We start from the raw sequence: 57,671 nt of genomic DNA, 5'->3' as shown, positions 1-57,671 counted from the left end.
ATGGCCGGCTACTACCTCGCGACCGCCGTGAACGACGACGCGGGCCGGCGCGTGGGCATCGTCGCGACCAAGATCGGCCTCGACCGGCTCGAGCGGGACTGGCTGCATGGCGTCGAGCGCCGTGTGGTGGCGCTCGACGAGAACGGCGTGATCGTGCTGTCGTCGCGGGCAGACTGGAAAGATCGCCTGACGCACGTCATCACGGACGCAGAACGCCGCCGCTTCTACGAGACCCAGCAATACAACCGCGCGGACCTGCGCCCGCTCGCGTGGGGCAGCGTGACCCCGCCGTTCGGCGAGCGGCCTTTCCTGCGCGCCGGATTGCCCGGACAGGAACGCGACTATCTTGCCGTCACCGCGCAGCTACCGGAGCTATCGATGCGGCTCGTCGTGCTTGCCGATCCGTCCGACACGCAGCAGCTCGCGCTCGCCCAGGCCGGCTTCGTCGCGTTTGCGGTGGCCGTCGTCGCGCTGTTCGCGCACATCGTCTACGAGCGGCGCCTCAATACGCAGGAGCAGCGGCTCGCGCGCGAAGCGCTGCAGGCGGCGCACGAGCGCCTCAAGGCGCGCTTCGAGCACCGCAGCGCGGAGCTGCGCATTGCCAACGAAGACCTCAGGAAAGAGGTGGCCGAGCGTATCGAGTCCGAACGCCGGCTGCGCAGTTACCAGGACGAACTCATCCGCACCGAAAACCTTGCTGTGATCGGACAGCTTTCCGCGGGGCTCGCGCACGAGATCAACCAGCCGCTCGCCGCCATGTCCACGCTTTCGGAGAACGCCGTGCGCTTCCTGCAGCGCGGCGATACGGCCACGGCGCAGTTCAACCTGGGCCGCATCAGCGAACTGGTCACCCGCATGGGCACGCTCACGGGACGTTTGCGTTCGTTCGCGCGGCGCTCGAGCGGCGAGATCGTCGCGATGCCGCTCGTGCCGTCCATCGAAAACGCGGTTGCGCTGCTCGCCCACCGGCTCGAAAAGGAACACGTCGCGGTGAAGATCGACGCGCCGCCCGGGCCGCTTTTGGCCTTCGGCGAAACCGTGCGGCTCGAGCAGGTGCTCGTGAATCTGCTCTCGAACGCGATCGAGGCGATGGAGGCGAGCCCGGTACGCGAGATCGTCATTCGCGCATATCGCACGTACGGCGACGGCGAGCATGCGTTCATCGAGGTGCTCGACAACGGCATCGGCCTGTCCGACGCCGTGCAGGCGAGATTGTTCGAACCGTTTTTCACCACCAAAAAGACGAGCGGCCTCGGGCTCGGACTCGCCATTTCCGCCGACATCGCCACGAGCTTCGGCGGCAGCCTCACCTGCGAAAACCGGCCGCAAGGCGGAGCCCTGTTCCGCCTCACGCTGCGCGCCGCACCGTCTGAAGGAAACGCATCATGCTAGAAAACATCGACGTCCTTGTCGTCGAGGACGACGACGACGTGAGACTGGGTTGCCTGCAGGCACTCGCCCTGGAAGGCGTGCGCGCAGCGGGCTTCGAAAGCGTGGAGAAGGTGCCGCGCAATCTGCCGCGCGACGGCGCCTTCGTGGTTGTCTCCGACATCCGGCTGCCGGGCATGGACGGCATGGCCTTCCTGCGTCAGCTCGTGGAACGCGACGCCGACCTGCCCGTCATCCTCATCACGGGACACGGCGACGTGCAGATGGCCGTGCAGGCCATGCGCGACGGCGCCTATGACTTCATCCAGAAACCGTTCCAGTCGCGCGAACTCGTTTCGGTCGTCAAGCGCGCGCTGGAAAAGCGCTCGCTTGCGCTCGAAGTGCAGCGGCTGCGCCGCCAGGTGGCCGAAATCGGCGGGCTCGAGCAGCGCATCATCGGCCGCTCGCCCGCCATCGTCGAGCTGCGCGAGTTGGTGGCGGAACTGGCGCCGCTCTCCACCGACGTCATGATTCTGGGCGAGACCGGCACCGGCAAGGAACTCGTCGCGCGCTGCCTGCACGATCTTTCGGGACGTAAAGGGCCGTTCGTGGCGCTCAATTGCGGCGGCCTGCCGGAGTCGCTCTTTGAAAGCGAGATATTCGGTCACGAGGCCGGTTCGTTTTCGGGGGCGACGCGCCAGCGTATCGGCAAGATCGAGCATGCGCAGGGCGGCACGCTGTTTCTCGACGAGATAGAAAGCATGCCGCTCGCCATGCAGGTGAAGCTGCTGCGCGTGCTTCAGGAGCGCAGCGTCGAGCGGCTCGGCTCGAACCGGCTCATTCCCGTGGACTTTCGCGTGATCGCGGCCACCAAGGCCGACCTGCTCGCGCTTTCGGAAGAAGGGAAGTTTCGCGCCGACCTGCATTTCCGCCTCAACGTCGCGACCATCACGCTGCCGCCGCTGCGCTCGCGTCAGGAAGACATTCCGCTGCTGTTCGACGTGTTCGTGCAGCAGGCGGCGTTGCGACTCGATCGGCCTGCGCCGCCCATCAAAGACACGGTGGTGCGCGAGCTGCTGGCCCACAAGTGGCCCGGCAACGTGCGCGAGCTGCGCAATCAGGCCGAACGCTACGTGCTGGGCCTCAAGGGTGCGCCAGGCACGCAGGACACCGAACCGGTCTCGCTGACAGCCACCGTCGATGCGTTCGAGCGCGGGCTCATCGTGGAGGAGTTGCGCCGTCATGGCGGCAATCTGTCGCGGGCGGCCGAGGCGTTGCACATTCCGAAGACGACGCTCTTCGGCAAGATCCGCAAGTACGAGATACAGAGCGAAGACAGCTGACGGCCGCGTGCGCTTTTTTCTGCGCTTCGTTTTGCGCGTTTCGTTCTGCGCGCTTTGTTTTGCACGCTTTGTTTTGCACGTTTCCTCCGCCCGTTCCTCCGTTCGTTTCCTTCCCTCTGCTTTTCCGCCTGCTTCTGTGTGCGGGCTTCGCGCTGCGGCCGAAGCCCGCTTGTCGCGTTGCCCGTCGTGTTTCTGCTTCGTGCTCGTGGTGCTCGTGTTTGATCGTGCTGCGCGCGCCATGCGCCGATGTTCAGGCATTCGAAATACCGAACGGCCTTCGAAGCCCGCATTCTTAAAACCGAACGGCAACGTCTGAGGAGGGTCATCGCTGTCGCCCGCAAACCCTTTCCTGACAAGGGTTTGCGACGACCAGGCCAGATTGGCATACCCCTTGCAAAGTAGATCGCGAAAGCTCTCGCGAGCTTGTGTCAGTACGACTTCCGATCACACCAGAGGAATTGCAATCATGGCCATCACCAATGCTGCCGAAACGAAAAAGCTCAATGTGCGCGTTGTCGCCCCGCTCGCGGGCGCCGCGCTGCTGCACGATCCGGCAAAGAACAAGGGTTCGGCATACACCCACGAAGAGCGCCGCCAGTTCGGCCTCGAAGGTCTGCTGCCGCACGCAGTGGAATCGCTCGACCGCCAGGTGGAGCGCGTGCTTTCCCATCTCGATAGTCTCGGCGACGATCTCGCACGCTACGTCTATCTGATCGATCTCGAAGCGCGCAACGAAACGGTGTTCTACAAGACGATCATGTCGGACCCGAAGCGCTTCATTCCGATTCTCTACGACCCGACCGTCGCCGACGCCTGCCTCGCGTTCGGCAACCTGTATCGCCGTGCGCGCGGCATGTACATCACGCGCGACATGAAAGGCCGCATCGCCGAAGTGCTGCGCAACTGGCCCGAGAAGGACGTGCGCTTCATCTGCGTGTCCACGGGCGGGCGCATCCTCGGCCTGGGCGATATCGGCGCGAACGGCATGGGCATTCCCATCGGCAAGCTGCAGCTCTACACGGCCTGTGCCGCGGTGCCGCCCACCTGCCTGCTGCCGGTGCTGTTCGACATCGGCACGACCAATGACCAGCTACGCGCCGACCCGTTCTATATGGGCACACGCGAGATGCCGCCCAGCGAAGCCGAACTCGACGAGTTGACCGAAGAATTCGTCCGGGCCGTGGAGGACGTGTTCCCGAACTGCTGCGTGCACTTCGAAGACTGGAAGGGCACCGACGCCATCCGCATGCTCGACCGTTATCGCGACCGCATTCTTTGCTACAACGACGACATCCAGGGCACGGCGGCCGTGGTGCTCGCCGGTATCTCGGCGGCACTGAACCAGACGGGCGGCAAGCTGGCCGACCAGCGGTTCCTGTTCCTCGGCGCGGGCTCGGCCGGTATCGGCATCGCGAAGCTGATCGCGGCGGAACTGCAATCGCGCGGTCTGTCGGCCGAAGAAGCGCGCAAGCGCGTGCGGCTCTTCGACGTCAACGGCCTCGTGGAATCGTCGCGCACTGACCTCACGGAAGCGCAGAAGCTGTGGGCGCAGGACGAAAAGCCGAGCCGCAACTTCGTGGAAGTCATCGAACGCTTCAAGCCCACCATGCTGGTCGGCGTGTCGACCAAAGGCGGCGCGTTCACGAAGGAAGTCATCGAAGCGATGTCCCGCCTGAACGAGCGGCCCGTCATCTTCGCGCTCTCGAACCCGACCAACAAGGCGGAGTGCACCGCCGAGCAGGCCTACACGTGGTCCAACGGCCGTGCGCTCTTCGCAGCCGGCGTGCAATTCGACGAGTTCGAGCTGAACGGCGTGCAGTACCGGCCGGGCCAGGCGAACAACTTCTACATCTACCCGGCCATTGGTCTTGCGACCTACGCATGCCGCCCGACGCGCCTGAACGACGAGTGCTTCATCGTCGCGGCGCACGCCACGGCAGACCAGGTCGGCCCGGCGCTGCAGGCGAAGGGCATGTTGTTCCCGAGCCAGGAGCACATCCTGGAAACGGAAATCACGACTGCGAGCCGCATTGCCGAATACATGTTCGATTCGGGCCTTGCCGGCGTGCCGCGGCCGCGTGAAATCCGCTCGTGGATCGAAAGCATGCTCTACCGGCCGGCCTACTGAACGCCGCCCCGGCACCCCGGATGCGCATGCAGCGTGCGCATCCGCCACTACTCGAATCAAGCGGGTGATTCATCATGGAATACTTTGTCCACACGCTCCAGAAGTACCCCGAGATCGCGCTGTTCCTGACGATCGGGGTGGGCTTCTGGATCGGTAATCTCAAGCTCGGCAAGTTCAATCTCGGCGTGGTGACCTCAACGTTGCTCGCCGGGCTGCTGATCGGCCAGATCGGCATCAAGCTGCCGGTCGCCTTGCAGTCCACGTTCTTCGCGATGTTCCTGTTCGCGGTGGGCTACGCGGTGGGACCGCAGTTCATTCGCGCGCTGCGCAGCGACGGCCTGCCCCAGGTGATCTTCTCGATCATCGTGTGTCTCGCGGGTACCGGCACGGCCGTCGCGCTCGGCAAGCTGCTCGGCTACAACGGGGCCCTCACGGCAGGGCTGCTTTCGGGCGGCTACACCAACTCCACGGTGCTGGGCGTGGCCACCGACCTGATCCAGCAGTCCGGCCTGCAGCAGGCCCAGTTGCAGAGCGCGCTTGCGCTCCTGCCTATCGCTTACGCGGTCACGTATCCGTTCGGCACGATCGGCTCGGCGTATCTGCTCGCCAACGTCGCGCCGAAGGTGTTCGGCTTCGACCTCGCACGCGAATGCGAGAACTACGAGCGCGAGCACGGCGTGGGCACGCCGATCGGCACGACGGCCTACCGCGAATACTCCGCACGTGCGTTTCGCCTCACGAACCCGATGCTCATCGGCAAGACTGTGTCCGACGTCGAAACCCTGTTCAATCGCGAGATTTTCGTGCGCCGCATGCGTCTGGGCGACGGCATGGAAGTGATCGACTGCAAAGGCGAAACCGTGTTGATGGCGGACTCCATCATCGCGGTGTCCGGCGGTCTCGCGCCGCTGCTCGCCTACGAGGAGCAGTTCGGCCCCGAGGTGAAGGACGTGCCGCTGCTCGACTTCCCGACGGAACTGCTTGACCTCGTGGTGACGAGCAAGGCCTACGCGGGCAAGACACTCGGCGATATCTCCGACGCGCTCTTCGGCGAACCTGGTCGCGGCGTGTTCCTCACCAACGTCACACGCTCGGACATCCTGCTGCCCATGCGGCGCGAGACGAAGATTCAACGCGGCGACGTGCTGAAGATTCTCGGCGCACGCCAGGACGTGGCGAAGATCGCGCGGACGCTCGGCTATGCGGACCGGCCGCTCGAAGGCTCGGACATGGCGTTCATGGCCTTCGGCATCGTGGTGGGCAGCCTGATCGGTGCGATCACGGTGCATATCGGCGGCGTGCCGTTGAGCCTGGGTACGGCGGTGGGGGCCATCGTGGCCGGCATTATCTGCGGCTACCTGCGCTCCACGATGCGCACCTTCGGCCACATTCCCGGCCCGGCGATCTGGGTGTTCAACAACGTGGGCCTGAACGGCTTCATTGCGTGTGTGGGACTCAACGCGGCGCTGGGTTTCGTGAGCGGCATCCAGCACTACGGGCTCACGCTGTTCCTTGCGGGCACCCTGGTGACGATCGTGCCGATCATCGTCGGCTTGCTGCTCGGACGGTACGTCTTCAAGTTCCATCCGGGGATCTTGCTGGGCGCCTGTGCGGGTGCACGCTCGACTACGGCGGCGCTCGGCTCGCTGCAGGAAGTGGCGAAGTCGAACGTGCCCGTGATCGGCTACGCGACGGGCTACGCGGTGTCGCGGCTCGTGATGGCGCTGCTCACGATCGTGGTCGTGAACGTGTTCTAGCGACGACTGAACGGCGGCCAGTCTGGCCGCCGCTCGTGCGGATAGAGAAGGGGAGCGAAATGATTGGAGCGATGTTCGGTGTGCCCGTGCTGTGCGTGCTCGCACTCGTTCACCTCTACTGGGCGTTCGGCGGGCGGCGGGCCGTCACCGTTGCCGCTTCGGCGCACAGCGGCGCGCGCGGCGTACGGCCGTCACGCGCCGCGCTCGTGGGGATTGCGGGTGCGTTCGGTGCGGCGGCCGCCGTGGTCGCGATGCGGGCCGGCTGGATCGACCTCTGGCGCGATCCGCCCAGCGTGAGAATTGCCGCCGGCATGGTTGCGCTTGCGTTCTCGCTGCGGGCAATCGGCGACTTCCGGTATGTCGGCGCATTCAAGCGCAACGGCAACGCCTCGGTGTTCGGCTTCGTGGATACGCTGCTGTGCTGTCCGCTGTGCATCGCGCTGTCCGTTGCCGCGATTTCGCCGGTGTAGGGCCTTGGGGGAGGCCACATGAAGCAGCTACGCGAGGCACCCAGACGAGGCAGCCAAATTTTGACCAAGACGGCCGCAAGGCCGTTTTGGTGCAATAGGACCATGACGGCGTGCAGCGCGCAGGGCGTGCTTGCCGCGCCGCGCTCGCCGCCGCTTTCCCCGCTTTCCCCGCTTTCCCGGGGCTTTTGCCGCTTTTACGTGCTCATTTGGTCACACGGTTTGGTCCATGCCCGATTCCCAGACGTCTGAAGCTTTCAGCACAACTACCGCGCACCCTCCGCAGCGCATGGCCGGCCGCGTCTGCCTCGTCACGGGCGGCGGCAGCGGCATTGGCCGGGCCACCGCGATCCTGATGGCGCGCGAAGGCGCGGCCGGCGTGATCGTCGCGGGGCGTCGACGCGAGCCGGGCGAAGCCACGGCGCAGGCGTGCCGCGAGGCGGGACGTGAAGCGTGCCGCGAGGCGGCAAGCAAAGCGGGCTCCGGGTCCGGCTGTGACGCCCATTACGTGCAGGCCGACGTCACGCGCGAAGCCGACGCCGCCGCGCTCGTCGAATTCGCGCTCGCACGCTTCGGCCGGCTCGACGTCGCGTTCAACAACGCCGGCTACCAGGAGCCGCGGGCGCTGCTCGAAGCCCAGACCCGCGAGACCTTCGACGCCGTGCTCGACGCGAACCTGCGCTCCGTGTTCTACGGCCTCAGGCACCAGATTCCCGCGATGCTGGAGCGCGGCGGCGGTCGTATCATCGTGAACGCGTCGGTGAGCGGCATCCGCAATCCCAATCCGGGGCTCGCGCTATATTCGGCGTCCAAGGCCGCCGTCATTTCGCTCGTGCGCTCGGCGGCGATGGAATGCGCGCCGCGCGGCATTCGCGTCAACGCCATTGCGCCGGGGCGGGTGGTAACGAGCATGATGCTCGGCTCGGGCATCGACCCGAACGCCATCGCGGCGAGCCTGCCCGTGCGGCGTCTTGGCGAGCCCGAGGAAGTCGCGCAGGCGGTGGTGTGGCTCGCATCGGACGATGCGTCATACGTCGTTGGTCACGTGCTCGCGGCCGACGGCGGTTTTCTCTCTTCGTGAGTCGTGAGGCACCCGTGACCCGCTCCATTGCCCGAGAACGGATGCGCTACTGGACCGAGCCGGCCCTGCCGGGTCTTTCGTTGCTGCGCGCGAATCTGCTGGGCCACCGCTACACGCCGCACGTGCACGAGGCGCTGGTGCTCGCGGTGACGGAAGAGGGCGGCAGCGCGTTCTTCAGCCGCGGCAGTACGCAGCGGGCCAGCACGGGCCAGGTGCTCGCGTTCAACCCGATGGAGGTGCACGCGGGGCACACCGTGGACAGCGAGATCTGGCGTTATCGCGGGTTCTATCTCGAACAGCCGGCGCTCACGGCCCTGCGTGCGCAGATCGGGCTTGCAACCGAGCCCGGCTTCGTTGCCAACGGACTCGCCGATCCGCAACTGGCGTGTGCGCTGCTCTCGGCTCACGCGCTGTTCGAAGCGGGCGAAGGGCAGGCCGGGCACGAGACGCTGATCGCGGCGCTCGGCACGCTCGTCACGCGCCACGCCGGCATGCCGCTCAAAGGCGCACGGCCTCTGCATGCACGCACGGTCATCGAGCCCGCGCTGCAACTCATCGCCGATCATTACGATGCGCCGATCACGCTCGACCAGATGGCCGCGGCCTGCGAGATCACACCGTTTCGTCTGATCCAGGCGTTTCGGGGTGCTACCGGTCTCACGCCCCATGCGTGGCTCGTCCAGACCCGCCTTCGTGCAGCGAGCCGGTTGCTGCGCAGCGGCATGACGCCGGCGGAAGCCGCGCTCACGAGCGGCTTCTGCGATCAGAGCGCATTGAACAAGCACTTCGCGCGGTGCTACGGGATCACGCCTGCGGCTTACGCACAGGCTTACATATAGCCATATTTAGCCTTACTGAATGTAAGTGAACTCGATGTCTGCAGTGTGGTCCCGGCCACAGTCTGCGGCGCAGTCCCGGCGCAATCTCGACACAGTGGATAGAGCGGCGCGCACCGTTTTTTAGTCGTGCTTCCGGTTGTGCCATCGAGCGATTGACTTCAGTCAAATCTGGCACGCGCCGTACTCCTATATTGAATCCGTGTCCGATGTGCGCCGATACGGCAAAGTGTGACTCGTTGATTCAAGAGCCAGCACCGTCGGACCCGCAAAAACAAGAAGCGGAGGGGACGACATGACTAACCGGACAAGACGGCATTGGCTTGCCGTATTCACACTCATTGCGGCCGCGCTGTCGCATGCGCCCGCGGCGCGAGCGGTTCCCGCATTCGCGCGGCAAACCGGACTGGCCTGTGTTGCATGCCACGTCAGCTTCCCGGAACTCACACCGTTCGGGCGTTTCTTCAAGCTGACCGCCTACACGCTATCGAACAAGTGGACCATTCCGCTCGCAGGCATGGCGCAGGTTTCGCAGACCAACACGCGCAGCATCAACAACGCCAACTACGACTTCGTGCGTAACCAGGACGTGGTGCTGCAACAGGCGAGCCTCTTCTACGGCGGACGCATCGCCGGTCCGGTAGGCGCTTTCGCACAGTGGACCTATGACGGCGTCGCACATCACAGCGGCATCGACAATACGGACATTCGCGCGGCAGGGCATTTCACGCAGGGCGACATCGACTTCATCTACGGCGTCACGGTCAACAACAATCCGACCGTGTCGGACGTGTGGAACACCACGCCGGCGTTTGGTTTCCCCTATGCGTCGAGCAGCGTTTCGCTCACGCCGATGGCGGCCACGCTGATCGACGGCGGCCTCGCCCAGCAGGTGGCGGGAGCGTCGGCGTACGCGTTCTGGAATCGCAGCGTGTACGCCGAGTTCGGCTTTTATCGCACCGCAGACCAGATGTTCTCCGTGTTTCGCACAGGGCAGGACATCACCACGCCGGGTGCCGTGAAACGCCTGAGGGGTGCCAATCCGTATTGGCGGGTGGCCTACAACCGCGAGTTCGGGCCGCATTCCATCGAAGTGGGCACGTTCGGGCTGATCGCGGACGTCTATCCGGACAACACGATTCCAGGTTCTCCCACTGACCGCTTCAGCGATTACGGCCTGGACCTGCAGTACCAGTACCTCACGCTCTCGCATGCCTTCACCACGCAGATCACGTTCATTCACGAAAAGGAGGACTGGAGCGCGAGCTTTCCGAGCGGCGGTATTGGCGCGGGACCCACACCCAGTAATCCGACGGATCACCTCAACACGCTCAAGCTCAAAGCTTCGTATTACTACCTGCGCAAGTACGGCGCGACGCTCGCGTACTTTTCGACGACAGGCAATGCGGACGCGGGCCTGTACGGCGCCGTTCCCGTGACTGGCAGCGCCAACGGCCTGCCCGACACGCGCGGCCTCATCTTCGAACTCGATTACCTGCCGCTGCCGCAGATAAAGCTCTCGCTGCAATACACGTGGTTCCTCAAGTTCAACGGCGCGCGCTTCAACTACGACGGCAACGGACGAAACGCCAGCGACAACAACACGCTGTACATGCTTGCCTGGTTCGTTTTTTGATCTGCGGGGTCATTCATGCGCACTCTTTATCTCCCGATTCCGCAGGCACCGTCGCGTCTCGCGGCCTGGCTCGTTGCCGTCGCGGTGGTCTTTGCCGGTCTGCCGTTACTCGCGCATGCCGAAAACAGCGAGCGAGGCGAGCGTCTGGCCGGCCAGTTGTGCGCCGCGTGTCACGGCGTGCACGGCCACAGCGAATCCCCCATCTTTCCGCGACTCTCCGCGCAGACGCCCGAGTATCTGACGGCACAGCTCAAGGGCTTTCGCGACCACGCACGCGGCGAAACCGATGCGCGCTCGTACATGTGGGCCATTGCATCGCAACTCGACGATGCCACGATCGCGTCGCTGGCCGACTATTACTCGCATCAAGAGCCGGTGCACGGCACGCCGGGCGACGCGGCGTTGCTCGCGAAGGGGCAAGACCTCTTCGAACATGGCGCGCCGGATCGAGGCACGCCCGCCTGCGCCTCGTGCCACGGCGAGCAAGGGCAGGGCAACGGCACATTCCCGCGCCTCGCGGGCCAGCACCGCGAATATCTGCAACGGCAGATCGAAGTCTTCAGCAACGGCACGCGCGCCAACGCGCCGGTCATGACGGCCATTGCCCACTCGCTGGATGCGGACGAAGCCAAAGCAGTGGCCGCGTGGCTGGAGTCCCGGTAGGGCGCGGCGGCTAATTGTCTTGCGGAGCGTCGGCCCGCGGGGCGTCCTTGCCCGCCGATCTGACGCAATTCCGGCCGGCGCGCTTGGCTTCGTACAGTGCGAAGTCTGCGGCCTTCGTCAGTTCATCCAGGGACCCCGGGTGCGCGCGTCGTCCCGTCGCGCAACCGATGCTAACCGTGAACGGATGAAGGCCAGGCGTACCGGCTTCGTGCCGCGCCTGCCACGATCTCTCCAGCTCCTCGCGTATGCCTTCGGCGATGAGCAAGGCGTTCGCCCCGTTCGTGTCGGGCAAGACGACCACGAACTCCTCGCCGCCATAGCGAGCGGCGCAATCGCCACGGCGGCGAACGCGTTGCGCGATGCAGGCGGCGAGATGCTTCAACGCTTTGTCGCCTTCGGCGTGCCCGTGCTTGTCGTTGTATTGCTTGAAATGATCGGCATCCACGTAGAGCACCGAGAGGGCGCTATCGTTACGCTGCAATCGTTCCCACTCGTTTTCCAGCACTTCGTCCAGCGCGCGCCGGTTTTTCAGGCCCGTCAGCGAATCGGTTTGCGTGAGTTCGGTCAGGCGGTATTCGGCGAGTGCGCGGTCGCGTAGCGCAAACGCCAGCAGCCAGACCACCGCGCAAAAAGCGAAGCTGATGGCCGAGGCGGAAACGCCCACGATCCACGAAAGGGTTTGCCATGAGGCGAGCACGTCGTCGAGCGCGGGTGCGACGACGGCGATCAGCGGCGTACCGGGCACGCGCTGAAACGTGTAAAGCCGGAGCACGCCATCCGTCGATGAACGCGCCGCATAGAATCCCGATGCCTCGTTCACCATGCGCGGGAAAGTAGGCGACTTGTTGAAGTTCGGCGCGAGCGCCGGCGGCAAGTAAGGATTCCTTGCCACCAGGGTGCCGTTGGTGCGGACGATGGCGGTGATGCCGTGCGGGCCGACGTCGAGGTCGTCCAGCAGGTGACGGAAATACGCCACGTCGATGGCGACCAGCGCCACGCCCTTGAAGGAGCCGTCTGCGTTGTCGATGCGTCGGCTCAATGCCATGGCTTCCACGCCACCGCGCGAGCGTGCGCGATACACCGCGGAGATGTACAGGCCGACCTTGGCCGACTGACGATGCACGAAGAAGTAATCGCGGTCGCTGAAGTCCCAGCGGTGCGTGCTCGAACAGCAGCCGTCTATCAGTTGCCCACGCGCGTCGGTCACGCCCATGCCAGTCACGTAACGCGAAGCGGCCGTGCGGTTGAACAGCAGTTCGTGCCGCACGTCGGCGTTCATGTGCTGTATGGCCGGCTTGTTGAGCGCCGCGATCAGCGTTTGCAGCGATTGATCCGAGGATTCAATGGTGCGCGAGATGTTGCTCGATAAAACGGCGGCCACGTTTCTGGATGTCTCGTGAGCGTGAGCGATCGCTGTGTCGCGCGCGGCGATGAGCGTGAGCAGGCTCACGCCCAGAACGCCCGTCGCCAGCAGCGTGCCGAGCGCGCCCACGATGAAAGGACGGCGGCCCGCGATAACGGCCGCCCGCCTGACAGAATTAGGAAACACGGTAATCGTCTTGTAGGGGCCGATCTTGTCTAAAGCGTTGACGGCAGGGACGGCTGTGAGGCGCGGATTGCCGGCGTGGTGTCAGCCGGATTATCGGCACAATGGCGGGAAAATTCAGGGTTTCGCCGCTGTTTTATTGAGGTGGTTTCCGGTGGCGCCCCCGGCGACGCAGTTCGCGTCACGCGAATTTGGCGGCGCTGCGCCAACACGGCCCGCCGTTGGATGCCCCCCAGGCTTATGCCGCTCCATCGAGCAAAGCGATAGCGTCACCGCGCCGTTTTCGCCTTTCCCAACCCTTCGCCATTTCGATTTATAGCTTCATGCAAAGAACACACTCAATTACATAATTGCACCGACCACGACTGATAATCCAATGACGTCCGAATGACATCTTTGTCATAAATGGTACCCGGCATAAATAAAGTTATGCGAATCCGTGCCTATCGCGGCGATCGTGATTTTTGATTGGAAACCTCGCGAACGAATCCATTAAATACGAGGGGCGTCACGATCTCGCGGCGCACAGCCAAAGGAAAATGTAATGGATCGCATTGTAAAAAAACTTGCCAGGACAGTTTTGTCGATTTCGATATCGACTGCTGTGATCAACATCGCCTATGCTGCGTCCCTCACAAACGACAACGGCACGCCCGTTGGCGACAACCAGAACTCCCAGACGGCCGGGCCGGCTGGCCCAGTCCTGCTACAAGATTCGCACTTGATCGAGAAACTTCAGCGCTTCGACCGCGAACGCATTCCCGAACGGGTCGTGCATGCCCGCGGCACCGGTGCATTCGGCGAATTTGTCGCAAATGCCGATATTACCGATTTGACCAAAGCCCAGGTATTTACGCCCGGTACCACGACACCCGTTTTCGTGCGATTTTCAACGGTGATGGGTTATCGCGGGTCGCCGGAACAGGCGCGCGATCCACGCGGATTTGCAGTGAAGTTCTATACGATGCAGGGAAACTGGGATCTCGTTGGTATCAACTGGCCGATTTTCTTTATTCGCGACGCCATCAAATTCCCGGATTTCGTCCATGCCAACAAGCCGAGTGCGGTGACCGGCGTGCAAGACCCGAACCTCGCGTTCGACTTCTTCGCCCACACGCCTGAAGCCACCAGCATGCTGACGCATCTTTACACCGACGAAGGCATGCCCGACTCGTATCGGCACATGGACGGCTACGGCGTGCACGCATTCAAGTTCGTCAACGCACAAGGCGAGGTGCACTACGTGAAATTCCACTGGAAGAGCGAGCAAGGCGTGCAAGGCATTCGCCCGCAAGACATCGCCACGTCCGTGGGCCGCGACTGGAACCTGATGACGGACGACCTCTATGGCGCGCTGAAGGCGGGCAGCGATCCGAAGTGGGATCTCTACATCCAGGTGCTCAATCCGCAGGACCTGAGCAAGTTCGACTTCGATGCGCTCGACGACACGAAGATCTGGACCGGCGTGCCGGAGCGCAAGATCGGCACGCTCACACTGAACCGCGTGCCCGACAACTACTTCCAGAGCACCGAGCAGTCGGCTTTCGCTCCGTCGCGCATGGTGCCGGGCATCGAGGCATCCGAAGACCGCATGCTGCAAGGCCGGCTCTTTGCCTATGCCGACACGCAGATGTACCGCCTGGGCGCGAACTACAACGATCTGCCCATCAACCGTCCGCGCGTGGCTGTCACGAACGACAACCAGGACGGCAAGATGAATTACGGCGACCGCCAGGGCGAGATCAACTATGAGCCATCCGGCATCGCCGAACTTGCCCAGGACCCGAAGGACAAGATGGTCAACACGCCGTTGTCCGGGACCACGCAGCAGGAGGCGATTCACAAGACCCTGGACTTCCGTCAGGCGGGCGAGTACTACCGGACGTTGTCTCCGCGCGACAAGAGCGATCTCGTGACCGCGCTGGCCGGCGACCTTGGCCGCGTCACCAACGACGCTAACAAGTACACGATGCTCTCGTACTTCTACAAGGCCGACGCCGATTACGGCACGCGCCTCGCGCACGCGGTGCATGCCGACCTTTCGCGAGTGCAGTCGCTTGCTTCGAGGCTTGACGGATGAAGCCATCCAGCCACGCAGGTTTCTTGAGGCGCGTGGCGCGGCGCGTCGGGGCGCATGCCGTAGCGAGCGTATCGGTTTTGCTCGTCGCGACAGGCATCGCCCTGACGTTCGCGGGCTGCGTACGGTTGCCGGAGCGGCCATCGTACGCAGCCGCTCAGCCCGCGGCCCTTCGCCGGTTCGACGACGACTGGTTCGCGGCTGCCCGTGTGGGCCGCGTCGACATTCTGCGGGCGCTCGTCGAAGCCGGGTATCCGCTCGACGCCACCAATCGAAGCGGCTATACGGCCGTGATTCTGGCCGCCTACGACGGTCAGCCCGCCGCGCTCGACTATCTGCTGAACGCGGGTGCCGACCCATGCATGGGCGACCACAACGGCAACACCGCGCTGATGGGCGCCATCTTCAAAGGCGAGTCGCAGATCGCGCAGCGGCTGATGGACACCCGGTGCGCCATCGATGCGACCAATCACGCGGGTGAGACACCGCTCGCCTTCGCGGTGCTGTTTGGCCGGCTCGACCTCGTGCCGCTGCTCGTCAAGCGAGGCGCGAACCCGAACCACGTGGACGCGCGCGGACGCTCGCTGCTGGAGGTGGCCGCCGGCCAGCGCAACGAATCGGCGGTGACGGCACTGCGCAGCGTGGGTGCAACGCAGTGAGATGCTCACCGAAGTGCTCACATGAAGTGCTCACATCGGTCGACCGCTGAATACTCTCAAGTGAATTGCCTGTGTCATGAGAATCCTGATTGTCGAAGACGAACCGAAGATGGCCTCGTATCTGCGCAAAGGCCTGATGGAAGCGAGCTTTCAGGTGGACAGCGCGCCAGACGGCCGGGAAGGGCTCTTTCTCGCCCTTGAAGAGGACTACAACCTGATCGTGCTGGACGTGATGCTGCCCGAACTGAACGGCCTCGAACTGCTGCGGCAGTTGCGCACGCGCAAGCAGACGCCCGTGCTGCTGCTCACGGCGCGCGACACGGTGGAAGACACCGTTGCCGGACTCGAAAGCGGCGCGGACGACTATCTGACCAAGCCGTTCGCATACGCCGAGTTGCTCGCGCGGATTCGCGCGTTGCTGCGACGGCCCGCACACTCCGCCGATACCGTGCTTTTCGTGGGCGATATGGAAATCGATCTGCTGAGGCGCCGCGTGCGCCGCGGCAGCGCACGTATCGAACTCACCGCGCAGGAGTTCGCGCTGGTGAAGCTCTTTGCCGAGCGGCAGGGCGAGGTGCTGACACGCATGTTCGTCACATCGCAGGTGTGGGATATGAATTTCGACAGCGATACGAACGTGGTGGACGTTGCCATCAAACGGCTGCGCAGCAAGATCGACCATCCGTTCGAGACGAAGCTGCTGCACACCGTGCGCGGCATGGGCTACGTCATGGAGACGCGGTCGTGACGGCGACGGAATCGTCGTGGTCGATGCTGCGGCGTCTTTCGTGCATGTTCTCGCTGGTCGCGATTCTGGTGCTCTCACTCGCGGGCGGGCTTCTCTATCACTCGCTTTCGTTCGAACTGAGACGGCGCGACGACGCCGAAATTGCCGTGCAACTCGCGCAGTTCACGCAGCGCGCGCAGGAACTGGGTACGCCACGCGCAATCTCGCAAAACGGCGACCTGTTTCGCGAAGCCCTGGTCGCGCATCCGCTCGTCTTCTTCGCGATATTCGACGCGCAAGGGCACACGCTGACCGACTCCGCGCGCTCGGGCCGGCGTATCACGGCAGCGGCACAAGAGGGTGGCGAGCCGTGGGCGCCGTATACCTGCAATCCGGCAACGCTCGGCCCGTCGCGCTGTATTTTCGCGGACCAGTTGCTGCCTTCGGGCGAGCCGGTGCGCGTGGTGCTGGCGCATCAGGCCGTCGTGCGTGACGCGGTGATGCGCGACTATCAGCAGGACGCGTTGCTCACCATGCTGGCCGGTTCCCTGTTGATGGGGCTGCTCGGCTACGCCATCACGCGACGCGGGCTTGCGCCCGTGAAGTCCATCGGGCAGCGTATTTCACGCATCGAAGCGCACAGCCTGGGCGAGCGGCTCGACATGGCCGCAGGTCCCGTCGAACTGCACGACATCGCAATTCCGGTGAACCGCATGCTCGATCGCCTGCAACGCGCGTTCGCGCGGCTTTCGCAGTTTTCGTCCGACCTCGCGCACGACATGCGTACGCCGCTTGCCAACATGATCGGCTCGTCGCAGATCACGTTGTCGCGCGAGCGGTCGGTAGCCGAGTACCAGGCGTTGATCGATTCCAATATCGAGGAATGCGAGCGGCTGCAGCGCATGATCGAGACGATGCTCTTCATTGCGCGAGCCGATCACGCAAAAGAGCCCTTGAAAATAGGGGTGTTGGACTGCCAGGGCGAGTTTTCGAGACTCGCGTCCTACTTCGACGCCGTGGCCGAAGACAAGCGCGTGCGCCTCGTCATGGACGGCACGCTCCCCATTCCGGCCGACCCGACCATGTTTCGCCGCGCCATGAGCAATCTGCTCTCCAACGCGCTCGATCACGCCGACGCGGAATCGGAGATCGCCATTCGCGCGTATCGCGCGAACGCGTACGTGGCCGTGGAGGTGACGAATCACGGCGCAACCATTCCGCCCGGCCATCTCGACAAGGTCTTCGACCGCTTCTATCGCGTCAATCCCGCACGCGAACAGTCCGCGAAAAACATGGGGCTCGGGCTTGCCATCGTGAAGTCGATCATGGAATCGCATCGCGGCAGAGTGGACGTGATGAGCACGGCCGGTCGCACCACCTTCACGCTCTACTTCCCCCTCGTCGTCTAACGCCGCGTCGGCACCACGAAGCCGACGCGCGCCTTCGCGGATGTCAAAGATGACATCCTGCAGTCACCTGATAATCAGTCGCGCCTGACCAGAATGGCTCCGGTAATGACCGAGGCAAAACGCGTTGCATCGCGCGTACGCCTCATCCATCTATCGAGAGCATCCGTGAAAAATTCGAAACGCAGGCGTATTGCCTTATCGGCCGGTGCAGCCGCCATCGTGGCCCTCATCGGCGTGGTGGCCTTGCATGGGCACGCGCCCACCGCCGCAGCGGCGACCCAGCCGCCGGCCACACCGTCACCGGCGAATGAGGCACCTGCTGTGCCTGACACGGTGCAGGTTTCCGCCGACGCGCTCAACAACATGAACCTGCACCTCGCAACGGCCGAGCTTCGCCCAGGCGTGCACACCGTCACGGCGACCGGCGTGGTCAGCTTCGACACGACACGCGTCGCGCAAGTCAGCGCAGCGTCCAAAGGACGGATCGAAGCCCTCGACGTCGCCGTAGGCGACCGCGTTCACGCGGGCCAGCAACTCGCGGCGCTGGACGAGTTCGATCTGAGCGACGTGCGCGGCCAGATCGCCAGCGCGCAGGCCGCCGTGGCGGACGCGAAAGCGGCGGCCACCACGGCGCAAGCGGCCCTCGCGCGAGCACCCGCACTGGTGGCGGCGGGCGGTCTCGCACAAAGCGAACTGGAGCGCCGGCGCGCCGCAGCGGTCAGTGCCGAAGCCATGCTGCGCTCGCGCGAGGCGGACCTGCAGAAGTGGATGGCCATGAGACAGCGGCTGATGCCCATCGGCGCAGGCACGATGCGAGGCCCGCGAAGCGGCGCCCTCGCGCAAATGAGCCCGCGCGATTCCCTGGGAGCCCTGATTGCGCCGTTCGATGGCGTCGTGACGAGCGTGGGCGTCGCAGTGGGCGACATGGTGGAGACCTCGGCACCCGTTGTTACGCTGGCCGACCCGTCCACGGTATGGGTGGTGGCGAACGTACCGGAACGCGAGGCCGCGAGTGTGCGGCCAGGCGAGACGGCAACGGTTCGCTTCGACGCGTACGCGGGGCGCACGTTCAGCGGCCACGTGGCCGATGTCGCGAGCCAGGCCGATGCCGCCACCGGCACGGTCGCCGTGCGATGCGAATTACCGAATGCGGACGGTGCCCTGCGAGCCAACATGTTCGGCACGGTGGCGATTGCCGCGCCGCTTGATCACGCTGCCGTGCTCGTGCCGGAGGCCGCGCTTCAGGACGTGAATGGCCAGACCGCCGTGTTCGTGCCCGCGGGCAAGGGGCGTTTCGCGTGGCGTGCCGTGCGGGCGGGCGAAACATCGAATGGCATGACGGAAATCGTGAGCGGCGTGGCGAGCGGAACGCCTGTTGTCGCGGACGGCAGCTATTGGTTGAAGGCGGCGTTGCTGCAAGGCGCCATTCCGGACGAAGGCTAGGGCGGGGCGAAAACCATGATGACCAAGATCGTGAATGCGGCGCTTCGCAACCGCGCCGTCGTACTGATTCTGGTGGCCGCGATGGTCGGCCTCGGCATCGTCAGCATGCAGCGGCTGCCGTTCGATGCCGAACCGGACATCTCGCCCATTCAGGTGCTGGTGACCACCCAGGCCGCGGGCCTCGCACCCGTGGACGTGGAGCGTTCCATCACGTCGCCGGTGGAACTGGCGCTTCAAGGGTTGCCGGGCATGCAGGGCCTGCGGTCCATTTCGCGCTACGGCCTCTCGGTCGTCTACGTGCGTTTTGCCGATGGCACCGACATTCATCTCGACCGCAATCTGGTGGCCGAGCGCCTGCAGACGCTGCAGCTTCCACCCGGCACGAATACGCCTCAAATGGGCCCGTTGTCGGATGGCCTGAGCGAGATCTACCAGTTTCGCGTCCATGGTCGAGGCCAGTCGCTCATGACGCTGCGCACGCTGCTCGACTGGCAGATCGCGCCGAAGCTTCGCGAAGTGGAGGGCGTGGTCGACGTCAACGTGAACGGAGGCGAACTCAAGACCTACGAGGTACAGGTGCTGGACGATGCGCTCACCCGCTATGGCCTCTCGATCAGCGACGTCTTCAACGCCGTGCAGATGAACAACGGTGCGACCGGAGGCGCGACGATCGAACACAACGGCGGCGAGTCCATCATTCGCGGCGAGGGGTTGCTGCGCGACACGGCGGACATCGGCAACATCGTGCTGCGTACGGGGCAGGGCGGCACGCCGCTTTACGTGCGCGACGTGGCGCACGTCACCGAAGCTCCCATGCCGCGCCTCGGCGCGGTCACGCATGACGGCAAGGGCGAGGCCGTGGTCGGCGTCGTGCTCATGGGGCTTGGGCAGAACACGCGCGTCGTCGCGCAACGCGTGCAGCAGGCCATCGCCGCGATCAACAAGACCTTGCCGCAAGGCGTGGAAATCACGCCGTACTACAACCGCGCGGATCTGATGAACCGCGTGCTCGACACGGTAGCGCACAACATGGTGGAAGGCGCCGTGCTCGTGATCGCCGTGCTGCTTCTGCTGCTGGGCAACGTGCGCGCGGGGTTGGTGGTGGCGTCGGCGATTCCGTTGTCGATGCTGGCTGCGGCCATTGCGATGTACTGCGCCGGCATGTCGGGCAACCTCATGAGCCTCGGGGCCATCGACTTCGGACTGCTGGTGGACGGCGCGGTGGTCACCATCGAGAACGTCGTCAGACGCCGTTCGCTTGCGCCGGACGGCCCGATGCTGCCCGTGGTGCGCGAGGCGGCCGGTGAAGTGGCGAGGCCCGTGACGTTCGCGGTCCTCATCATTACCGCCGTGTATCTGCCCGTGCTGAGTCTTCAGGGCATCGAAGGCAAGATGTTCCGCCCCATGGCCATGACTGTGATCTTCGCGCTGATTGCATCGCTCGTGCTCACGCTCACGTTGATGCCCGTACTCGCCAGCTTCCTGTTGCGCGGCAGGATCGCCGAACACGAGAGCCGCATTGTGGGCTGGGCGAGACAACGCTACGAGCCGATGCTGGCAACCGCCACGCGCCATCCCGTGCTCACCATCGGTGTTGCGCTGGCGCTGCTGGCTGCCGCGTGCGCCGCGGGCACGCGCCTGGGTGCGGAATTCCTGCCGCACCTGGAAGAAGGCGCGTTGACGGTGACGACCACCAAGCTGCCCGGCATCTCGGTGCCCTCGGCCGTACAGGCGCAGACGATGGTGGAGCGCACGCTGATGCGCTTTCCCGAAGTGCAGTCCGCGGTCACGCTGGGCGGCAGTTCGGAAATTCCCACAGACCCGATGGGCGTGGAGCAAAGCGACACCTTCATCATGCTCAAGCCCAAGTCCGCCTGGAAGACCGCGCAGAGCCAGGACGGCCTGGTGGCGGCCTACTCCGACGCGCTCGATCGCGCCGTGCCGGGGCTCACCTTGAGCTGGGACCAGCCTATCCAGATGCGCATGGACGACCTGCTTGCAGGCGTGCAGGCCGACGTGGCCATCATGGTTCACGGCAACGACCTCGACACGCTGCACGACACGGCCGAGCGCATCGCGGCCATCGTGTCGCGCGTGCCGGGCGCCGCCGATGTAGAAGCGCAGCAGACCATCGGCCAGCCTTATCTGCGCATCGTCGTGAATCGCGAGGCGGTGGCGCGCTACGGCCTGAATGCGTCGCAGGTACTGGATCTCGTGCAGTCGCTGGGTGGGCGAACCGTTGGCCAGATCGTGGACGGAGAAGGGCGGTTCGACGTGCGCGTGCGCCTGCAGTCTCAGGATCGCGACGACGTAGCGCGTATCGGCGACCTGCGCGTGAGCGACGGCGCTGGCCACGCCGTGCCGCTTTCCGAAGTGGCCGACATCCGCATGGAGCCCGGTCCGTCCACCATCGAACGCGAGGACGGGCAGCGCGTGATCATGGTGCAGGCCAACGTGCGGGGCCGCGATCTCGCCGGTTTCGTGACCGCTGCGCAGCACGCGGTGGACACGCAGTTGAAGCTGCCACCCGGCTACACCGTGTCGTGGGGCGGCAGCTTCAAGAATCTGCAGGAAGCGATGGCGCGCCTCTATGTCGTGGTGCCCGTCGCGCTGGCCGCCATCTACGTGCTGCTTTACCTGATGTTCAACAGCGCGAGTCTCGCCGCACTGATCTTCTTCAACGTGCCGTTCGCGGCTATCGGCGGAATCTTTGCGCTGTGGCTGCGCGGCCTGCCGTTCAGCATTTCCGCGGCGGTCGGCTTCATCGCGCTGTTCGGCATTGCCGTGCTCAACGGTGTGGTGCTGGTGAGCTACATCGTCGAAAAACGTTCGGAGGGACTCAGCGCGGTAGCCGCCGCGAAGCAGGCCGCATTGACACGGCTGCGGCCGGTCCTGATGACCGCCACCGTGGCGAGCCTCGGCTTCCTGCCGATGGCCTTTTCGACGAGTTCCGGCGCGGAAGTGCAACGCCCGCTTGCCACCGTCGTGATCGGCGGCCTGGTTTCCGCGACGCTGCTCACGCTGCTCGTGTTGCCGTCTGTCTACCCGTGGTTCGACCGACTCGGAAAGACGGCGCGCACGAGTGCGCCGCAAGAGACGAACGAGCCGCAATTCGCAGAGTGATCAGGGGACAACCGTGTACGCATTGAAACGTATCAGCCTGCTGCTGCCGCTCGTGTTGGCCGCCTGCGCGGTGGGGCCCGACTTCCGGCAGCCCGACGCACCGGGCAACGCGGGTTACGCACCGTCGCCATTGCCGCCCATGACCGACGGCGCCGCGCCGCAACGCTTCGTGAGCGGCGGCGACGTATCTGGCGAGTGGTGGACGCTTTTTCAGTCTCACACGCTCGATGCATTGGTTGAGCGCGGCCTGAAGGCGAGCCCGACCGTGGCCGCGGCGCAGGCCGCGCTGACCGCTGCGCAGGAAAACGTGCTCGCGCAACGCGGCTCGCTCTTTCCCGCCATCGGCCTCGATGCATCGGGCAGTCGCAACGAGACTTCCACGGCAAGCCTCGCGCCGGTTGCAGCAAACAATCAGCGCGTCTATTCGCTCTATACGGGCGAACTTACGGTGTCCTATTCGCTGGACGCGTTCGGCTTGAACCGCCGCATGATCGAGTCCGCGGCGGCGCAGGCCGACAACCAGCGCTTCGAACTCGAAGCGGCGCGTGTGACGTTGAGCACGAACATCGTGCTCGGCGCGATCAATCAGGCCGCGCTGCGCGATCAGATCGGCGCGCAGCAGGCGGTGATCGCCGCAGACACTTCGCTCGTCGATATCGTTCAACGCCAGCATGCGGCAGGAGAAGCATCGCAGGCCGACGTGCTGCAGCAGGAGACGGCGTTGGCGCAGGCCCAGGCTGCTTTGCCGCCGCTCCAGAAGCAGTTCGCGTTGCAGCGCGACGCGCTGGTCGCGCTCGTTGGCGGGTATCCGAACGAGGACGTTGCCGCCGGTTTCGAGTTGTCCTCACTGCATTTGCCGGAGGATCTTCCGGTCAGCGTGCCGTCGAAGCTCGTCGAACAGCGGCCCGATATTCTCGCGGCGGCTGCGGCGCTGCATGCGGCGAGCGCGCAGGTGGGCGTGGCGATTGCGAACCGCCTGCCGCAAATTTCGCTGACGGCTGCGCTCGGCACCTCGCCCAACGCCGTGGCCAATGCGTTCACACCGTACAACCAGTTCTTCAACGTGATCGGCAAGGTTGCTCAGCCGCTCTTTCAGGGCGGGGCGCTGCTGCACCGCCAGCGCGCAGCCCAGGCGGCCTTCGTCGAGGCCTCTGCGCAGTATCGGTCCACGGTCATCAACGCGTTTCAGAACGTGGCGGACGTGCTGCAAAGCGTGCAGGCCGATGCCCGCACGTTGCAGGCCGCGCTTGCCGCCGCTGATGCCGCATCGCGCAGTCTCGCGATTGCTCGCGTGCAACTGCAATCCGGGGAGGCGTCGAGTTTGTCGGTGTGGGTTGCGCAACAGGCGAGCGAAGCGACGCGCATGGCCGCCATCCAGGCGCGGGCCGCACGTTTCGCGGATACGGCGGCGCTGTTTCAGGCCGTGGGTGGCGGGTGGTGGAACCAGACGGAGCGAGCGCCCGCGGCGCCGCCGCGTGGGTGATGGCTTATTTGACCGGCGTTTATGACTTTGAGGCGGTATATGAAATCGATTGTTCCTGCTTTACTGATCACGGCCGGCCTGGCCGCCTGTGCATCCTCTCAAGACTCCGCAGCTGCTGCGCATCTGAACGGAACGCGTGTGGTCGATTTCGCCGGCAGTACATGCGGCAACCCGAACATGCACGTGAAGATGCCGGTGTGTCTCTTTCCACGGGTGCGGCCATGACAAACATAAGCGCGTGGGCCGCATCAGAGGTCGAATGGAAGCGTGCCTGCCGGGGCTTTTTTCACGATGTTCAGGGTCGTGCTGATGTGGTCTTCCAGCGCGAGTGCCGCGCGCGCGTCGGCGCGTTGCATGGCCGCTTCGAAAATCCGTAGATGCTCTTCGTGCACGTCGCGATGCGAATCTTCGAGCCCGATGCAGACGCGGCGGTAACGTTCGCCGTGCTGAGACAGGATGCGCAGCACCAGGTAAGTCCATGGCGACGCCGCCGCTGAGATCAGTTCCTCGTGGAAGCGGCGGTTATGGACTTCCCAGGCGGGCCGGTTCTCCACCGAAACGGGTTGCTCGAAACCGGAAAGCAGGTCGAAGCTTTGGCGCACACGCTGCTCCCAGGCGGCGTCGCCGCGGCGTACGGATTCGCGCAATGCGTCTACTTCGATATGGATGCGCAGACGCGTAATGTCTTCGAGATCGGCGAGCGACATCGGCATGACGCGGAATCCGCGCTGGCCTTCGGCCACCACGAGCGCGTCGCTGACGAGCCGCGTGAGCGCTTCGCGCAGCGTGCCGGCGCCCACGCCGTAGACGTCCTTCAGATGCTCCACGCGCAGCTTCGTGCGCGGCGGATAGCGGCCTTCGATAATGTGCTGGCGCAACTGGTGATAAGCCTGCTCGCCCAGGGTACGGGCATGTGCGCCGTTGGCTTCGTCTGCGAGCGTCTGCATGCCGGCCGCGCCGGCATCGGCGGTCGGCATGGCGTCGATCGCGAAAGCGAGGCTGAGCGGATGCACCGGATCGGTTGTATTCACGATTGCTGATTCTCCTTGTCATGATCCCGGCTCAGGCGATAGCTGAGCTGAGGCCGCGTGAGTCCGAGCATGCGCGCGGCGGCGGAAAGATTGCCGTCCGCGCGGTCCACCGCCTCGCGCAGCAACGCACGTTCAAGACCGTCCAGCCCTGCGCCCGAGTTCTGCAACTGTTCGAGCAGCGCCCGGCAGTCTACCGGGAGCGCATGGCCTTCGGTAATGAGCCCGCGCCGGTCCACGGACGCGCCTGCCGGCAGCGTGATGCCTGGGAACAGGTCTCGCGCCTCGATCTCGCGGTTGGGCCTCGACAGAATCACCGCACGCTCCACGAGATTCTCCAGTTCGCGCACGTTGCCAGGCCACGCGTGATTGCGCAGCGCCTCGCAGGCGTGATCGGTCAACTTGGGTGCCGGCTTGCCGTGCAGCCGCGCAAAACGTTCCAGCATGGTTCGTGCCAGTGCTTCGATGTCGCCCTGGCGTTCGCGCAGCGGCGGGATGACGACAGGGTAGACGTTGATGCGGTAGTACAGGTCGGCGCGAAAGCGGCCCTCCTGCACGGCGCGCCCCAGGTCCTGGTTGGTGGCTGCGACGAGGCGCACGTCGATGCGGCGGCCCTGTGTCGAACCCAGGCGTTCGATTTCGCTCTCCTGGATGGCGCGTAGCAGTTTCGCCTGCACGTCCATGGGCAACTCGCCGATTTCGTCGAGAAAGAGCGTGCCGCCTTCGGCGCGCTCGAAGCGGCCGGCGCGCGCGGCCTGAGAACCCGTGTATGCGCCTTTCTCCGCGCCGAACAGTTCGGATTCGATAAGCGCATGCGGAATCGCCGCACAGTTGACGGCGACGAATGGTTTGTCGGCGCGAGGACTCAGGGCATGCAGCGCGCGGGCGAAGCGTTCTTTGCCCACGCCCGTTTCGCCGGTCAGCAGCACAGTCACCTTTGTCGGCGCCGCCGTCTGCAGCAGTTCGTAGGCATGCCGAAACGCTTCGGACTGGCCGGTCAATTCCGTGCGATTCACATCCGGCTCGATCTCGAGCCGCAGCGACTCCACCTCGGTTTGCAGGCTCTGGAGGGTGTTGAGCAGCGACTCGGCCTTGAACCACGACCCAAGCTCTTCGGCGTCGTCCCACTCCTCGAGCGGCTTGCCCTCGATGAGGCAATGTGCGTCGCCCTTGCACGTGCATGCCGTTTCGCGAAACAGGATGGTGCGGCCCATGAACGCGCTCGTGTACCCCGACGCGTAGCCGATCAGCATCCAGCACACGGGCTCCGTTTGCAGGCCGAAGTGTCGCCGGTGGACTTCGGCTTCCCACGAATGCTCCCACCTGAATTCGCCTGCAAAGCGCCCGGTTTCGATATCGACGTCGAAGCGTACCGGCGCGACCTGCGCCGCACCTTCGAGCATGTGGAGTTGCGGGCCGACGGCGAACATGTCGTAGAGCGATGCATTGCCGCGTATTTCGCGCGCAAGCACGGCATCGCGCTCGCCTGCGGCAAACCCGGCGCGCGTGAAATAGCGGCGCGTGGGCGCGGGCCCCACGCTTTCCATCATCTCCTTCCTCAAGGCGCCCAGCGCAGCCGCGTGGATCAGCACCATGCGCTGGTCGCCGAGCCAGATGCGCCCGTCGGCGGCCGAAAAATGGATCAGCCGCCGCAGGTCGGCGTCAGAGGGAAAGGGAGCGGGTTGGGGCGGCATCATGTCTCCTTCGTCGAGATTTTCCTCTTTCCCCACCAGGAGGCAGCGGAAAGGGCGACGATTTCACGATTTCATCAATTGCGCGGAAAGGCCTTCATCAAAACATAAGACGGCCATGCAAATCAATGTCTTGAGTACTGCCGGAAGGCACTTTCCAGGCCGGGTTAACCTTGATTGTGGGGTGTCGGGCGCGATCCGGTCGTCAGTGTTTTCCCTCGATTATCGAGATTTTTGGGTATTCGGGCACTCGCGTGGCATGGAGGCTGCATGAATGGCCGGGCATGAAGGAGACACGCGCCATGACCAGACATCCGGTAGCCGGACCTCCGGCACTCGGGCAGGAAGACAACGACGCATTCGACCCGACGCGCAGGTTCGTCAGGGTCACGGGCATCAACCGGCGGGGATTCGTGGAGTTCGAATTTTCCGTCGGCATACCTGAGCTTTGCGTCGAACTGATGTTGCCGCGCGCCGCGTTCGAAGAGTTCTGCATTGTGCAGAACGTCGTGCGGCTCACGGCAGAAGGCGAACCCATGACCAGCAGGAGCAGGCAGTGACGATCGATCTGAAAACAGTGGATATCAAGCCGCTGCGGCACACGTATGCGCACGTCGCGCAATACATCGGCGGCGACAAGACGGCTTCGCGCTATCAGGAAGGCACCATGGGCGCGCAGCCCGCGGTGAATTTTCATTACCGGCCCACGTGGGACCCGGCGCACGAGCTGTTCGACAGTGCGCGTACCGAGATTCGTATGGAGAACTGGTACGCGTTGAAAGACCCGCGTCAGTTCTACTACGCATCCTGGACGATGACGCGCGCCCGTCAGCAGGACACGATGGAGTCGAACTTCGAATTCGTCGAGTCGCGCGGCATGTTCGACCTCATACCGGAAACCCTCGCTGCGCAGGCGTTGCGTGTGCTCGTGCCTTTGCGTCACGTTGCGTGGGGCGGCAACATGAACAACTCGCAGATCTGCGCCGTGGGCTACGGCACCGCGTTCACCGCGCCGTCCATGTTTCACGCCATGGACAACCTGGGGGTCGCGCAGTATCTGACGCGGCTCGCGCTGTCCATGTCCGGTCCGGAAGTGCTCGACGAGGCAAAAGACGCCTGGATGAACGACCCCGTCTGGCAGACGCTGCGTCGCTACGTCGAAGACACGCTTGTTCTCGCGGACCCGGTGGAGCTTTACGTGGCGCAGAACGTCGCGCTGGACGGCCTGCTGTACCCGCTGGTCTATGACCGATTCATCGACGGACACGTGGCACTTGCCGGCGGCAGCGCGGTGGCCATGCTCACCTCGTTCATGCCGGAGTGGCACGACGAATCCGCACGCTGGATCGACGCGGTGGTGAAGACGATGGCCGCTGAATCGGAAGACAACAAGGCATTGCTGACCCAATGGGTGCGCACCTGGGAAGCGCAGGCCGCCGCAGCGCTGCTGCCGGTTGCAGAACTGGCCTTCCCGGGCAGCGGCCACAGCGCGCTCGACGAGGTGCGCCAGCAACTGCGCACGCGGCTCGCGAAGCTTGGTATCGAGCCTTGACGTTGCCGTGCGACGAACTCGCCGTCAGCCACTCACCGAACGCCCCTAATTCAGGAACATTCCATGTCCAACGTATTCATCGCCTTTCAGGCCAATGAGGAATCCCGACAGATCGTCGAGGCCATCCTTGCGGACAACCCCAGTGCCGTCGCCGTGGAATCTCCCGGCATGGTCAAGATCGATGCGCCCGGGCGCCTCACCATCCGCCGCGAAACCATCGAGAACCTGACCGGCACACGCTTCAACCTGCAGCAGCTGCATGTGAACCTCATCACGTTGTCAGGCCATATCGACGAAGACGACGATGAGTTGACGCTGAGCTGGAAACACTAAACGACAGAGCATCGAATCGAGAGGGAAGGAGACACGAATGGACACGCCCGTACTGAAAAAGAAACTCGGCCTGAAGGACCGCTACGCGGCCATGACCCGCGGCCTTGGCTGGGAAACGTCGTATCAGCCCATGGAGAAGGTGTTCCCGTACGATCAGTACGAGGGCATCAAGATTCACGACTGGGACAAATGGGTGGACCCGTTCCGCCTCACCATGGACGCCTACTGGAAGTACCAGGGCGAGAAGGAAAAGAAGCTGTACGCCGTGATCGACGCGTTCACGCAGAACAACGCCTTTCTGGGCGTAACCGACGCGCGCTACATCAACGCGCTCAAGCTCTTCATTCAGGGCGTGACGCCGCTCGAGTACTACGCGCACCGCGGCTTCGCGCACGTTGGCCGCCATTTCACCGGTGAAGGCGCGCGGGTGGCGTGCCAGATGCAGTCTATCGACGAACTGCGTCACTACCAGACCGAAACGCACGCCATGTCGACGTACAACCGGTTCTTCAACGGCATGCATCACTCGAACCACTGGTTCGATCGCGTCTGGTACCTCTCCGTGCCGAAGTCGTTCTTCGAAGATGCCTGCACGGCCGGGCCGTTCGAGTTCCTCACGGCGGTGAGCTTCTCGTTCGAGTACGTGCTGACCAATCTGCTGTTCGTGCCTTTCATGTCGGGCGCGGCGTACAACGGCGACATGTCCACGGTGACGTTCGGGTTTTCGGCGCAGTCCGACGAGTCGCGCCACATGACGCTTGGCATCGAATGCATCAAGTTCATGCTCGAGCAGGACCCGGGCAACGTGCCCATCGTGCAGCGCTGGATCGACAAATGGTTCTGGCGCGGCTACCGCCTGCTCACGCTGGTCGCAATGATGATGGACTACATGCAGCCCAAGCGCGTCATGAGCTGGAAAGAGGCCTGGGAGATGTACGCCGAGCAGAACGGCGGCGCACTGTTCCGCGACCTCGCGCGCTACGGCATTCGCGAGCCGAAGGGCTGGAAAGACGCCTGCGAAGGCAAAGACCACATCAGCCACCAGGCATGGGCCACGTTTTACAGCTTCGGAGCGGCGGCGCCGTTCCACACGTGGTTGCCGCGCGAAGACGAGATGACGTGGCTTGCCGCGAAGTATCCCGAGAGTTTCGATGCCCTCTACCGGCCGCGCTTCGACCACTGGCGTGAACGCGCGCAGGCCGATGAGCGCTTCTACGTGAAGACGCTGCCCATGCTGTGCCAGACCTGCCAGATTCCGATGCTGTTCACCGAGCCGGGCAACGCAAAGAAGCTTTGCGCGCGCGAGTCCGATTACCTCGGCAACCGCTATCACTTCTGCAGCGACCACTGCAAAGAGATCTTCGATCACGAGCCCGAGAAGTACGTGCAGTCGTGGCTGCCCGTGCATCAGATCTACCAGGGGCATTGCTTCAAGCCCGGCACGGACCCTACGGTGGAGGGCTTCGATCCGCTCGCGGCCGTGCTCGACTACTACGAGGTCAGCGAACACGACAACAAGGACTTCGAAGGTTCGGAAGATCAGAAAAATTTCGCAGCCTGGCGCGGCCAGGCTACGGGCAACTGACCGGCAGGAGGCAGCTATGACCATCGTTGCGCTCAAACCCTATAGCTTTGCCCCGCAGGACACGGTGGAGAAATTCCCGGCGCCGCTGCTGTATGTGGCCTGGGAAGATCACCTCATGTTCCCCGCGCCGTTCTGCCTGCCGGTGCCGCCGCAAACGCCCTTCGGGGCGCTCGCCGCGCAGATTCTGCCGGGCATCTACGGCTACCACCCGGACTTCGCGAAGATCGACTGGAGCCAGGTTCAGTGGTTCAAGTCAGGCAAGCCGTTTCAGCCTGACAGCGCGAAGACGCTGGCGGAAAACGGCATTGGCCACAAGGACCTGATCCGCTTTCGCACGCCCGGATTGACTGGCATTAGCGGCTCGTGAGCGGCCTCACCTGACGTCTTGACGTATTCATCATCATGAGCCATCAACTGACCATCGAGCCTCTTGGCGCCACCATCGAAGTCGAGGAAGGACAGACGATTCTCGACGCCGCGCTGCGCCAGGGAATCTATATCCCGCACGCCTGCGGTCATGGGCTGTGCGGCACGTGCAAGGTCGAGATCCTCGACGGAGAGGCTGATCTGGGCGACGCCAACCCGTTTGCCCTGATGGACTTCGAACGCGAGGAGCGCAAAGCACTGGCCTGTTGTGCCACGCTCACCAGCGACGCCGTGATCGAAGCCGACGTGGAAGAAGATCCGGATGCCGAAGTGATTCCGGTGAAAGACTTCACCGCCGAAGTGTCGCGTATCGTCCAGCTCACGCCGACCATCAAGGCCATTTATCTGCGGCTCGACGATGCGTTCCACTTCCAGGCGGGACAGTACGTGCAGCTCGAGATTCCGGGCCTGCATCAAAGCCGTGCGTTTTCCGTCGCGAATGCCCCGGCCGACGTTGCAGCCACCGGCGAAATCGAACTCAACGTGCGGCAGGTTCCCGGCGGCGTCGGCACGGCTTATCTGCACGAGCAACTGGCGGTGGGCGACCGGGTGACGTTGTCCGGCCCTTACGGCCGCTTCTTCGTCCGCAAGTCGGCACACGTGCCCATGATCTTCATGGCGGGCGGTTCCGGGCTGTCGAGTCCACGCTCGATGATTCTCGATCTGCTGCAAGGCGGAGCGACCGAGCCCATCACGCTGGTCTACGGTCAGCGCAATGCGGCCGAACTGTACTACGACGACGCGTTTCGCGAGCTGGCCCGGCAGTACCCGAACTTCCGCTATGTGCCGGCTTTATCGGAAGGCGGGGCAGGAACGGCGATGCAGGCGCACGGCGCCGTGGCGCATGGCTTCGTCCACGAAGCGGCGAAGGCGCATTTCGACAACAACTTCGCGGGGCACAAGGCGTACCTCTGCGGGCCGCCCGCCATGATCGACGCGTGCATCACGACGCTCATGCAGGGACGGCTCTTCGAAGGCGACATCTACCACGAGAAGTTTATTTCGGCGGCGGATGTGCAGCAGATGCGCAGCCCGCTCTTCAGGAACGTCTGACATGAACGCGAGCGAGCCGAAGGTTGCGATAACCATCGCGCAGACAGGCGAGCATTACCCCTGCGCCGTAGACGAGTCGCTGCTTGCGGGCATGGCGCGCCTGGGGCGCCGGGGCATTCCCGTCGGCTGCCTGAACGGCGGCTGCGGCGTGTGCAAGGTGCGCGTGCTGCACGGCGAAGTGCGCAAGCTGGGCCCCGTCAGCCGGGCGCATGTGAGCGTGGAGGAAGAAGAGGCCGGCTACTCGCTGGCTTGCCGGATCGCCCCGCAAGGGGACGTCGAGCTGGAAGTGGCCGGCAAGATGCAAAAGCCGTTTTTCAGGGGATTCGCCTGCGAGGCATCCCGTAGTGGTACCGACTAGACAGGAACGGAGGAGAGACACCATGGGTGTGATGCGAATCGGCCATGCCAACCTGCGGGTAATGGACATGGATGCGGCGCTCAGGCACTACCAGAACGTGCTGGGCCTGAAAGAGACTTACCGCGATAACGCGGGCAACGTGTACCTGAAGTGTTGGGACGAATGGGACAAGTATTCGCTCATTCTGAGCCCGTCCGATCACGCCGGCTTGAACCACGTAGCCTACAAGGTGGAGAAAGACGCCGATCTGGACGTGTTGAAGGAACGCATCGAGGCCTACGGCATTCGCACGCAGATGCTGCCCGAAGGCACGCTGCCCGCCACGGGCCGCATGCTGCAGTTCAACCTGCCGAGCGGCCACGACCTGCGCCTCTACGCACACAAGGAGCAGGTGGGAACGGACGTCGGATCGCTCAACCCCGATCCGTGGCCTGACGACATCAAGGGCTCCGGCGTTCACTGGCTCGACCACTGTCTGCTCATGTGCGAACTCAACCCGGAAGCGGGCATCAACCGCGTGGCCGAGAACACGCAGTTCATGAAAGAGTGTCTCGACTTCCACCTGGCGGAGCAGGTGATGGTGGGACCGGGCAACAGCATTCAGGCGGCAACGTGGCTGTTCCGCAGCTCGACGCCGCATGACATCGCGTTCGTGGGCGGACCGACGAACGGTCTGCATCACATCGCGTTCTTCCTCGACGACTGGGCCGACGTGTTGAAGTCAGCAGACGTCATGGCGAAAAACAAGGTGAAGATCGACGTAGCCCCCACACGTCACGGCATCACGCGCGGCACGACCATCTACTTCTTCGACCCGAGCGGCAACCGCAACGAGACCTTCGCTGGGCTGGGCTACATGGCGCAGCCGGACCGTCCCGTCACCACGTGGACCGAAGACCACCTTGGCCGCGGCATCTTTTTCCATTCAGGCGAGCTAAACGAGGCCTTCACGAGCGTCTACACCTGAGGGCATCGCGCTGCTGCCGGAACCCGTTGTTTCCGGCAGCAGCCAATCTTCCGGTTTCATGAACGAACACGAACACATTGCATAAACGATCATGCTGACGACAGAACCCAAGGCCGCGTCGCACGGTGCGAGCGCAGCCACCGCCGATGGCGGCATCCCACTGATCCGAAACTTCATCGACGGCGAGTATCTGGACGGTACGCGCTGGTTCGACAAGCGGTCGCCGCTCAATCACGCCGTGATCGCCCGCGTGGCGGAAGCGGGCCGCGAGCAGGTGGATGCCGCGGTGCAGGCCGCACGCGCGGCCTTGCACGGGCCGTGGGGCACGATGACCGTAAGTGAACGCGTAGACGTGCTCTACGCGCTGGCCGACGGCATCAACCGCCGCTTCGACGACTTTCTCGCCGCGGAAGTGGCCGACACCGGCAAGCCGATGAGCCTTGCGCGGCACATCGATATTCCGCGCGGTGCGGCCAACTTCAGGGTCTTCGCCGACGTGGTGAAGAACGTGCCCACAGAGTTCTTCGAAATGTCCACGCCGGACGGCGCGGGCGCAATCAACTACGCCATGCGCCGCCCCGTTGGCGTGGTGGGTGTGATCTGCCCGTGGAATCTGCCGCTGTTGCTCATGACGTGGAAGGTGGGGCCCGCGCTCGCCTGCGGCAACACCGTGGTAGTGAAGCCTTCAGAGGAAACGCCGCAAACGGCCGCGTTGCTCGGCGAAGTCATGAATGCCGCCGGTGTGCCGCGTGGGGTCTATAACGTCGTGCACGGTTTCGGTCCCGGGTCGGCAGGCGAGTTTCTGACCACGCATCCGGGCGTCAACGCCATCACCTTTACCGGCGAGACGCGCACGGGCGCGGCCATCATGAAGGCCGCTGCGGACGGTGCACGGCCGGTGAGCCTCGAGATGGGCGGCAAGAACGCCGCCATCGTGTTCGCCGACTGCGATTTCGATGCGGCCGTGGAAGGCACGTTGCGTTCGTGCTTCGCGAACGCCGGGCAGGTGTGTCTTGGCACCGAACGCGTTTATGTGGAGCGGCCCATCTTCGAGAAGTTCGTGGCGGCCCTCAAGGCCGGTGCCGAAGCGCTGCGCATCGGCTTGCCCGACGACCCGGCGACGGGCCTCGGCCCGCTCATCAGCGAAGAGCATCGCCGCAAGGTGCTGTCGTACTACGCGAAGGCCGCCGAGCTGGGCGCGACCGTCGTGACGGGCGGCGGCGTACCCGACATGCCAGGCAACCTGAAAGAGGGAGCCTGGGTGCAGCCCACGCTCTGGACCGGTCTGGGCGACGATTCGCCCATCGCCCGCGAAGAAATCTTCGGCCCGTGTGCGCTCATCATGCCGTTCGATTCCGAACAGGAAGTGATTCGGCGTGCCAACGACAATCCGTATGGGCTTGCCACGGCGATATGGACCACGCACCTTTCGCGCGCGCATCGCGTGGCGGCTTCCATCGAGGTCGGCATCGCGTGGGTCAACTCATGGTTCCTGCGCGACTTGCGCACACCGTTCGGCGGCGCGAAGCAGTCGGGCATCGGCCGGGAAGGCGGTGTGCATTCGCTTGAGTTCTATACGGAGCTCAAAAACGTGTGCGTCAAGCTGTGACGCACGCAATTTGATCAACCTGCCACCAGGAAGATTCATGGAATCCACGTTGATTGCCGAGCTTGGCGACAGGCTCTACGGTGCGTTGAACGCGCGCGAAACGGTTGCGCCGCTGACCGATAGTTATCCCGACATGTCCATCGACGACGCCTATCACGTCCAGCAGCGCATGGTGCAGCGCCGGCTGGACGCCGGGGAAACGGTCGTAGGCAAGAAGATCGGTGTGACGTCGAAGGCGGTCATGGACATGCTCGGCGTCTATCAGCCCGACTTCGGTTATCTGCTCTCGGGCATGGTGTATGGCGAGGGCGAGAGCATTGCCGTGAGCACGCTGATCCAGCCCAAGGCCGAAGGCGAGATTGCCTTCGTGTTGAAGAAAGACTTGCTTGGCCCCGGCATCACCAACGCGATGGTGCTGGCCGCAACCGAATGCGTGATGCCGTGTTTCGAGATAGTCGATTCACGCATTCGCGACTGGAAGATCCGCATTCAGGACACCGTAGCGGATAACGCATCGTGCGGTGTGTTCGTGCTCGGCGATCGCGCGGTCTCCGCACGTGCCGTGGATCTCTCGACCTGCGGCATGGTGCTGGAAAAGAACGGCGAGGTGATCGGCACCGGCGCAGGCGCGGCGGCGCTCGGCTCGCCCGTCAACGCCGTCGCCTGGCTCGCCAACACGCTCGGGCGCCTCGGCATTCCGCTCAAGGCGGGCGAAGTTGTGCTCTCCGGCGCGCTAGCCGCCATGGCGCCCGTCAAGGCCGGCGACAACTTCCGCCTTTCGCTTGGCGGCATCGGCGCGTGCTCGGTGCGCTTCGGCTGAACCTCATCGTCATTCAAAGGACATTTCCCATGACACAGAAAATCCGTTGCGCGTTGATTGGCCCGGGCAACATCGGTACGGACCTGCTCGCGAAACTGCAGCGCAGCCCGGTGCTGGAGCCCGTCTGGATGGTGGGCATCGACCCCGACTCCGACGGCCTCAAGCGGGCCCGAGAACTGGGCATCAAGACCACGGCAGAGGGCGTGGACGGGCTGCTGCCGCACGTGAAGGCCGACAACGTACAGATCGCCTTCGACGCCACGAGCGCCTACGTGCACGCCGAAAACAGCCGCAAGCTCAACGAACTCGGCGTGATGATGATCGACCTCACGCCGGCGGCTATTGGTCCGTATTGCGTGCCGCCCGTCAATCTCAAGGAGCACATCGGCAAACGCGAGATGAACGTCAACATGGTGACGTGCGGCGGCCAGGCCACCATTCCGATGGTGTATGCCGTCTCGCGCGTGCAGCCGGTGGATTACGCGGAGATCATCGCGACCGTGTCGTCGCGCTCGGCCGGGCCGGGCACGCGCAAGAACATCGACGAGTTCACGCGCACCACGGCAGCGGCGGTAGCGCGTGTGGGCGGTGCAAGGCAGGGCAAAGCGATCATCGTCATCAATCCGGCCGATCCGCCGCTCATCATGCGCGACACCGTGCACTGCCTGACGGCGGACGCGCCCGACGAAGCGCGCATCACCGACTCCATTCTCGCGATGATCGAAGAGGTGCAGCGCTACGTGCCCGGCTACCGGCTCGTGAACGGGCCCGTGTTCGACGGCCGGCGCGTGTCCGTCTATCTGGAGGTGGCAGGACTTGGCGACTACCTGCCGCGCTACGCGGGCAATCTCGACATCATGACCGCCGCGGCTGCGCGCACGGCCGAGATGTTCGCCGAAGAACTGATTGCAGGGCGCATCACCCTTGCGCCCGTGGAAAGCGCGGCTGCCTGATCCCCGCCATTCACGGTCCGCACGCATTCGAACATCGCTGAATAAAGGAAACGCCATGAATCTCAAAGGCAAGCGCATTACCGTGCACGACATGACGCTGCGCGACGGTATGCACCCGAAGCGCCATCAAATGACGCTCGACCAGATGCGCAGCATCGCCCAGGGTCTGGACGACGCCGGCGTGCCGCTCATCGAAGTCACGCACGGCGACGGCCTGGGCGGGTCGTCGGTGAACTACGGCTTCCCCGCTCACACGGACGAGGAATATCTCGGCGCCGTGATTCCGCTGCTCAAGCGCGCGAAGGTCTCGGCACTGCTGCTGCCGGGCATCGGCACCGTCGATCATCTGAAGATGGCGCACGGACTCGGCGTGCACACCATTCGCGTGGCAACGCACTGCACCGAAGCCGATGTGTCGGAGCAGCACATCACGCTCGCCCGCAAGCTGGACATGGACACCGTGGGCTTCCTGATGATGAGTCACATGAACAGTCCCGAAGGCCTCGTGAAGCAGGCGAAGCTGATGGAAGGGTATGGCGCGAACTGCATCTACATCACGGACTCGGCGGGCTACATGCTGCCCGAAGACGTCAAGGTGCGTCTCACCGCCGTGCGCGATGCGTTGAAGCCCGAAACGGAGCTGGGCTTTCACGGCCATCACAACCTCGCGATGGGCGTGGCGAATTCGCTTGCTGCAATCGAATGCGGCGCAAGCCGTATCGACGGTGCCGCCGCAGGGCTCGGCGCGGGCGCGGGCAATACGCCGCTCGAAGTGTTCGTCGCCGTGTGCGACCGCATGGGCATCGAAACCGGCGTGGACGTCTGGAAGATTCAGGACGTGGCCGAAGATCTCGTGGTGCCCATGATGGATTTCCCCATTCGCATCGACCGCGATTCGCTCACGCTCGGCTACGCCGGCGTGTACGGCTCGTTCCTGCTGTTCGCCAAACGCGCGGGCGAGAAGTACGGCATCCCGGCGCGCGATATTCTCGTCGAACTGGGCCGACGCGGCATGGTGGGCGGCCAGGAAGACATGATCGAAGACACCGCGCTCACGCTGAAGAAAGCGCGCGAACAGGCCGCCCGCAAGGAAGCCGCATGAACCTGCCCATCGACACCATTCAATCGCTCGCGGCGCACCTCGACGAGTGCGCCCTTCATGCGCGCGACACCGTGAAGATCACGGACACCTGGCCCACCATGGACTGGGACGACGCCTACGCCGTGCAGGACGTCATGCGGCAACGGCACATGGCGCGCGGCGCACGGCTCGTGGGTTACAAGGCCGGCCTGACCTCGCACGCGAAGATGCGCCAGATGGGCGTAGAAACGCCCGTGTTCGGCTATCTCATGGACACGTTCGCCATTGAAGACGGCGGTGTCTGCCGCGCAAGCGAACTCATTCACCCGAAGGTGGAGCCGGAAATCGCCTTCGTTACGCGCGCGGAACTGAAAGGGCCGGGCTGCCACATCGGCAACGTACTGGCAGCAACGGACTTCGTTCTGCCTGGCATCGAAGTGATCGACAGCCGTTACCGCGACTTCAAGTTCGACCTGAAGAGCGTGGTGGCCGACAACACGTCGGCCGCGCGCTTTGTCGTGGGCGGCCAGCCGCTTGCGGTGGAAGGCGTGGACTTGCGCACCATCGGCATCGTCATGGAAAAGAACGGGCAGCCGGTTTCGTTCGGCGCGGGCGCTGCCGTGCTCGGGCATCCGGCCGCGGCCATAGCCATGCTCGCTAACCATCTCGGGGCTCGCGGCGAATCGATTCCCGCGGGCAGCCTGATTCTTTCCGGCGGCATCACGGAAGCAGTGGCCGTGGAAGCCGGCGACAACATCACATTGCGCGTCCAGGGGATGGGTTCCACCGGACTGCGCTTCATCTGACAAGGAGGCCATCGTGCCAATTGCCCAGCTTTATATCCTGGAAGGCCGCGACGAAGAGAAGAAGGAGCGGCTGATCGCCGAGGTCAGCGAAGCGATTCATCGCGCCATCGATGCGCCGCTCGAATCGGTGCGCGTCATCATCGTCGAAATGCCGAAGGAGCACTTCGGCATTGGCGGGCAGAGCGCGAAAAAGCGCGGACGCTGATCACGAGGCGCCGCGTTGCGTGCGGCGCCCATCCCTCCCTCTTGCCGGACTCCTCCATGCAGACCCAACCTCAAGCTGCAAAGAGCATTGTTGCCAACGGCATACGCACCCATTACCACGATATGGGCGAAGGGCCCGTGGTCCTGCTGATTCACGGCTCGGGGCCCGGCGTCACGGCCTTGGCGAACTGGCGGCTCACCATGCCGGCGCTGGCGAAGCGGTTTCGTGTGATCGCCCCCGACATGGTGGGATTCGGCGACACAGAACGCCCGGCGGGCTACCGCTACTCGATGGAAAACTGGGTAGCACACCTGATCGGGCTGCTCGACGCATTGGGCGTGGAGCGCGCGCACGTGGTGGGCAACTCGTTCGGCGGCGCACTCGCGCTCGCCCTGACTGTCGAGGCACCCCAGCGCGTAGGCCGGCTCGTGCTGATGGGAAGCGCAGGCACGCCGTTTCGCATCACGGAGGGGCTGGATGCCGTGTGGGGCTATACGCCCTCGATTGAAAACATGCGCGCGCTACTCGACGTCTTCGCCTATGACCGGTCGCTCGTGAACGACGACCTGGCGAAGTTGCGCTACGAAGCGAGCGTGCAGCCGGGTTATCAGGAGTCGTTCGCCAACATGTTCCCGGCGCCGCGCCAGCGGTGGGTGGATGCGCTCGCAAGCCCGGAGCAGGCAATTCGCGCCATTTCGCACGAAACGCTGATCGTTCACGGCCGCGAAGACAAGGTCATTCCGCTCACTTCTTCGCTGCGGCTCGCGGAGCTGATTCCCCGTGCGCAGCTTCACGTGTTCGGCCAATGCGGTCACTGGACGCAGATCGAGCACGCCGCACGCTTCAACCGCCTCGTGACGGACCATTTCAGCGAAGCGAGCGCATCGCCTTCGGAGGCCGCGTAGTCGACAGCCCGGAGCACAGTGGTGAGTAGCATCCGTAGTATTACGTATTACTAAATATAGACATAAGGAGACAGATGTGAAAGGCAATGGCATCCGTGTAGCGGTCGCGCTATGCATGGCGGTGTGGGCGGGCCGTTCGATGGCGACGGACGTATTCAATCTCGAAGGCTTCGGTCCTGTCTCGCGCGCCATGGGCGGAAGCGGCGTGGCGTACAACGTGGGTCCGGCCGCGATGATGCTGAACCCGGCCACGCTCGGCCTGATGAGCGACGGGCGATATGTCGATCTGGGCCTCGACATCGTCACGACCGACATCAAGGCCACTAATGCGGCCACCGGCGAAACAGCGACGTCGGGCAATCACGGCAATAACAACGGCCCGTATTTCGCGCCCGAGACGGCGTTCGTCTACCGCCACGGTCGCTATGCATTCGGCGTAGGCGCGTTTGCGGAAGGCGGGCTGGGCACCCAGTTCGGCGGCAGCAGTTTTCTGTCACGCACCACCACCAACGGCATCGATACCGGCTTCGACAATTTCTCGCGGCTGCTCGTATTGCGCATTCCGTTTGCCCTCTCGTATGACGTGACGGACAAACTGACGGTGGGCGGTTCGCTGGACGCGGTCTGGACCTCGCTGAACCTCGGTATGTTGCTGGACGCCTCGCAGATCGGCACGCTCGCGGCGCAGCGCCGTGCCTCGGGCACGCTGCTTCCCACACTGGCCAGCGTGCCCGGACTCTCGGGCGGCTACATTAATTTCTCGCACAACGGCATAGTGGGGGGCGGCGCCGACGCCTGGGGAATAGGCGGCAAGCTGGGCCTCACGTATCGGCTCACGCCGGACACCGTGCTGGGCATGGCATACAACTTCAAGACGCACGTGGGTGATCTGGGCGGCCATGCAACGTTGTCCGCCGTGAGTTCCGTTGCCGGGAATATTCCGCTCTCGGGCGAAGTAACGGTCCACAACTTCGAGATGCCGGCGCAGTTCACGGCGGGGATCAGCCACCGCTTCAACGAGCACTGGAGCGTTTCGGCCGACTACCAGCGCGTGTTCCTCGCCAGTGTGATGAAGGACATCAACGTGACCTTCGTGCAGTCGGGCACCGGGGCGAACCTCAATCTGTCGTTGCCGCAGAATTACCGCGACATCAACGTGTTCGCGATTGGCGCGGAATACCGCTACAACGCGAGCCTCGCGTTCCGCGCGGGCTTCCACTACGCGCAGGAGGCCATTCCGAACAACACGCTGTTCGCGGTCATACCGGCCATTCCCACCACGAGCGTGACGGGCGGCGTCTCGTATGCGTTCGGCAAGAACGATCAGGTGGATTTCGCGCTGTCGTATGCGTTGCAGAAGACCTTGACGAATGCGAGCCAGCCGAACACATCCGTGCCGATCAAGGTGACTCACTCGCAGCTCAACGCGGCAATGGCCTGGCAAAAGCGGTTCTGAAGCACAGCGCCGCCTCGCTCTACATGAGGCGGCGCCGTGCGCGATATCAGGCGCGGTCCACGGGAATGCCGTATTTGCGCAGGCGATAGGCGAGTTTCGGGCGGCTGATGCCGAGCACGCGCGCCGCAAGCGAAAGATTGCCGTTCGCCTCCGCCACGGCCGCGCGCAGCATGGCGGCCTCCGTTTCGGGCAGTCCCGGACGGCTTGCGCCGGCCAGCGCGGGCGGCACAGCCTCGACCGGTTCGTTCAGAAGACCGATGTTGCCGCTGCGCTTGAGAATGAACGACGAGACGTCGATCTCCTCGCCCGTCGTGAAGAGATGGCACAGGTCGAGCGCGCCACCGTCTTCGGCCAGAATCACGGCGCGCTCGATCATGTTTTCGAGTTCGCGCACGTTGCCTGGCCAGTCGTAGTTGAAGAGGGCATCGACCGCGCGTTCGCGGAACCCCGTGATGTGCTTGTCGTGCTTCTTGGCAAGGCGCTGAAGAAACCAGTTCATCATCAACGGAATGTCGTCGCGGCGGTCGCGCAGCGGCGGAACGTGAATCGGAAACACGTTCAGGCGGAAGAACAGGTCTTCGCGAAAGAGCCCGGCTTTCACGGCTTCCCGCAGATTGACGTTGGTTGCCGCCACCACTCTCACATCGATCTTGCGCGTGCGCGTGTCACCCACGCGCTCCAGTTCACCTTGCTGGAGGGCGCGCAGCAGCTTGCCTTGTGCCGTGTAACTGAGCGTGCCGATTTCGTCGAGAAAGAGCGTGCCGCCGTTGGCCCGTTCGAAGCGGCCAGCGCGTGACGAGGTTGCCCCGGTATAGCCGCCGCGCTCCACGCCGAAGAGTTCGGACTCCATGAGATGTTCGGGAATGGAGGCACAGTTCACGGCCACGAACGGCCCGTCGGCGCGCTTGCTGAGGTTGTGCAGGTTGTTGGCGAACACCTCCTTGCCGACGCCGCTTTCGCCGAGAAAGAGCACGGTGGCTTCCGTGGGCGCCACCTTGTTGACCATGTGGCACACCGTGTTGAAGCCGGCGGAAATGCCGACCACGCCGACGCTGTGTTCGGGCGCATCGGCAATGCGTTCGGCAACGCGATTGGCGGTGGGCTGGGCAGCTTGCGGTTCCAGCGACCATTTCGCGAAGTCGCCGATCTGCAGGAAGCGCAGATCGTCCTGCGGGTCTTCCCAGTCTTCCACCGGCTTGCCCACCACGCGACATTTTGCGTGCCCCATGCCGCGGCATTCGATTTCGCGCCACAGAATAGGGCGCCCCATGAAGGCGCTCGTATAGCCGCAGGCGTAGCCGGTCAACATCCAGCAGACCGCTTCATTGCCGATGCCGTAACTTGCGATGTGCGTTTCAGCCTCGGCACAATCGATCAGATAGAAGTCGCCGAAGTAGTGCCCGCGTCCCACGTCGATATCGAGCGCGATGGGCTCGCAATGCACGATGCCTTCGAGCGAGACCAGTTGCGGGCCGGCGAGAAAATCGTCGTAGCTGTTCGACCCCGCGCGAACCTTGCGCGTCATCGCGGCGTCGCGTGTGCCCGCCTGATAGCCGATGCGGGTTACGAGACCGCGTGCGGTTTCCTTGCCGAGGCTCTCGATCAATTCCTGGCGCAGCGCCCCGAGCGAACTGATGTGCATGAGCATCATGCGCTGGTCGTCCAGCCAGATGCGGCCTTGCTGAGGCGCGAAACGCAGGCGTTTCGCGAGATCGTGAATAGCCGGAACGCGGACCTCTTTCGACCGCTTTCCGTCTGGTTTGCCGTTCGCGAAATGAGCGGACGGGTCCATTGGCGAGGCGGTATGACCGGCCCCGTGCGTGTGGCGTTTCGGCATGCTGGCTCGCTCGCTTCCGGATGGGCGTTCGATGCCGTGAAGCGTGGGCGGGCGATCGTCCGATCGCCCGCAGGCCGCGCCGGAAGCTGGGAATCGTGATGGGTGTGCTCAGGTTACGCTTCCCGGCTCGCCGTGGCGATTGGTGTAAATACGCGATTTACGCGATGGCGGCCTTCAGACGAAACGGTCGAAGTGGATCTGATCGAACGGCACGCGATGCCGCTGCATCAGCATCTCCTGCACGGCTTCGATCATGGGTGGCGGACCTGCGAAATAGAACGCGTACTGGTCCAACGGCAACGCGAGGGCGCGTTCCACTTCGGCATGAATGAAACCCGTTGCCCCAGCCCACGGCGGTTCCGGCTGCGGCGACGAGAGCACGACCGAGGCAGACAGACGTTCGTGCGCGAGTGCGTCGATCTCCGCCGCGGCACCCAGATCGGCCTGCGTGCGGGCCCCGTAGAAGAAATGCACGCGCGGCCCTTCCGGCTGCGCCAGGGCACCGCGCGCAACGGAGAGCATCGGTGCAAGTCCCGATCCACCTGCAATGCAGACGATCTCGCGTGAGGCGTCGTCGCGCAGATGCGCATGACCGTAGGGGCCGTCGATCGTAATGGACTCGCCCGTCTTCAGCGCATCGAACAGGCTGTTGCTGCCGGCGCCGCCGGGCACGCGGCGAACGATGAACTGCCAGATGCCGTCCTCGTTCGGGAGATTGGACATCGAATAGGCGCGGGCGCCTTGCACGTGCGGCGGATAGAGCAGGGCGTATTGGCCCGCGCGGAACGACGCATCGCCCGGTGCGCGAAACGTGAATTCGCTCAGGTCGGGCGTGAGCGCGCGGCTCGCCTCCAGCGTGGCTTCACGGCGAACGGGCGGCACGACGGGGCGATAACTCTCGTCGCAGCGCACGCGTATCGTGCAGTCGCCAAGCGGGCGCGACTGACAGGCGAGGCGCTTGCCGCGCTTGTGGTCGCGCTCCGTGAGGCCAGGCGCCTCTGGCCAGAGCGTTTCCATCGTCCCTGCGACGAGTTCGAAACGGCAGGCCCCGCAGCCACCCACACTGCATTCGTGCGGCAAGCCGACGTCGGCACGCAATGCACCGCGCAGCAAGGTGTCTTCGTCGGCGCCGACGCTGAACTGCGCGCCGCCTTCGATCGTGATGTGATGTTTCATCGATTGATTCCGTTCGTTCGCGGCCGGCTTGCGCCGGCCTTCGCTCACAGACCCATCGCGCGTCTGAATTCACGCGTGGCGGCCTTCGCCGACGCGGCTGCATCCGGCGCATCGGGCAGGGCGGCACACCAGGCGTCGATGGCGTTGTCGGCGAGCGGCTCCCACTTGCTCACCCAGTTCGTCAGCACGGCGTGATTGCCGTCCTGCTCGAGTGCCATACGCACGAGCGCGGTGGCCCAGCGTCGATGCCGTTGCGCGTCGAGGAGATGGGCATCCGTGATGAGTCCCAGCAGCGTGTCGCCGTTGTGACGCGCTGCGGTACCTAATGCGCGCAGCACGGTTTCTTCCACCGCGGGGCGCACGACGAGACTCAGGGCAACGAAGTTTTCGGCCCAGTCCCACGCCGTGAGCGCTTCTTCCACCACTCTGCGCCACCCTTGCCATGCCGGGTCTTGCTCCCAGTAGCGCCGCTCTTCGGTGCCGAGGCCCACGTCGGTGAAGGTCTGCATGAGTTCCTTCGTCCGGTACGCCGTGTGCGTGAGCCAGCGCAGCGAGTCAGCGGTCTGGTAGGCGGCGCAGTTCGAGATGGTGGAGGCCGGCGCCATCTGCGTGAGATAGGCGGAGCCCATCTGCAGCGCGTGGAACAGGAAGCGCGCCGGCGTGTAGAGGCGGGCGAGCGTGCCGGCCCACGTCGGTGCGAGCATGGTGTCGTGCCCGCGTGCCGAGAACTGGTCGAGCAGGCCGAACACATAGGTTTCCTGACCGTCCTGCAGCATGTTGTAGGTGCGGTAGACGATCTCGTCCGGGTCGCGGAACGCGTTCCAGTCGGCATGCGTAAGCGGCGACGCGTTGCGGTACTGCTTGAACCATTGCGCCATGCCGAAGTTCGGGTCGAGTTCGAACGGCGCGTCGGGGTTGTCGGTCGTGTAGTGCAGATTGGTGGACACGATCTCGTACTCGCTCGGCTTGCGCCGGCGCGTAGCAAGGTGGCTCCACGTTTTCAGGGGTTTGAGAACTTCGGGTTGAGTCATGCTCGTCTCCGGTCAAAGCGTTTTTTCGTAATAGAAGCGCACGTAGTCGTCGGTCGTTTCGATGCGGCCGGAAAACGAGCTGAGGTTCACTTCGAGTTCGGACATCCTGAAGGGTCTGCCCAACGTCTCTTCGAGCGTCGCGCGGCGCAGAATCAGTTCGCCGTCCGCATAAATGCGAACGTAGGCGAGCTTGTCGTCCACGCAGATCGTTTTGTCGGGATTGTCTTCGTGCGCTGCCTCGATGACGCCGGTGGTAATGCTGCTTGCGCGCAGCACGGGGCCTACGCGATTGTTGCGGTAGGCCTCGCCTGTGTTGTCGGTGGTCATGGGTGTTCCTTCGGAGTCAGGAATGAGCGAAGAGGGGCTCGACGCCCTCGACGGCCACGAAAACATCGTCGCCTTCGATCTTCACGGCGTATTCGGCGAGCCGGCAGTCGCCCGGGTTGATGCCCTTGCCGGTGTTGGCGTCGAAGGTCCATTGGTGGGCCCGGCACATCAGCACGCGGCCGTCGAACTTGCCTTCCACGAGCGGGATGTCCTGGTGCGGGCAAATGCCCTGGAACGCGCGCGGCTCGCCGCCTTCGGGGCGCACGAGCACGATCACGTGGCCGTCCACTTCCGCTTCGGTCATCTCGCCTTCCCAGAGGTCGTCGAGCGTGCAAACTTTCTGGAACGTCATGTCGGCCTCAGTTTTCGCAAAAGATGAATTCGAGCGTTTCCATGGGGCGAATGTCGGTCTCTTCGAGCTTCGCATCGCGGGGAAAGAACGCTTCGCTGCCCTGGCGGCGCACGCGCACCACCTTGTCGGGCTGGGGCGCAACGCGCCGGCCCACGGAATGGTGTGCCGCCGCGGCGGCTACCTCATCCATCGTATTGCCGGTATCCACGGCCACGAGCTGCAATACGAAGTCGTACTGAAAATTGGAAATCACAGGGAAAAGTGCCATGTCGTCCTCCATGAGTTGGCCGCTTCAGGCGGCTTTTTTCTGATAGCGCTGGTCGCGATACGCTTCGATCCACGCGTAGTGGTGTGCGTCGTCGCCGCTTTCGCCGGGTGCGAGGCCCATGTACTGGAGCGCGCCCATGAGGTTAGGCGGCTGGATGTGGCCCGCGAGGAAGCGATCGACAAGCGTCAGGTGATCGCGATAGCGCAGCGGGTCTTGCTGGAACACCCAGCGGTCGATCTCCGAATTGAAGTGATAGGTGCGGCCGTTGTAGTCGAGCGGATAGTCCTTCACGTTCCAGCCCTTGCCGGGAATCGCGCAGATGGGCAGTTGGCTCATGTTGCAGACGATGGGCAGCGTCTCAGGGACCGTGAGTTCGGGCTTGCCGGCGAGCAGGTTGTCGATGATGACGTCCCATGCCTTGCCGAACGTATCGTTCCAGCCCGGATACTTTTCTTCGAGCCAGTCGCGGCAGTCGGGCGTCATGCCGGCCGCGGGGTTCCACCAGACCGTGGGCCGCCAGAACCAGATGCCCATCTGGTAGGCGTGATGCTGGTAATCGAACTCGTTGATCATCTGGTCCCAGTACCAGGGGAGGTCGAGACCCAGGTCGATCAGCGTGCGTTCGAACTGCCCGACAATCCACTCGCGCATGAATTCCTTGAACGACTGCTTGCGGTGTTCGAGCGGCGTCGCGTAGTCCATGGACGAGCCCGTGAGCAGACAGAAAAGACGCCACGCGCGCGCAATAGCGATGTCCACGAGCTTTTGCGCTTCCTCCTTGCGGCCGTTCGCGATGAGGATCTGCAGCGCGGGGCCGCCAATCTGCGCATGGCGCGACTCGTCGGTCTGGATGCTCGAGATCAGGCTCGCGAACGTGAAGTCGCCGGCTTCCGCGGCGTCCGCGGCGAGTCCGAGGAACTGCATGTTCGTGAAACCCGTTTCGAACGCGAAGGTCAGCATGACCGCGATTTCGATGGCGCTGCGCGACATGAACAGGTCGTCGAACGTATTGCGCGCGGCAATGGCGCCCCATTCGTTCGTGTGATAAGCCTTGTGCGCCCAGTCGAACTGGCGGTCTTTCGGGCAGTAATCGTGAGGGAAAAACAGCTGCAACTGGCCGTGACGGTTTTCGTCGAGCATGCCGAACGTCGCCATGTTGCGCATGCCGGGGGCACGGCCGAAACGCGCCATGCGGGCCTCCGCGCTCATGGCCGCATACTCGCCAAGGGCGATGGCGCCGTAGTGCGCCTTCAGAATGGACAGCCAGCCGGGATCGGCGTCTTCGAACATGCGGCTGCGTTCGAGGGCCGCTTTCACTGAATAGGCGCCGGCGTCTTTTTCGCGCTGCACGCGCACGTATTCGGGATACGAGGTCTTGTACGGCTCGTCGTAGGTTTCCCAGTCGGCCATCGGAATGCCCTGGGCGCCGGACATGATCTCGGGGAAGAGCTCGGACTCCGCGACGTAGGTCGGAGTCCAGTTGGTGGCACGGGCAATGTCGTACCAGGCCGCGCGTTCCAGTAACGCCATGGTGATGTCTCCTTGTTGGGATGGATGCGTTGTCCCGGAGCGGCACGCAGAGCACCGGGCGCAGCATCTCAGAGCAAGGGCAATACCAGTGAGGGCGGTTTGGCCGATCGAATGAGGGAAAATCCCGAGATTTTTCGGGTAAACGGGCGACCGATAGCGCCTCCTTGCGACTATGAGGCACCCTTTTCTGGATCGCTACAGACAGATTTGATGAGGTGGTGAAACGCTGCCGTGCGGTAAAGCGGAAGATATTTGATGAAGGGGTGAATCTCGATATTTCTGTTTTAGGCACTCAAGACAGAAAGCCCCAGGCGAACGCGCGTCAGCATCGGCAAGGCATCCTTCACTCGCTCTGCGCGGGCCGGCATTCAGCCTGATACCACCGGTCCACCAGCCGCTGCGCCGCCTGGAGGTCGTCCGGATAGTAAGGATCCCACGCCCATGCCGGCCGATAACCCGCTTCCTCCAGCGCCGCGAGTTCGCTCGCGTTGCGCTCGCGCGTGAGCGGCGCGTGGTTCCTGAGCGCGGTCAGGTCGCGGCATTGCGCGTCGCTCAAATGCCGTTGCGGCCCTGCCTGCATGCCGCTCACGGCGCAGCCTGCGAGCGAGAGCACCAGCATCGCGCCTATCGGCCAGCGTTTCGTGGGGTATTTCATGTTGCGACTCCCTTCGGTGAAGCGATAGTGTCGCGCATTGCGTGTTCCCGCGGCGCCAGGCGGGCATCTGCACGGTTGGCGCGAAGGGGGCGCTCTTGCGTGGCCCGGCATCGGCCGCCGCCCGGATCGCCTTGAACGCGTCACGACGGCCAGCACGGGCGAACGCGGCGCGGCTGAATAGGGCCATATTCATCAGATGACCATGGCGGCGTCTGATGTTGCGCCTTCTGAACGCCGCCATCTGTCTGTGGCCGCCGCATACGAATTTCGCGCACAAAATAGCGGCAAATCGCGGGGACGAAGCCAAAACAACGCAAGCGGCCGCCAAGCTGATTCCAGGGTTAACACGATAAAAAACATCAGATGTCTGATGTATAGTCGGTTCATCAAGATATTCGAGCAACCTCATGCGACTGAGCGTCGAGCACTCCATGCGCGACAAGATCCAGGAATCGTTGATGGCCATGATCCGGGAGCGTTCGCTCAAGCCCGGCGATCAGATTCCCACGGAGATGGAGCTGTGCGAATTGCTCGGTGTCGGCCGTTCGAGCCTGCGCGAAGCCGTGGCTCAAATGATTTCGCACGGGCTGCTGTCGCGCGTGCAAGGCAGGGGCACCTTCGTCAGGCAGATTTCGCTGAAGCTGCAGGGCGGGCTGGACGACCTCATGTCGGTGACGGACATGATCCGCAGCGTCGGCGCCGTGCCGGCCACGCGGCGGCTGCAGATCGATCACATCGAGGCGAACGAGAGCCTCGCGGCAAAGCTGCGCATCGAGATCGGCGCACCGTGCGTGCGTATCGAACGCGTGCGTTGCGCGGACGACGCGATCGCAGCCTACTGCATCGACACCGTTCCGAAGGCGATCTTCGATGCGGCGGGCGGGCGCATCGGCGAGTCGCTGTTCGCCATGTTCGGCCGGATCGGACGGCGGCTCTCGCATACGCACACGTCGATCCAGCCGACCATTCTGACGCCCCGCGATCTGCCGGAACTAGGCGACGGTTTCGGCCTGTTCCTGCTGCTGGACGAAGTGGATTTCGACGAAAGCGGCGAGCCGATCTGCTACAGCAACGACTACTACAACACGAGCATCTTCAAGTTCGATCTGGTTCGCAAGAAACGGTAAGGCCGGTTCGAATGCGGAGGAGACAGACATGGAATTTGAGGCACTCAGCTCTGCGGAGCTGTCGACGTACCTGCGTGGCGTTCCATCGTTGTATTCGCTCTTGAACGAGCCTGATGAACTCGACATCACCGAAGTCGGCGACGGCAATCTGAACTACGTCTACTTCGCGACCAACGCGCGCGCGCCGGAGCGCAGCGTGGTCGTCAAACAGGCGCCGCCGTTCCTGCGGCTCGTCGGCAAGACGTGGCCGCTGACACGCCACCGCATGGAGCGCGAAGTCGCCGCGCTGCGACGCTTCGGCGCGCTGTGCCCGGCGCACGTGCCGCGCGTCTATCACGCGGACAGCGAGCTGTTCCTCGTGGTGATGCAGCGGCTGTCGTCGCACCGCATCCTGCGGCAGGGGGTGATGGACGGCGTCGTCTATCCGCGCCTCGCCGGCCATCTTTCGACGTATCTCGCGCATACGCTGTTCTACGGCTCCGACCTGTACCTCGCGTCCGACGTGAAAAAGCAGGCCGTGAGCGCTGCAGTCAACACGGAGCTGTGCCGCATTACCGAAGACCTCGTCTTCACCTGGCCGTTCGAGGACCATCCGTCGAACGTGTACAGCCCGGCGTTTGCACGCGCCGAGATCGAGCGGCTGTGGCAGTCGCCGGCGCTGCGCGTGGAAGTGGGCGAGATGAAATGGTCGTTCATGAACGACGCCGAGACGCTGCTGCACGGCGATCTGCACACCGGCTCGATCATGGTCAACGAAGACGAGACCTACGTGATCGATCCGGAATTCGCCTTCTATGGGCCGATGGGTTTCGATATCGGCGCCGTGCTCGCGAACCTGCTGCTCGCCTGGTTCTCGCGCGCATGGCACGACCGCCACGCTGAGCCGTCCCGCGACGCGCCGTCGTACGGCGACTGGCTGCTCGCGCAGGCCGCCGCCATCTGGAATGGTTTCGCAAGCGAGTTCGCCACGCTGTGGCGCGAACACGAGAGCCGCCGCGGCAGCCACTTCATCGGCGGCGATCGCGGCGGGGCCTGTGCCGAAGCGTTTCGCGCGCGCTTCATCGAGCGGCTCTTCGAGCAGTCGCTCGGCTTCGCGGGCTGCAAGATGATCCGGCGCATCGTGGGCATGGCAAAGGTTGCGGACATTACGAGCATCGCCGACAACGCGTTGCGCGCCACCGTCGAAGTGCGTGCGCTGCGCTGCGCCGAACAACTGCTGCTGCGGCGCCGTCAATTGCGCAGCATCGAAGACGTCGTCGCGCTCGCGCGCGACATCGCCTCAACCCGCCCGGCGCTCGCATGAACGCGGCGGCCCGGGCCTGCATTGACCTTTTTGTTCTGGAGTTTTCATGGTTTCGCCGTCGCCTCTCGTGAACCTGCCCGCTACCCTGACCTGGGCGGACGATCAGCTACGGATCCTGGATCAGACTCGCCTGCCGCAGGAAGCGGTGGTCGAGACGCTGACGAGCGCCCACGAAGTGTGGCGCGCGATTCACGAACTGCGCGTGCGCGGCGCACCGGCGATCGGCGTGGCCGCGGCATACGGGCTGTGCGTCGCCGTGCAGGCGTCGCGGCACTTGCCGCTCGACGCGTTCCGCGCGGCGCTCGCGGAACAGGCTGCCTATCTGGACAGCGCGCGGCCCACCGCGGTCAACCTGAGCTGGAGCCTCAAACGGATGCTGCGCGCGGCCGAGTGCGCAGGCGCCACGGACACAGCCAGCCTCTATCGCGCGCTCGTCGACGAAGCGCAGGCGATCCATCGCGAAGACCAGCGGCTGTGCGCGGGCATCGGCCAGCACGGCGCGCCGCTCATCCGCGAGGGCAGCGGGGTGCTCACGCACTGCAACGCCGGCGCGCTGGCCACCACGGGCATCGGCACCGCGACCGCGCCGATCTACGAGGCGCGGCGCAACGGCGTCGCGTTTCGCGTGTATGCCGACGAGACGCGGCCGCTTCTGCAGGGCGCGCGCCTCACGGCCTACGAGCTGCAGCGCGCGGGCGTCGACGTGACGCTCGTCACCGACAGCATGGCGGCCTCGCTGATGGCGCGCGGCCAGATCGACGTCGTGATCGTGGGCACCGATCGCGTTGCCGCGAACGGCGACTTCGCGAACAAGATCGGCACGCTCAATCTCGCCATCGTGGCGCGCTACTTCGGCGTGGATTTCTACGTGGCGTGCCCGTCGTCCACGCTCGATCTGGAGACGCCGGACGGCCGCGGCATCGTGATCGAAGAGCGCGGCGCGAGCGAGGTCACGCACCTCGGCGGCCGCATGATCGCGCCCGAAGGCATCAAGGTCTTCAATCCCGCGTTCGATGTAACGCCGCACGATCTCGTGACCGGCTACATCACCGAGGCAGGCATCATCGGCTCGCCGTACGAGGCGAATCTTGCGGCGCGGTTCGGGCGGGCAGCATGACGGGCGCACCCCCCCTTCGTCCCGACGAGGCCGCGCTACGCGAGGCCATCGTGCACACCGCGCGCGAAATGGAGCGGCTCGGCATCAACCAGGGCACCTCGGGCAACGTCAGCGCACGCTGCGCAGACGGCCTGCTGATCACGCCGAGCGGCGTACCGGCCACGGCGCTTCATGAGGACGCCATCGTCTGGCTGCCGCTCGACGTCGCCGCCGATGCGCCGGTACTGAACGAGCGCAAGCCGTCGAGCGAGTGGCGTATGCATCGCGACATCCTGCGTGCGCGGCCCGAACTGAACGCGGTCGTGCACACCCATTCGGTGGCCGCGACCGCGATGGCGATCCACCGTCGCGACATCCCCGCGCATCACTACATGGTGGCGGTAGCCGGCGGCAATTCGATCCGCTGCGCGCCGTACGCAACGTTTGGCTCGCAGGCGCTGTCGGATTACGCGGTGGCCGCGTTGCAAGACCGCTATGCCTGCCTGCTCGCGCATCACGGCGTGATCGCGGCGAGCGCGACGCTCTCGCGCGCGCTGTGGATCGCCAACGAAGTGGAAGTGCTGGCGAAGCAGTATCTGCTCGCGAGCCAGCTGGGTACGCCGCCGCTCCTGAGCGACGACGAGATGGCAGAAGTGGTGGAGAAGTTCAGGAACTACGGCATGCGCGGCACGTCCGGCAACGGCGCGCACTGAGTTCGGCAGGCCGTGGCACGGCGTTGGCAAGACACGCGTGGCCGGATCACCGGCTACGCGAATACAACTTCAACGATGGAGACACACATGGCCTGGAACGCAGGAAGATTCGACCGTTGGTCCCTGTTCGGCACGTCGGCAGGCGCCGCGTTGCTGTGCGCGGCAGCCGCGCTGGCGGGCTGCTCGAAGAGCGAATCGCCGTCCCCGGCGGGCACGGCGAGCGATGCGGGCGCGAGCGCACCGGCCGTCGCGGCGGCGTCCGGTGCGGGCGGTGGCGGCAAGACCAAGATCGGCTTCTCGGTCTCGACGCTGAACAACGCGTTCTTCGTCGGCCTGAAGCTGGGTGTCGAGAAGGGCGCGCAGCAGCAGGGCTTCGACCTCGTTCAGACCAACGCCAATGGCGACGCCCAGCAGCAGGTGAACGACGCCATCAACCTGCTAAGCCAGGGCGTGAGCGCACTCGTGCTCAACCCGATCGACTCGAAGGCGATCATTCCGGCCGTGCAGAAAGCCAACCAGATGGGCGTGCCGGTGTTCACGCTCGACCGCGGCTCGGACGGCGGCAAGGTCACTTCGTTCGTCGCGTCGGACAACGTCGCGCTCGGCCGCACCGGGGCGAAGTGGATCGCCGACCAGTTGAAGGCGCGCTACGGCTCGCCGAAGGGCAACGTGGTGGACCTGATCGGCCTCGTTGGCACGACGGCGGCCACCGACCGCGAAAAGGGCTTTAGCGACGAGATCGCGAAGTATCCGGACATCAAGGTCGTGGCCCGCCAGGAAGGCGCGTTCGATCAGGAGAAGTCGCTCAACGCGATGACCGACATCCTGCAGAAATTCCCGCAGATCGACGCCGTGTTCGGCGCCAACGACGACAACACCGTCGGCGCCGAAAAAGCCATCGACAACGCCGGCCGCTACAAGCCGCTCGGCGACCGCCAGCACATCCTCGTGATCGGCGCGGACGGCACGGCGCAGGCGCTGTCGGCCATTCGCGCGGGCAAGCAGGATGCGACCATTTCGCAGAACCCGATCCAGATGGCGGCGAAGTCGCTCAGCTTCATTGCCGACTACATCGCGAAGAAGCCGGTGCCGGCAACTTACGCGTGGCCCACGCTCCTCATCGACAAGTCGAACATCGACTCCGACGCGGTGAAGAACTACGGGCTGTGGTCCGAGCAGGTCAGCCAGTAACCGCACGCCGGCGCAGGTCGCCGCAACAGGTGCGCCGCGCGGGCGGCGGCGCACCGCTCACTGCAGGACGCAAGCATCCATGCACGACGCAACGAGTTCGCAGCACCAGCATGCCGCCTTCGCGCCGCCGCGGGGCGAAAGCGGTGTGCCGCTGCTGCACATGGAAGGCATCGTCAAGAGCTTTCCGGGTGTGAAGGCGCTGCGCGGCGTGAGCCTCACGCTGCACGCAGGCGAGGTGATGGCGATCGTCGGCGAGAACGGCGCCGGCAAGTCGTCGCTGATCAAGACGCTTTCAGGTGCCTACGAGCCGGACGAAGGCACCATCGAGATCAACGGCGCGCCGCTCTCGCGCGGCACCCACGCGGCCATCGACGCGGGCGTCGCGGTGATCTACCAGGAGCTTTCGCTGATCAACGACATGACGGTCGCGGAGAACCTGTTCCTCGGCCGCATGCCGGCGCGCCGCGGCTTCGTGCTGCGCCGCGAGGCCGACGACCTCGCGCGGCGGGCGCTCGCACAGGTGGGGCTCGGCGGCGTGTCGCCTTCCATGCGCCTTGGCGACCTGCCGCTCAACAAGCGGCAACTCGTGGAGGTGGCGAAGGCGCTCGCGCGCAACGCACGCATTCTCGTCATGGACGAGCCCACGGCGGCGCTCCAGCACGACGACATCGCGAACCTCTACGGCGTGGTGCGACGGCTGCGCGGGGAGGGCATGGGCATCATCTTCATCTCGCACCACCTCGAGGAAGTGTTCGAACTGGCGGATTCGGCGGTGGTGATGCGTGACGGCAAGACGGTGGACTGGCGGCCCATGCCCCAGTGGACCGAGCAGGACCTCGTGCAGGCGATGGTGGCCCGCACGCTCGATTCGTTCTACCCGTGGGAGCCGCGCGAATACGGGCCCATCGCGCTCGAGGTGCGCAACCTCGCGAGTCCGCCCGTGGTGCGCGAGGCGAGCTTCAGCGTGCGCGCGGGCGAGATCGTCGGCATTGCGGGCATTGCGGGCGCGGGACGCACCGAACTGCTGAAGGCGATCTTCGGCGCGCAGAAGGTGACGCGCGGCGAGATTGCGGTTCGCGGCAACAGGGTATCCCTGCGTTCGCCTACCGACGGCGTTGCCGCCGGGCTCGTCTACACGGCGGAAGACCGCAAGCTCGAAGGTCTCGTACTCGACGCGAGCATCGAGGAAAACGTGGCGCTCTCCAGCCTCAAGTCGCTCGCGACAAGCGGCTTCGTGCGCAGCGCGCGCAAGCGCCGGCTCGCGCAGGAGGCGAGTGCGCGCTTCGCGGTGCGCGCGCCTTCGGTGACGGCGATCACGGGCAACCTCTCGGGCGGCAACCAGCAGAAAGTGATTCTCGGCCGCGCGAGCGCGACGCGGCCCGCCGTCATCATGCTGGACGAGCCGACGCGCGGCATCGATATCGGCGCGAAGACCGAGATCTACACGCACATGGTGGCAATGGCGCGCGCGGGCGCGGCCGTGCTGATGGTGAGTTCGGAACTGCCCGAACTGCTCGGCATGTCGGACCGCGTGCTGGTGATGTACCGCGGCAGGATCGTGACCGAACTGGCGCGCGACGAGGCCGATTCGGAGAAGGTCATCCAATGGGCGACGACAGGAGTAGGCGCATGAATTCCACGGCAGCCAGCGAGACCGACGAACACCGTCTGTCGAGCCGCTTGATGAGGAAGCTTCGGCAGCAACTTCGCAGCGGCCTCGGCCCGCTGTGTGCCGCGCTCGCGATCATCTGCATCGCGCTCTCGTTCGCTTCGCCCGAGTTCCTCACCACGAGCACGCTCACCAACATCATGGTGCAGGTGTCGGTGGTGGGCATCGCGGCAGTAGGGGGCACGTTCGTGATCATCACGTCGGGCATCGATTTATCGGTCGGCTCGCTCGTCGCGCTCTCGGGCATGGTGGCGGCCACCCTGATGGCGGGCGCGGTGCCCGGCAACCTCGGGCTCGGTATCGCCGGCCTCGCGGTGGCCGTTGCGGTGGGAGCGGGTGTCGGCATGATCAACGGCTTCGCCGTGGCGTGGCTGCGGCTCGTGCCGTTCATCGTCACGCTCGCGATGATGGCCATGGCGCGCGGCCTCACGCTGGCCATCTCCGACGGGCGCACCAAGTTCGACTTCCCGAACGCGTTCACGGTGTTCGGCGCGAAGTCGATTGCGGGCCTGCCCATGCCGATGATCGTCATGCTCGTCGTGTTTCTCGTCGGGCACGTGCTGTTGCGCAAGACCACGTTCGGGCATCAGGTGTTCGCCGTGGGCGGCAATCGCGAGGCCGCGCGGCTTGCCGGCATTCCGGTGCAACGCGTGATGTTCCTGACCTACGTGCTGGCGGGCGTGACCGCCGCGATCGCGGGCATCGTGCTGGCCGGGCGCCTGAATTCCGCGTTGCCGTCGGCGGCCAACGGTCTCGAGCTGCAGGTGATTGCCGGCGTGGTGATCGGCGGCACGTCGCTCGCGGGCGGGCGCGGCTCGATTGTCGGCACCTTTATTGGCGTCGTGCTGATCGGCGTGATCAACGTGGGGTTGTCGCTGCTCGGCGTCAATCCCTTCTGGACGCAGTTCATTCAGGGCGGCGTGATTTTCGCCGCCGTCATGCTCGACGTGGTCGGCCAGCGACGCAAGCACTAGGCGCCGGCGCTCATCGATCGTGCAGGTATCGCTCTCAAGGAGATACGCGTGAAGAAGATCATCAACCAGCCGGACCAGTTCGTCGACGAAGTGATCGACTCGTTGCTCATGGCCCATCCGGGCTGGATCAAGGCCGCCACGGCCGACCGCCGCGCGCTCGTGCGCGCCGACGCGCCGAAGCGGGGGCGGGTAGGGATCGTGACGGGCGGCGGGTCGGGCCACATGCCGGGCTTTCTCGGCTATGTCGGCGAGGGGCTCTGCAGCGGCGTGGCGGTGGGCAACGTGTTTTCGTCGCCCTCGGCCGAGCAGATCTTCGAAGCGACGAAAGCCGTCGACGGCGGCGCCGGCGTGCTGTACGTGTACGGCAACTACGGCGGCGACGTGTTCAACTTCGACCTTGCGGCCGATCTCGCCGAGCCCGAGGGCATCGAGATCAAAACCGTGCTGCTGACCGACGATGTGGCCTCCGCGCCGGCCGGGCGCAGCAGCGAGCGCCGCGGCGTGGCCGGCATGGTGTTCGCGTTCAAGTGCGCAGGCGCGGCCGCGGAGCGCGGCGATTCGCTGGAAGAGGTCGCGCGCATTACCGCGAAGGCGAACAGCCACTGCCGCACGATGGGCGTGGGCCTGTCGCCCACGATTCTGCCTGCGGCGGGCAAGCCGACCTTCACGCTGCCCGAAGGCGAGATGGAGATCGGCATCGGCATTCACGGCGAGCCCGGCACGCATCGCGGCGCGCTGGAGAGCGCGGACGCGATCGCCGACCGCCTGATGGGCGAGATCCTGGCCGACCTGAAAGCGCCGCAGGGCGCCCGCATCGCCGTGCTCGTCAACGGGCTGGGCGCAACGCCGCTCGAAGAACTGTACGTGCTGTACCGGCGCGTTGCGAAACTCACGACGGACGCGGGGCTTGGGATCGCGCGCGCGTATGTCGGCGAGTACGTGACGAGCCTCGAGATGGCGGGCGCGTCGATCACGGTCATGCTGCTCGACGACGAACTCGAGGCGCTGCTGGCGGCGCCAGCACGCTCGCCGCTATTCCACGCGTGGGACGGCGTGGCAACGGGCCCGGTAAGGAGAACGGCATGAGCGTTTCCGCCAATCAGGTGCGCGACGTGGTGAGCCGCGCGCTGACCGCGTTGCAGGCACACGCCGACGAGCTGCGCAGCCTCGACGCTGCGCTTGGCGACGGCGATCTGGGCATCACGGTCCAGTCGGGATCGAAGGCGGTGATCGCCGCCTGGGCCGCGCTGCCCGCAGAAGCGGCGGTGAGCGACCTGCTGCTGGCCGCGGGCAAGGCGTTTTCCACCGCCAATCCGTCCACCTTTGCCGCGCTGGTGGGCGGCGGGCTGCTCGCGGCGGCGAAAACCGTGACCGGCAAAACGGAGGCCGACAAGGTCGATAAGGTCGGTAAGGCCGACGTGCTGGCTATCGGCCGCGCGGTAGCAGGACGGATTGCCGAACGCGGCAAGAGCCAGCTAGGCGACAAGACCGTACTGGACGCACTCGTGCCGAGTCTCGACGTGCTTGACGCTGGCGAAGGCGAAGCGCCGCAATTGCTCGCGGCGATGATCGCGACGGCGCACGAGCGAATCGACGCAACGGCCGGACAGCAATCGCGCAAAGGCCGGGCTGCCTGGGTTCAGGAGCGCAGCGTCGGGCATCCTGATCCGGGGGCGACTGCGTATCTGCGGTTTCTGGAGTGTCTTCGGGATGCGTGGTGAGAAAGATCGTGTGGCCTGGCCGTTGTGGCCGGGCCGCGTATGTTTAACTGCATCATGTCGAGGCCAGATTCAAATGTCGGGACTCTGGCTAGATAGAAATGTCCGGTTTGAGCGTGGTGTTGGTCCC

52 protein-coding genes (1 of these 52 running past the window's edge) are annotated in these 57,671 nt (G+C 64.6%); 41 read left to right on the top strand and 11 right to left on the bottom strand.

Going from position 1 to position 57,671, the window contains the following annotated elements; translation table 11 throughout:
- The 9 genes from PXJ20_RS29320 to PXJ20_RS29280 form a co-directional block, all read left to right on the top strand.
- Positions 1-1,392: the 3' portion of a sensor histidine kinase gene (locus PXJ20_RS29320; protein WP_421032325.1), read on the top strand. The gene continues 621 nt to the left of window position 1, outside the view; 1,392 of the gene's 2,013 nt are visible here — the last part of the coding sequence; the start codon falls outside the window, past its left edge; the stop codon is at positions 1,390-1,392.
- The gene (locus PXJ20_RS29315; protein WP_042301692.1) at positions 1,386-2,711 is read left to right on the top strand and encodes a sigma-54-dependent transcriptional regulator; all 1,326 of its coding nucleotides are present in this window, start codon (positions 1,386-1,388) and stop codon (positions 2,709-2,711) included. The genes PXJ20_RS29320 and PXJ20_RS29315 overlap by 7 nt, the downstream gene beginning before the upstream one ends.
- Positions 2,712-3,177: 466 nt before the next feature.
- Positions 3,178-4,839 (top strand): NAD-dependent malic enzyme, encoded by a 1,662-nt coding sequence (locus PXJ20_RS29310; protein WP_042301693.1) that lies wholly within the window; start codon positions 3,178-3,180, stop codon positions 4,837-4,839.
- Between the two features lie 74 nt (positions 4,840-4,913).
- The gene (aspT, locus tag PXJ20_RS29305; RefSeq protein WP_199541905.1) at positions 4,914-6,596 is read left to right on the top strand and encodes an aspartate-alanine antiporter; all 1,683 of its coding nucleotides are present in this window, start codon (positions 4,914-4,916) and stop codon (positions 6,594-6,596) included.
- A 59-nt stretch (positions 6,597-6,655) separates the two neighbouring features.
- Positions 6,656-7,066 (top strand): DUF3995 domain-containing protein, encoded by a 411-nt coding sequence (locus PXJ20_RS29300; protein WP_026121668.1) that lies wholly within the window; start codon positions 6,656-6,658, stop codon positions 7,064-7,066.
- 226 nt (positions 7,067-7,292) lie between these two features.
- A complete protein-coding gene (locus PXJ20_RS29295; protein ID WP_421032326.1) occupies positions 7,293-8,144 on the top strand; it encodes an SDR family NAD(P)-dependent oxidoreductase in 852 nt (283 codons plus the stop codon).
- A 14-nt stretch (positions 8,145-8,158) separates the two neighbouring features.
- Positions 8,159-8,983: a helix-turn-helix domain-containing protein gene (locus tag PXJ20_RS29290; RefSeq protein WP_421032327.1), complete on the top strand. Its 825-nt coding sequence runs from the start codon at positions 8,159-8,161 to the stop codon at positions 8,981-8,983.
- Positions 8,984-9,275: 292 nt separating this feature from the next.
- Positions 9,276-10,616 (top strand): hypothetical protein, encoded by a 1,341-nt coding sequence (locus PXJ20_RS29285; protein ID WP_017775840.1) that lies wholly within the window; start codon positions 9,276-9,278, stop codon positions 10,614-10,616.
- 15 nt (positions 10,617-10,631) lie between these two features.
- Positions 10,632-11,279 (top strand): c-type cytochrome, encoded by a 648-nt coding sequence (locus tag PXJ20_RS29280; RefSeq protein WP_413214847.1) that lies wholly within the window; start codon positions 10,632-10,634, stop codon positions 11,277-11,279.
- A gap of 10 nt (positions 11,280-11,289) precedes the next feature.
- Here PXJ20_RS29280 and PXJ20_RS29275 read toward each other — a convergent pair whose 3' ends face one another.
- The gene (locus PXJ20_RS29275; protein ID WP_421032328.1) at positions 11,290-12,828 is read right to left on the bottom strand and encodes a diguanylate cyclase; all 1,539 of its coding nucleotides are present in this window, start codon (positions 12,826-12,828) and stop codon (positions 11,290-11,292) included.
- A 541-nt stretch (positions 12,829-13,369) separates the two neighbouring features.
- On the opposite strand from PXJ20_RS29275, the gene PXJ20_RS29270 reads away from it, so the two are divergent.
- The 7 genes from PXJ20_RS29270 (at position 13,370) to PXJ20_RS29240 (ending at position 23,746) form a co-directional block, all read left to right on the top strand.
- Positions 13,370-14,905, top strand: a complete 1,536-nt coding sequence (locus tag PXJ20_RS29270) for a catalase (protein ID WP_421032329.1) — start codon at positions 13,370-13,372, stop codon at positions 14,903-14,905.
- A 77-nt stretch (positions 14,906-14,982) separates the two neighbouring features.
- Positions 14,983-15,561 (top strand): ankyrin repeat domain-containing protein, encoded by a 579-nt coding sequence (locus PXJ20_RS29265; protein ID WP_421032667.1) that lies wholly within the window; start codon positions 14,983-14,985, stop codon positions 15,559-15,561.
- Positions 15,562-15,637: 76 nt separating this feature from the next.
- Positions 15,638-16,309: a heavy metal response regulator transcription factor gene (locus PXJ20_RS29260; protein WP_017775845.1), complete on the top strand. Its 672-nt coding sequence runs from the start codon at positions 15,638-15,640 to the stop codon at positions 16,307-16,309.
- On the top strand, positions 16,306-17,697 hold the full coding sequence (locus PXJ20_RS29255; RefSeq protein ID WP_421032330.1) for a heavy metal sensor histidine kinase: 1,392 nt from the start codon (positions 16,306-16,308) through the stop codon (positions 17,695-17,697). Before PXJ20_RS29260 ends, PXJ20_RS29255 begins: the two co-directional genes overlap by 4 nt.
- A 165-nt stretch (positions 17,698-17,862) precedes the next feature.
- Positions 17,863-19,140 carry an efflux RND transporter periplasmic adaptor subunit gene (locus tag PXJ20_RS29250; RefSeq protein ID WP_421032331.1) on the top strand — a complete coding sequence of 426 codons (1,278 nt, stop codon included), beginning with the start codon at positions 17,863-17,865 and terminating at the stop codon, positions 19,138-19,140.
- Positions 19,141-19,155: 15 nt separating this feature from the next.
- Positions 19,156-22,263, top strand: a complete 3,108-nt coding sequence (locus PXJ20_RS29245) for an efflux RND transporter permease subunit (protein WP_421032332.1) — start codon at positions 19,156-19,158, stop codon at positions 22,261-22,263.
- Between the two features lie 13 nt (positions 22,264-22,276).
- Positions 22,277-23,746: an efflux transporter outer membrane subunit gene (locus PXJ20_RS29240; RefSeq protein ID WP_421032333.1), complete on the top strand. Its 1,470-nt coding sequence runs from the start codon at positions 22,277-22,279 to the stop codon at positions 23,744-23,746.
- Positions 23,747-23,994: 248 nt separating this feature from the next.
- Here the strand turns inward: PXJ20_RS29240 and PXJ20_RS29235 are convergent, their stop codons facing one another.
- Together PXJ20_RS29235 and PXJ20_RS29230 are read right to left on the bottom strand one after the other, a co-directional pair.
- Positions 23,995-24,777: a GntR family transcriptional regulator gene (locus PXJ20_RS29235; protein ID WP_413214840.1), complete on the bottom strand. Its 783-nt coding sequence runs from the start codon at positions 24,775-24,777 to the stop codon at positions 23,995-23,997.
- Positions 24,774-26,468 (bottom strand): sigma 54-interacting transcriptional regulator, encoded by a 1,695-nt coding sequence (locus PXJ20_RS29230; protein WP_421032668.1) that lies wholly within the window; start codon positions 26,466-26,468, stop codon positions 24,774-24,776. The genes PXJ20_RS29235 and PXJ20_RS29230 overlap by 4 nt, the downstream gene beginning before the upstream one ends.
- 299 nt (positions 26,469-26,767) lie before the next feature.
- On the opposite strand from PXJ20_RS29230, the gene PXJ20_RS29225 reads away from it, so the two are divergent.
- From PXJ20_RS29225 to PXJ20_RS29150, 16 genes are all read left to right on the top strand, one after another.
- Complete coding sequence (locus tag PXJ20_RS29225; protein ID WP_421032334.1) at positions 26,768-27,025, top strand: phenol hydroxylase subunit; 258 nt, start codon at positions 26,768-26,770, stop codon at positions 27,023-27,025.
- Complete coding sequence (locus PXJ20_RS29220) at positions 27,022-28,017, top strand: aromatic/alkene monooxygenase hydroxylase subunit beta (RefSeq protein WP_126878226.1); 996 nt, start codon at positions 27,022-27,024, stop codon at positions 28,015-28,017. The genes PXJ20_RS29225 and PXJ20_RS29220 overlap by 4 nt, the downstream gene beginning before the upstream one ends.
- Positions 28,018-28,080: 63 nt before the next feature.
- A complete protein-coding gene (locus PXJ20_RS29215) occupies positions 28,081-28,350 on the top strand; it encodes an MmoB/DmpM family protein (protein WP_114811563.1) in 270 nt (89 codons plus the stop codon).
- A gap of 37 nt (positions 28,351-28,387) precedes the next feature.
- Positions 28,388-29,935 carry an aromatic/alkene/methane monooxygenase hydroxylase/oxygenase subunit alpha gene (locus PXJ20_RS29210; protein WP_199541914.1) on the top strand — a complete coding sequence of 516 codons (1,548 nt, stop codon included), beginning with the start codon at positions 28,388-28,390 and terminating at the stop codon, positions 29,933-29,935.
- Positions 29,936-29,951: 16 nt separating this feature from the next.
- Entirely contained in the window at positions 29,952-30,302 is a 351-nt protein-coding gene (locus tag PXJ20_RS29205) for a phenol hydroxylase subunit P4 (RefSeq protein WP_017775857.1), read from the top strand.
- A 35-nt stretch (positions 30,303-30,337) separates the two neighbouring features.
- Complete coding sequence (locus PXJ20_RS29200; protein WP_421032335.1) at positions 30,338-31,414, top strand: NADH:ubiquinone reductase (Na(+)-transporting) subunit F; 1,077 nt, start codon at positions 30,338-30,340, stop codon at positions 31,412-31,414.
- Between the two features lies 1 nt (position 31,415).
- The gene (locus tag PXJ20_RS29195) at positions 31,416-31,772 is read left to right on the top strand and encodes a 2Fe-2S iron-sulfur cluster-binding protein (protein ID WP_421032336.1); all 357 of its coding nucleotides are present in this window, start codon (positions 31,416-31,418) and stop codon (positions 31,770-31,772) included.
- Positions 31,773-31,794: 22 nt separating this feature from the next.
- Positions 31,795-32,739: a catechol 2,3-dioxygenase gene (locus tag PXJ20_RS29190; RefSeq protein ID WP_017775860.1), complete on the top strand. Its 945-nt coding sequence runs from the start codon at positions 31,795-31,797 to the stop codon at positions 32,737-32,739.
- A gap of 91 nt (positions 32,740-32,830) precedes the next feature.
- Positions 32,831-34,348 carry a 2-hydroxymuconic semialdehyde dehydrogenase gene (locus tag PXJ20_RS29185; RefSeq protein WP_421032337.1) on the top strand — a complete coding sequence of 506 codons (1,518 nt, stop codon included), beginning with the start codon at positions 32,831-32,833 and terminating at the stop codon, positions 34,346-34,348.
- 37 nt (positions 34,349-34,385) lie between these two features.
- Positions 34,386-35,168 carry a 2-oxopent-4-enoate hydratase gene (dmpE, locus tag PXJ20_RS29180; protein ID WP_421032338.1) on the top strand — a complete coding sequence of 261 codons (783 nt, stop codon included), beginning with the start codon at positions 34,386-34,388 and terminating at the stop codon, positions 35,166-35,168.
- A 29-nt stretch (positions 35,169-35,197) separates the two neighbouring features.
- Positions 35,198-36,121 carry an acetaldehyde dehydrogenase (acetylating) gene (locus PXJ20_RS29175; protein WP_421032339.1) on the top strand — a complete coding sequence of 308 codons (924 nt, stop codon included), beginning with the start codon at positions 35,198-35,200 and terminating at the stop codon, positions 36,119-36,121.
- 55 nt (positions 36,122-36,176) lie between these two features.
- Positions 36,177-37,223 (top strand): 4-hydroxy-2-oxovalerate aldolase, encoded by a 1,047-nt coding sequence (dmpG, locus tag PXJ20_RS29170; protein ID WP_042301710.1) that lies wholly within the window; start codon positions 36,177-36,179, stop codon positions 37,221-37,223.
- A complete protein-coding gene (gene dmpH / locus PXJ20_RS29165) occupies positions 37,220-38,008 on the top strand; it encodes a 2-oxo-3-hexenedioate decarboxylase (protein WP_277599780.1) in 789 nt (262 codons plus the stop codon). The genes dmpG and dmpH overlap by 4 nt, the downstream gene beginning before the upstream one ends.
- A gap of 13 nt (positions 38,009-38,021) precedes the next feature.
- On the top strand, positions 38,022-38,213 hold the full coding sequence (locus PXJ20_RS29160) for a 2-hydroxymuconate tautomerase (RefSeq protein ID WP_017775866.1): 192 nt from the start codon (positions 38,022-38,024) through the stop codon (positions 38,211-38,213).
- 56 nt (positions 38,214-38,269) lie between these two features.
- Positions 38,270-39,118 (top strand): alpha/beta fold hydrolase, encoded by an 849-nt coding sequence (locus PXJ20_RS29155; protein ID WP_126878220.1) that lies wholly within the window; start codon positions 38,270-38,272, stop codon positions 39,116-39,118.
- Positions 39,119-39,194: 76 nt separating this feature from the next.
- Positions 39,195-40,574 carry an OmpP1/FadL family transporter gene (locus PXJ20_RS29150; RefSeq protein ID WP_421032340.1) on the top strand — a complete coding sequence of 460 codons (1,380 nt, stop codon included), beginning with the start codon at positions 39,195-39,197 and terminating at the stop codon, positions 40,572-40,574.
- Between the two features lie 46 nt (positions 40,575-40,620).
- Here the strand turns inward: PXJ20_RS29150 and PXJ20_RS29145 are convergent, their stop codons facing one another.
- From PXJ20_RS29145 to PXJ20_RS29110, 8 genes are all read right to left on the bottom strand, one after another.
- Positions 40,621-42,366, bottom strand: a complete 1,746-nt coding sequence (locus PXJ20_RS29145; RefSeq protein WP_421032669.1) for a sigma 54-interacting transcriptional regulator — start codon at positions 42,364-42,366, stop codon at positions 40,621-40,623.
- A gap of 219 nt (positions 42,367-42,585) precedes the next feature.
- Positions 42,586-43,587: a 2Fe-2S iron-sulfur cluster-binding protein gene (locus PXJ20_RS29140; protein ID WP_421032341.1), complete on the bottom strand. Its 1,002-nt coding sequence runs from the start codon at positions 43,585-43,587 to the stop codon at positions 42,586-42,588.
- A 44-nt stretch (positions 43,588-43,631) separates the two neighbouring features.
- Positions 43,632-44,618: an aromatic/alkene monooxygenase hydroxylase subunit beta gene (locus PXJ20_RS29135; RefSeq protein WP_421032342.1), complete on the bottom strand. Its 987-nt coding sequence runs from the start codon at positions 44,616-44,618 to the stop codon at positions 43,632-43,634.
- 12 nt (positions 44,619-44,630) lie between these two features.
- Entirely contained in the window at positions 44,631-44,945 is a 315-nt protein-coding gene (locus tag PXJ20_RS29130; protein WP_017775872.1) for an MmoB/DmpM family protein, read from the bottom strand.
- A gap of 16 nt (positions 44,946-44,961) precedes the next feature.
- Positions 44,962-45,297: a Rieske 2Fe-2S domain-containing protein gene (locus PXJ20_RS29125; RefSeq protein ID WP_017775873.1), complete on the bottom strand. Its 336-nt coding sequence runs from the start codon at positions 45,295-45,297 to the stop codon at positions 44,962-44,964.
- Between the two features lie 7 nt (positions 45,298-45,304).
- The gene (locus PXJ20_RS29120) at positions 45,305-45,565 is read right to left on the bottom strand and encodes a toluene-4-monooxygenase system B family protein (RefSeq protein WP_017775874.1); all 261 of its coding nucleotides are present in this window, start codon (positions 45,563-45,565) and stop codon (positions 45,305-45,307) included.
- A 24-nt stretch (positions 45,566-45,589) separates the two neighbouring features.
- Positions 45,590-47,095: a toluene monooxygenase gene (locus PXJ20_RS29115; RefSeq protein WP_042301718.1), complete on the bottom strand. Its 1,506-nt coding sequence runs from the start codon at positions 47,093-47,095 to the stop codon at positions 45,590-45,592.
- Positions 47,096-47,438: 343 nt separating this feature from the next.
- Positions 47,439-47,750: a DUF4148 domain-containing protein gene (locus tag PXJ20_RS29110; RefSeq protein WP_421032343.1), complete on the bottom strand. Its 312-nt coding sequence runs from the start codon at positions 47,748-47,750 to the stop codon at positions 47,439-47,441.
- A gap of 407 nt (positions 47,751-48,157) precedes the next feature.
- On the opposite strand from PXJ20_RS29110, the gene PXJ20_RS29105 reads away from it, so the two are divergent.
- The 9 genes from PXJ20_RS29105 (at position 48,158) to PXJ20_RS29065 (ending at position 57,544) form a co-directional block, all read left to right on the top strand.
- Positions 48,158-48,877: a GntR family transcriptional regulator gene (locus PXJ20_RS29105; protein ID WP_017775877.1), complete on the top strand. Its 720-nt coding sequence runs from the start codon at positions 48,158-48,160 to the stop codon at positions 48,875-48,877.
- A gap of 28 nt (positions 48,878-48,905) precedes the next feature.
- Positions 48,906-50,180 carry an S-methyl-5-thioribose kinase gene (mtnK, locus tag PXJ20_RS29100; protein WP_421032344.1) on the top strand — a complete coding sequence of 425 codons (1,275 nt, stop codon included), beginning with the start codon at positions 48,906-48,908 and terminating at the stop codon, positions 50,178-50,180.
- 46 nt (positions 50,181-50,226) lie between these two features.
- The gene (mtnA, locus tag PXJ20_RS29095; protein WP_421032345.1) at positions 50,227-51,297 is read left to right on the top strand and encodes an S-methyl-5-thioribose-1-phosphate isomerase; all 1,071 of its coding nucleotides are present in this window, start codon (positions 50,227-50,229) and stop codon (positions 51,295-51,297) included.
- On the top strand, positions 51,294-51,989 hold the full coding sequence (locus PXJ20_RS29090) for a class II aldolase/adducin family protein (RefSeq protein ID WP_421032346.1): 696 nt from the start codon (positions 51,294-51,296) through the stop codon (positions 51,987-51,989). Before mtnA ends, PXJ20_RS29090 begins: the two co-directional genes overlap by 4 nt.
- An 87-nt stretch (positions 51,990-52,076) precedes the next feature.
- The gene (locus tag PXJ20_RS29085; RefSeq protein ID WP_421032347.1) at positions 52,077-53,180 is read left to right on the top strand and encodes a sugar ABC transporter substrate-binding protein; all 1,104 of its coding nucleotides are present in this window, start codon (positions 52,077-52,079) and stop codon (positions 53,178-53,180) included.
- Positions 53,181-53,259: 79 nt separating this feature from the next.
- A complete protein-coding gene (locus PXJ20_RS29080) occupies positions 53,260-54,813 on the top strand; it encodes a sugar ABC transporter ATP-binding protein (protein ID WP_421032348.1) in 1,554 nt (517 codons plus the stop codon).
- A complete protein-coding gene (locus PXJ20_RS29075; RefSeq protein WP_421032349.1) occupies positions 54,810-55,823 on the top strand; it encodes an ABC transporter permease in 1,014 nt (337 codons plus the stop codon). The genes PXJ20_RS29080 and PXJ20_RS29075 overlap by 4 nt, the downstream gene beginning before the upstream one ends.
- A gap of 48 nt (positions 55,824-55,871) precedes the next feature.
- Positions 55,872-56,909, top strand: coding sequence for a dihydroxyacetone kinase subunit DhaK (locus tag PXJ20_RS29070; RefSeq protein WP_421032350.1), 1,038 nt, complete (start codon positions 55,872-55,874; stop codon positions 56,907-56,909).
- Positions 56,906-57,544 carry a DAK2 domain-containing protein gene (locus tag PXJ20_RS29065; RefSeq protein WP_421032351.1) on the top strand — a complete coding sequence of 213 codons (639 nt, stop codon included), beginning with the start codon at positions 56,906-56,908 and terminating at the stop codon, positions 57,542-57,544. Before PXJ20_RS29070 ends, PXJ20_RS29065 begins: the two co-directional genes overlap by 4 nt.
- Positions 57,545-57,671 lie beyond the last annotated feature (127 nt).

The sequence above is a fragment of the Paraburkholderia sp. A1RI_3L genome, assembly GCF_048957895.1.
Taxonomy (GTDB): domain Bacteria; phylum Pseudomonadota; class Gammaproteobacteria; order Burkholderiales; family Burkholderiaceae; genus Paraburkholderia; species Paraburkholderia kururiensis.
Note: the sequence above shows the minus strand (reverse complement) of the source record. Positions and strands in the feature narration are given on the sequence as shown.

Excerpts from the sequence above, each read along its gene's own strand:
- PXJ20_RS29315 (WP_042301692.1), top strand. The coding sequence starts at position 1,386 with ATGCTAGAAAACATCGACGTCCTTGTCGTCGAGGACGACGACGACGTG.
- PXJ20_RS29310 (WP_042301693.1), top strand. The coding sequence starts at position 3,178 with ATGGCCATCACCAATGCTGCCGAAACGAAAAAGCTCAATGTGCGCGTT.
- aspT (WP_199541905.1), top strand. The coding sequence starts at position 4,914 with ATGGAATACTTTGTCCACACGCTCCAGAAGTACCCCGAGATCGCGCTG.
- PXJ20_RS29300 (WP_026121668.1), top strand. The coding sequence starts at position 6,656 with ATGATTGGAGCGATGTTCGGTGTGCCCGTGCTGTGCGTGCTCGCACTC.
- PXJ20_RS29295 (WP_421032326.1), top strand. The coding sequence starts at position 7,293 with ATGCCCGATTCCCAGACGTCTGAAGCTTTCAGCACAACTACCGCGCAC.
- PXJ20_RS29285 (WP_017775840.1), top strand. The coding sequence starts at position 9,276 with ATGACTAACCGGACAAGACGGCATTGGCTTGCCGTATTCACACTCATT.
- PXJ20_RS29280 (WP_413214847.1), top strand. The coding sequence starts at position 10,632 with ATGCGCACTCTTTATCTCCCGATTCCGCAGGCACCGTCGCGTCTCGCG.
- PXJ20_RS29270 (WP_421032329.1), top strand. The coding sequence starts at position 13,370 with ATGGATCGCATTGTAAAAAAACTTGCCAGGACAGTTTTGTCGATTTCG.
- PXJ20_RS29260 (WP_017775845.1), top strand. The coding sequence starts at position 15,638 with ATGAGAATCCTGATTGTCGAAGACGAACCGAAGATGGCCTCGTATCTG.
- PXJ20_RS29245 (WP_421032332.1), top strand. The coding sequence starts at position 19,156 with ATGATGACCAAGATCGTGAATGCGGCGCTTCGCAACCGCGCCGTCGTA.
- PXJ20_RS29230 (WP_421032668.1), bottom strand. The coding sequence starts at position 26,468 with ATGCCGCCCCAACCCGCTCCCTTTCCCTCTGACGCCGACCTGCGGCGG.
- PXJ20_RS29225 (WP_421032334.1), top strand. The coding sequence starts at position 26,768 with ATGACCAGACATCCGGTAGCCGGACCTCCGGCACTCGGGCAGGAAGAC.
- PXJ20_RS29215 (WP_114811563.1), top strand. The coding sequence starts at position 28,081 with ATGTCCAACGTATTCATCGCCTTTCAGGCCAATGAGGAATCCCGACAG.
- PXJ20_RS29210 (WP_199541914.1), top strand. The coding sequence starts at position 28,388 with ATGGACACGCCCGTACTGAAAAAGAAACTCGGCCTGAAGGACCGCTAC.
- PXJ20_RS29205 (WP_017775857.1), top strand. The coding sequence starts at position 29,952 with ATGACCATCGTTGCGCTCAAACCCTATAGCTTTGCCCCGCAGGACACG.
- PXJ20_RS29200 (WP_421032335.1), top strand. The coding sequence starts at position 30,338 with ATGAGCCATCAACTGACCATCGAGCCTCTTGGCGCCACCATCGAAGTC.
- PXJ20_RS29195 (WP_421032336.1), top strand. The coding sequence starts at position 31,416 with ATGAACGCGAGCGAGCCGAAGGTTGCGATAACCATCGCGCAGACAGGC.
- PXJ20_RS29190 (WP_017775860.1), top strand. The coding sequence starts at position 31,795 with ATGGGTGTGATGCGAATCGGCCATGCCAACCTGCGGGTAATGGACATG.
- PXJ20_RS29185 (WP_421032337.1), top strand. The coding sequence starts at position 32,831 with ATGCTGACGACAGAACCCAAGGCCGCGTCGCACGGTGCGAGCGCAGCC.
- dmpE (WP_421032338.1), top strand. The coding sequence starts at position 34,386 with ATGGAATCCACGTTGATTGCCGAGCTTGGCGACAGGCTCTACGGTGCG.
- PXJ20_RS29175 (WP_421032339.1), top strand. The coding sequence starts at position 35,198 with ATGACACAGAAAATCCGTTGCGCGTTGATTGGCCCGGGCAACATCGGT.
- dmpG (WP_042301710.1), top strand. The coding sequence starts at position 36,177 with ATGAATCTCAAAGGCAAGCGCATTACCGTGCACGACATGACGCTGCGC.
- dmpH (WP_277599780.1), top strand. The coding sequence starts at position 37,220 with ATGAACCTGCCCATCGACACCATTCAATCGCTCGCGGCGCACCTCGAC.
- PXJ20_RS29155 (WP_126878220.1), top strand. The coding sequence starts at position 38,270 with ATGCAGACCCAACCTCAAGCTGCAAAGAGCATTGTTGCCAACGGCATA.
- PXJ20_RS29145 (WP_421032669.1), bottom strand. The coding sequence starts at position 42,366 with ATGGACCCGTCCGCTCATTTCGCGAACGGCAAACCAGACGGAAAGCGG.
- PXJ20_RS29140 (WP_421032341.1), bottom strand. The coding sequence starts at position 43,587 with ATGAAACATCACATCACGATCGAAGGCGGCGCGCAGTTCAGCGTCGGC.
- PXJ20_RS29135 (WP_421032342.1), bottom strand. The coding sequence starts at position 44,618 with ATGACTCAACCCGAAGTTCTCAAACCCCTGAAAACGTGGAGCCACCTT.
- PXJ20_RS29130 (WP_017775872.1), bottom strand. The coding sequence starts at position 44,945 with ATGACCACCGACAACACAGGCGAGGCCTACCGCAACAATCGCGTAGGC.
- PXJ20_RS29125 (WP_017775873.1), bottom strand. The coding sequence starts at position 45,297 with ATGACGTTCCAGAAAGTTTGCACGCTCGACGACCTCTGGGAAGGCGAG.
- PXJ20_RS29120 (WP_017775874.1), bottom strand. The coding sequence starts at position 45,565 with ATGGCACTTTTCCCTGTGATTTCCAATTTTCAGTACGACTTCGTATTG.
- PXJ20_RS29115 (WP_042301718.1), bottom strand. The coding sequence starts at position 47,095 with ATGGCGTTACTGGAACGCGCGGCCTGGTACGACATTGCCCGTGCCACC.
- PXJ20_RS29110 (WP_421032343.1), bottom strand. The coding sequence starts at position 47,750 with ATGAAATACCCCACGAAACGCTGGCCGATAGGCGCGATGCTGGTGCTC.
- PXJ20_RS29105 (WP_017775877.1), top strand. The coding sequence starts at position 48,158 with ATGCGACTGAGCGTCGAGCACTCCATGCGCGACAAGATCCAGGAATCG.
- mtnK (WP_421032344.1), top strand. The coding sequence starts at position 48,906 with ATGGAATTTGAGGCACTCAGCTCTGCGGAGCTGTCGACGTACCTGCGT.
- mtnA (WP_421032345.1), top strand. The coding sequence starts at position 50,227 with ATGGTTTCGCCGTCGCCTCTCGTGAACCTGCCCGCTACCCTGACCTGG.
- PXJ20_RS29090 (WP_421032346.1), top strand. The coding sequence starts at position 51,294 with ATGACGGGCGCACCCCCCCTTCGTCCCGACGAGGCCGCGCTACGCGAG.
- PXJ20_RS29085 (WP_421032347.1), top strand. The coding sequence starts at position 52,077 with ATGGCCTGGAACGCAGGAAGATTCGACCGTTGGTCCCTGTTCGGCACG.
- PXJ20_RS29080 (WP_421032348.1), top strand. The coding sequence starts at position 53,260 with ATGCACGACGCAACGAGTTCGCAGCACCAGCATGCCGCCTTCGCGCCG.
- PXJ20_RS29075 (WP_421032349.1), top strand. The coding sequence starts at position 54,810 with ATGAATTCCACGGCAGCCAGCGAGACCGACGAACACCGTCTGTCGAGC.
- PXJ20_RS29065 (WP_421032351.1), top strand. The coding sequence starts at position 56,906 with ATGAGCGTTTCCGCCAATCAGGTGCGCGACGTGGTGAGCCGCGCGCTG.